The following is a 51,722-nucleotide window of genomic DNA, read 5'->3' on the forward strand; positions in this document are numbered from 1 at the left end:
GACTGGATGCCGGTGGTCTTCACGACGTCCGCCGACGGCACACGGTACGCCTACGTCGGCATGCGGGCCGCGCCCGAGGTCGTCTGAGCGGCCGGTGCGCCACCGGTGGGGGAGCGGTCGCCCCCGGAAATCCGGTTGCCCGGGGACCGGCCGGGGCACCACCCTGAGCAGTCATGAACGCCCCCGACGTCCCGCGGTACCAGATCCGCGCCCTGCACACCGACACCACCGTCACCGTCTACCAGGCCTACACCCCCTCCATCGGACTGCCCGCCGCCCGGCAGGGCCGCTTCCCCTCCTCCTGGAAGAGGGAGCGGATGACCTGGGTGAAACCGTCGTTCATGTGGATGATGTACCGATGCGGGTGGGGTCTCAAGAAGGACCAGGAGACCGTGCTGGCGGTGGAGATCAGCCGTGAGGGGTTCGAGCTGGCGCTGCGCGACGCGTGCCTGTCGCACTTCGAGCCCCGCGTGCACACCGACCGGGAGACGTGGAGGCGTCGGCTGCGGGAGTCCTCCGCGCGCGTGCAGTGGGACCCCGAACGCGACCTGAGCCTGGCCCCGCTGGCCCACCGGTCCCTCCAGCTGGGGCTGTCCGGGCAGGCCTCGCGGCGCTACGCCGACGAGTGGACCGTGTCCATCACCGACGTGACCCCGCTGGTCCGGCGTGTGCACGCGCTCGTCCGGGAGGGGGACACCGCCGCGGCCGCCCGCCTGCTCCCCGAGGAGCGCCCCTACCCGGTTCCGCCGGAGGCCCTGGACCACCTGCGTCCCGCCGACTGAGGCCGCCGACCGCCGTACGCGTGCGGCGGCCCGCCGGGCCGTCCCCCCAGGGGCCCGCCCCCGGCGCACGAAAAAGGAGAGGATTCTGGGAACTCCTCTCCACTCTCAACTTATAGTGCACCCGGGGGCTTGCGGCAAGACCCCCGTCGTGCTGCAGAATCGTCCTTCGTGACCAGCACCGACGACATGGGAGACGGCGTGAACAGCCTCACCACCAGCGCGTTCGACCTCCCCGAGCACCTCGCCGCCAAGGCCGACCCGGCCCTGATCGCCGACGACGAACGGCACTTCGCGTCCATCGCGCAGAGCCTCGAACAGTCGGTCTCCGAACTGTCCGCCCGCCTGGACGCCCGGCGCAGCGCGCCCGTCGGCAAGGGGCGTGAGGTCCTGGACCGGGACCTGGAGATCCACCGGATGGCCAACCGCCTGCGCGCCCTGCGCCGTTTCGGCCTGGACCTGTGCCTCGGGCACATCGTCGGCGCGGACGGATCCGATCCCGTCTACATCGGGCGGCTCGGCCTCACCGACGGCGAGGGGCGCCGCCTCCTGATCGACTGGCGCTCCCCGGCGGCCGAGCCGTTCTTCGCGGCCACCCACGCCGACCCGATGGGGCTGGCCAGCCGCCGCCGGTACCGGTGGACCCGCGGCCGGATCAGCGACTACTGGGACGAGGTGTTCACCGCCGACGGGTTCGAGGGGCACGCCGCCCTCGACGACCAGTCCGCCTTCATCGCCAGCCTGGGCGACAACCGGTCGTCCCGGATGAGGGACGTGCTCGGCACCATCCAGGCCGACCAGGACGCCATCATCCGCGCCGGGTCCCGCGGCGCCCTGGTCGTCGACGGCGGGCCGGGCACGGGGAAGACCGTCGTCGCCCTGCACCGCACCGCCCACCTCCTGTACTCCGACCCGCGGCTCGGCCACCGCCGGGGCGGCGTGCTGTTCGTCGGTCCGCACCAGCCCTACCTGGCCTACGTCGCCGACGTCCTTCCCAGCCTCGGGGAGGAGGGCGTGCAGACCTGCACCCTGCGGGACCTCGTCCCGGAGGGCGCCTCGGCGAAGCCGGAGAAGGACCCCGGGGTCGCCGCGCTGAAGTCGTCGGCGGGCCTGGTCGACTCGATCGAGGCGGCCGTCAGGTTCTACGAGAAGCCGCCCACCGAGGGGATGACGGTCTCCACGGACTGGTCCGAGGTCTGGCTGGGCGCCGACGACTGGGCCGAGGCGTTCTCGGCCCCCGGGCCGGGGACCCCGCACAACGAGGCGCGTGAGCAGATCTGGGACGAGCTGGCGTCGATCGTGGCCGACAAGCACGACGACGAGGACGTCACCCCCGAGCTCGTGCGCGGTTCGCTCCTGCGGGACGCGGAGCTCGTCACGGCCCTCCAGCGCGCGTGGCCGATGATCGAGCCGACCGATCTCGTCGGCGACCTGTGGTCCGTCCCCGCCTACCTGCGCCTGTGCGCGCCCTGGCTTAGCCCGGGCGAGGTCCGCGGGCTCCAGCGGGAGGACGCCCAGGCCTGGACCGTGTCCGACCTGCCGCTCCTGGACGCGGCGCGCCGGCGCCTGGGCGACCCGGGGGCGTCACTGCGCGAGCGCCGGCGCAGGGCCGCCGTCGCGGCCGAGCGCGAGCGCATGTCGGGCGTCATCGACAACCTGCTCGCGGCGGACGACGACGGCGAGGGCATCGTGACGATGCTGCACGGACGGGACCTCCAGGACACCCTGGTGGACGAGGCCGCACTGCCCTCCGCGAGCCCGGACCTCCTCGCCGGACCGTTCGCGCACATCGTCGTGGACGAGGCCCAGGAGCTGACCGACGCCGAGTGGCGCATGCTGCTGCTCCGCTGCCCCTCCCGGAGCTTCACCATCGTCGGGGACCGCGCCCAGGCCAGGCACGGGTTCACCGAGCCGTGGCGGGAACGGCTCGAACGGGTCGGGTTCGACCGGATCGAGACGGCCTCCCTGAGCATCAACTACCGGACGCCGGAGGAGGTCATGGCGGAGGCCGAGCCGGTCATCCGGACCGCGCTGCCGGACGCCAACGTGCCGATCTCGGTGCGCGCCGGCGGGATCCCCGTCACGCACGGACCTGTCGAGGACCTGCACCGGGTCCTCGACGCGTGGCTCGCCGGGAACGCGGAGGGGACCGCCTGCGTCATCGGCGATCCGGCGTTCCGGGCGACGCCGCGCGTGCGTTCCCTGACACCGCAGCTGGCGAAGGGGCTGGAGTTCGACCTGGTCGTCCTCGTCGACCCGCAGGAGTTCGGGGAGGGGATCGAGGGTGCGGTCGACCGCTACGTCGCCATGACCCGCGCGACGCAGCGCCTGGTCGTCCTCACCGGCGGCTGACGGCGGCCGGTACGGCACGATCGGCGCCGCCGGGGCCGGGCCGCGCCTTCGCGGGCGCACCCGGCCCCGGGGGGCCTACGTCAGCTCCGGCCGTCGGCGGTGAGCGGTGCGCCGTCCAGTGCGGTGCCGGTGAGGGTGACGCGGACCTCGGTCACGACATCGGTGCTGCTGATCGCCAAGCACGACATCGAGCAGAGGAGGAAGCCCGTGCGGTGCTGTCCGCGCACGGCGCCGGACCCCGGGGAGAGGCAGTGGCGCGCACCGTCGCGGAGCCAGGTGTACACGCCGTGGACGTCGTCGCCTCTCCAACCCCTGAGACCGGCCGCGCCGATGCCGAGGGCCAGCGTCTCGGCCAGGTAGTCCGGGTCGAAGTAGCTCCCGAGGCGAATGGTCAGCTCCTTGAACCCGTGGCCCCCGCCGAAGGCCCACACGGCCTGGAGCGAGTTGACGCCCTCGGCCACGGGGGTCGCCTCCAGCCGCCACTCGTACTCCTCCAGGAAGGGCGCGTGTCGTTCGAGCCACCTCTTCCGCTTGCGGGGCGGGACCACCCAGGGCCGGGGGATCTCGTGGAAGGGCGGCCACTCGACCTCACCGCCTCCCCACCGCCCCGGCCAGGACCGGACCCGTTCCCGGTTGGCGACGAACTCCGCCCGGAGTCCGTCCGCCCCTCGTCGCACAGCCACGGCATCTCCTCGTCTCTCGGCCCCCGCCCTCACCTCTCGGCCAACGGCTCCGGGCCCGCGTTCGGCCCGGGTCTCCTCATCATCAGGCCTCCCCGGCGCCGGGAATCCGGACCGCGCCCTTGACCCGGTGACCTGGATCACTTAAGTTCGCCTTCAGCACAGTTGTTCGCAAAACGTACATCCGTGGCCTGTCGTGAGTTCGGGCCCCGCCCCCGCCGGCCCCCGGCGCGGCGACCCCTCCCCGACCGCCGACCGACTCAGGAGACACAGATGCGCCGACAGTCGACCGCCCTCAGCTGTATCGCCGTACTCGTCCTCGCCACGGCCTGCTCCGGCGGCGGTGGCGGGGAGGACGGGGAGGGCGGCCTGCGCCGGATCACCGCGGGCGCCATCCCCATCGTGGACGTGGCGCCCCTCCACCTCGGCGTCGACCAGGGCTTCTTCGCCGACCGCGGCATCGACCTGGAGATCCAGCCGGGCTCGGGCGGGGCCGCCGCCATCCCCGGCGTGGTCAGCGGGAACTTCGAGTTCGCCTTCGGCAACACCGTCTCCCTCCTCGTCGCCCGGGACCAGGGGCTGCCCCTCAAGGTGTTCGCCAACGGCGTCTCCAGCAACGGGGAGCAGGGCGCGGACTTCAGCGCCGTGTTCGTCCGCGACGACAGCCCCGTGGAGACCGCCGCCGACCTGGAGGGCATGACGGTCGCCGCCAACAACCTCCTCAACATCGGCGACACCACCGTCCGGGAGTCCGTCCGCGAGGCGGGCGGCGACCCCTCCGACATCGAGTTCGTCGAGATGGCGTTCCCCGACATGGTCCCCGCCCTGGAGAACGGCCGGATCGACGCCGCCTGGCTCGTCGAGCCCTTCACCACCGCCGCCCTCGACGCGGGCAACCGCGAGATCGCCTCCAACTTCGTGGACACCCACCCCGAGCTGTCCGTGGCCGCCTACTTCACCTCCGAGGAGATGCTGGCCCGGGAACCCGAACTCGTCGACGACGTCGAGGCCGCCCTCCAGGAGTCCTTCGCCTACGCCGAGGCCAACCCCGACGAGGTGCGCCGCATCCTCGGCGAGTACACCGAGATCGACGGGGCCGCACTGACCGACATCCGCCTGCCCCGCTGGCCCGAGGCCGTCAACGAGGAGTCCGTGGGCGTTCTCGCCGACCTGATGCTGGAGGACGGCCTGATCGGGACCGAGGCCGACCTGGCCGCCCTGTACCGCTGACCGGGACGCCCACCGCCGAGCCGGGCCGTCCCGTCCGCACCGACCGAGAGAGGGGCGCCGTGCCCGAGCAGACGAGGCCGACCGTGCGCGAGCAGACCCTGGGGGCCATGCGCGAGCTGGGGATGACCACGGTCTTCGCCAACCCCGGCTCCACCGAGGTCCCGTTCCTGGTGGACCTGCCCGACGACATCGACTTCGTCCTGGGACTGCACGAGGGTTCCGTGGTCGGCATGGCCACGGGCTGGGCCCTCGCCCGCGACCGGCCCGCGATGGTGCTGCTGCACACCACCGCCGGCCTGGGCAACGCGGTCGGCGCCCTGGCCACGGCGCGCGTCAACCGCGCGCCGCTCGTGGTCCTGGTCGGCCAGCAGGACCGCCGCCACCTGGAACACGAGCCCTTCCTGGCCGGACGGCTCGAAGGCCTCGCCGGGGACTACCCGGTCGCGGTCCACCGGCCCCCGCGCGCCCAGGACGTGCCCGCAGCCGTCGTGCGCGCCCACCACGAGGCCTCGCACGGACGCGGCCCCGCCCTGGTCGTCGTGTGCATGGACGACTGGTCGCATCCGGTGGACCCCGGACAGCCCCGGGCCGCGGCGGTGCGGGTGGCCCGCCCCGCGCACGTGGCCCCCGACGACGGCGCGGCGGCCGAGGTCGCCGCGCTCCTGGACGGCGCCGCACACCCCGCCCTGGTGGTGGGGGCCGGCGCCGACAGCGCGCCCGCGTGGGCCGCCCTGACGGCACTCGCCGAACGGCTGGGCGCCCCCGTCTACCAGGAGAGCTTCGGCGCCCGCGCCGGGTTCCCCCAGGACCACCCGCTGTTCGCCGGGCACCTGCCCGCCGAGCGCTCACGGCTGCGGGAGGCGCTGCGCGGCCACGACGCGGTGTTCACGGCGGGCGCCCCGGTCTTCCGCCAGTACATCTACGCGGACGGCCCCCTCGTGGTCCCCGGCACCCGCCTGGCGATGGTCTCCGAGGACCCTGCGGAGGCCCACCGCGGGCCCGCGGGGATCGCCGTCATCGCCCCGGTCGCGCCCTTCACGGCGGTGGTCGCGGACCTGGTGCGCGAACGCCCCGTGTCACCGGCGCCCCGACCGGCGGCGGCCCCTGAGGAGACGGCGCCGCCGGCGGAGGGCGAGCCGCTGCGCGCGGCCCACGTCCTGCGGGCGCTGGCCGAACGGATCGCACCGGACACGGTCGTGGTCGAGGAGACCCCCTCCAGCCGGCCTCAGCTGCACCGGCTGCTGCCCGCCCGCGCCCCGCTGGGCTTCCTGTCGGCCGCCATGGGCGGGCTCGGCTTCGCGCTCCCCGCCGCCACCGGGGTCCGCATGGCCGCCCCCGGACGCCCCGTGGTCGCGGTCGTCGGCGACGGGTCCGCGCTGTACCAGGTGCAGGCGCTGTGGAGCGCCCACCGCTACCGGGCCGGGGTCCTCTTCGTCGTCCTGGCCAACGGCCGCTACGCGATCATGGACCGCCTCGCCGAGCACAGGGGAGGCAAGCCGCCCTGGCCCGCGTTCGGCGAGGTCTCCCTGGCGGCCCTCGCCCGGGGGCTGGGCTGCCCGGCGGTGGAGGTCCGCGCCCACGGCGACCTGGTGCGGGTCCTGGACGAGGTCGTCCCCGGGCTCGCCGACCGCGACGAGCCGCTGGTCCTGGACGTGGCCGTGGTCCCGGACCCCACCTTCGCGCCCTGAGGGCGCCCGCGCCGGAGGGGACACCGCGCACGCGTGGAGGCCCGGGGCGGTCAACCCCGGCCGCCGAGGTCGAGGCGGTAGACGACACTGGACCGGCCGGAGCCCTCGAACCGGCCCTCGCCGACCACCCGCCACCCCGTGGACTCGTAGAGGGCGCGGGCGGCCGCGTTGTCGGGGAGGACCTCCAGGGTGACCGCGTCGGACGTCCCCGACAGGCGGTCCAGGGTGGCGGCCAGGAGGCGGCGTCCCCATCCGCGCCCCCGGCGGCCGGGGTCCAGCGCGAGGAAGGCCAGGTGCGCGGTGCGCGACGGGTCCCCGGCGGCGGGCGGGAAGCTCAGCGAGAACCCGGCCGGGTCGCCACCCTCCACGGGGCGCACTACGAGGAGCAGGTGGGGCGGCGTGCCGAGCTTGCGCAGCACCCGGTCCCTGTCGGCGGGGTCGGGTGCCGTTCCGTCGCGGTGGGCGAGGGCGCGCGTCCACAGGTCGGCGCAGGCGGCGTGCTCGTTCTCGGTTCCCGGGACGACGCCGGGCCAGGGATCGCGGTGGGGAGCGCTCATCCGCGTGATGCTAGCGGAGCCGTGCCGTGCCCGACCCTGGACCGGACGGACTCCGGGGCCCGGCAGGTACCCGAAGATCCCCGCCGTACCACGAACCCCGGGGCTCCGGACGGGTGCGCTCTCACCGCTCGGCATCGCGCACGAGCAGGGCGATCTGGACCCGGTTGGCCAGACCCAGTTTGGCCAGGGACCGGCTGACGTGGGCCTTGACCGTGGTCTCTGTCATCACCAGCTCCCGGGCGATCTCCGCGTTGGCCAGCCCCCGGGCCACACCGTCGACGACGTCACGCTCCCGTGCGGTGAGCCTCGCCAAACGGTCCTGGGCGTCGCGCACTCCGGCGGGGCGGTGTTCGGCGAAGGCGTCGGCCAATCGACGGGTGAGGGCCGGGGCGAGGATCGCGGTGCCGTCGACCACCGCGCGGACGGCCGTTATCAGTTCACGGGGACCGCTGCCCTTGAGCAGGAACCCCGCAGCCCGCGCGCGCAGGGCGCCGTACACGTATTCGTCCAGGTCGAACGTGGTCAGCATGACGACCTTGGGCGGAGCGGGCCCGCGGTTGATCGCCTTGAGCGCCGCCACCCCGTTCATCCGGGGCATGCGGACGTCCATCAGGACCACGTCCGGCTGGAGGCTTCGGACGGCGGCGAGTGCCTCGGCGCCGTCCGCGACCTCGCCAACGACCTCCAGGTCGTCGGCCGTCTCCAGGATCATCCGCAGTCCGGTGCGGACCAGCGTCTCGTCGTCGGCGAGGAGGACCCGGATCATGTCGGCAGCCTCGCCCACACCCGGAACCCGCCCTCAGGGGTCGGCGCCGCCCGGAAGTCGCCGCCGAGCGCCTCGACGCGTTCGCGCAACCCGATGAGGCCTGACCCGGCCCCGGGCAGGGCCAGGGGAGCCCGCTCGGGCGGTGTGTTCTCGACTTCGACCTCGATGGCTTCGGGCTCCCGGCGCACCGCCACGCGGGCCGCGGCACCCCCCGCGTGCTTGTGCACGTTGGTCAGCGCCTCCTGCACGACCCGGTACACGGCGTGCTCCTCGACGAGGTCGCCCGTGTCTGCTCCGCTCCCGTCCGGAACTTCCAGCTCGACCGGGACGCCCGCCGACCGTGACCGGTCGACCAGCTCCGCCAGGTCCGCGAGTGCGGGCGGGGGGCGCAGAAGGTCCGGGGCGCCGGACGCGCCCTCCCCCGACCGACCGAGCACCCCGAGCACCTGGCGCAGTTGGAGGAGGGCGTCCTGGCCGGTCCGGCGGATCAGCTCCGCCTCTGCCGCGGTGGCCCCGTCAGACGCGCCGATCTCCAGAGCCCCGGCCCGCAGCACGATGAGCGACACCCGGTGTGCGACGACGTCGTGCATGTCGCGGGCGATCCGGGTCCGTTCCTCGGCACGGGCCTGCGCGGCCAAGGCGGACCGCTCACGTTCGAGCCGGTCGGCCCTCTCCACCAGCCCGGCCAGCACCTGGGCGCGAACGGCGGTCCACGCCCCCAGGGCCAGTGGCAGCCACACGAACAGGGGTGCGTTGCCGAGAGCCGAGTCCCAGTCCACACCCGGCCGCGGGACCACGGACAGGAAGGTCGCCCCCGTAGCGACCGCGGCAACGACCGGAGACCGGCCGTGGACCGCCACGAGGTAGAGGGCGATGGCGGTCACCGGACCGGGGGCTCGGAGCACGGCGTCCACTGCTGCCAGCGCCACCAGCGGCCAGACCGGGTGCGGTGCCGTCCGGACAGCGGCTGCGGCCGCCACACCGACCACCAGGGCCGCGGCGAAGCCGGGCACCGCGGTGAACCCGGTCACCAGTGCGGCGTGGGACGGCGGTTGAAGCAGGGGGTAGAAGGCACCGCAGAACGCCCCCAGGGGGAGGACGACGGACACCGCCCTGCCGAGCACCCGGTCGACGCGGCCGAACCGAGGGCGGGTACGGCACTCGACACTCACCCGCCACACCCTAGCCGCAGCGCCGCCGCCCGCCACCGCCCGGTCACCAGCTGAGAAGGCGCGACCACGTGTTCGCGGGCGCTCCGCTTCGCTCCGCCGCGCGGTCGGTCGCCGCCCTCCTCAGAACACGGACCCCGAGCGGTGCGAACACCAGCCCTGCCGCTGCCGCCGCGACAGCGCAGTCGAACAGTGTCGCCTCCTTCAGCACCCCGGTCCAGAGCGCTCCCCACAGCAGCAGCAGGACGGTGCGGCCCGTGCCGAGCACCCCCGAGCGGTGGGCCCCGACCGCCAGCAGCAGCACCCCGGCGTACTGGCCGAAGTACGCGGTCACCGGCACACGCCACGGACCGTAGGCGAGATCGGCGTAGGCGGCGCTCACGGTCGCCGTCGCCGGACCGAGGCCGAGGCCGTCCACCAGGGCGAAGGCGGTCGCGTCGACGCCCACCGAGTACATGCGGCCGAGCAGCCCGAGCGCGATCAGCGCGGCGCCCGTCGTCGCGAGGCACGGAGACCTCGGAGCGACCAGGCGTGCGAGGGCGGCGAACGCGGGGACCAGCAGCATGGCCCCCGAGGCGAACAGGGCCTGTGCGGCCGTGGCCAGTAGGGGCGACTCCGCGTAGGCGGCGAGCTGGGAGGGCGCCATGAAGGGTTGGGCCTCGAACGCGCGCAGCTCCGCCTCGGTGAAGGCGCCTCCGCGCAGGGCGAGGTAGCGCAGGAACAGGCCGGCGCACCACAGGAGCGGAGCGGCGATGAGCGCCGCGCCGCCGATGCGGCGGCCGGGGAATCCGGAGAGGTCCGGCGCCCGATCGGTCTTGGGGAAAGTGGTCATGCGCCCAGCCTGGGTCGCGCGGCGCGCGGGTGCATTCTCCTTTCGTGACCGGAGCCGTCTCTTTGGTCGGGGGTCGGGCCGGCCGCCCCGGTCGGGAAGCCTGGCCCCGGGGCGGGGCCGGGCCTGCTCGCCGCGGTCGGGGCGCCCATCCGTCGGCGCGCCGGAGGGGCGCGTCCGGATCCGCCCCGGCACGGGAGGCGCGCCGGGGCCGGGAGGGACCCCGGGAGGAGCGGTCCGGCTGCCGGCGGCGGCACTCCGCGTGACGCGGGCGGCTCGGGCCGAGCGGGCAGAAGCGGGGCAGGCGGGACGGTGCGCCGCCTCCGCTTCGCGGGACGGGGCGGTTCAGGCGTCGCGGGCGTCGTGCGCCTCGCGGTTGGCGAGCACGTCGTCCATGTGCGCCTCGGCCCAGGCCTTGATGGTGCGCACCGCCCCGTGCAGTGAGAGACCGAGGTCGGTCAGCTCGTAGGTGACCGTGACGGGCACGGTCGGCACGGCGGTGCGGATGAGGAGCCCGTCGCGCTCCAGCGAGCGCAGCGTCTGGGTGAGCATCTTCTGGCTGACGCCCGCCAGCCGGCGCGACAGCTCGGAGTAGCGCATCGGCCGGGGCTCGCCGGAGCCGTCGGGACCCGGCCGGGGCGAACCGTCCCCACCCAGGGCGCACAGGATCAGCGTGACCCATTTGTCGGAGATGCGGTCGAGCAGTTGACGACTGGGACACACCGCCAGGAAGGCGTCGTACTCGGCCTTGGCCTGTGCCCTCTTCTGGGCCGCCGTCCTCGTCGCCATCGCCTGCTCCCCTCACCCGTGGGTGACTTACGCACCCTGAAGTGCCTACTTCCCAGAGGGAAGTTGCCTTCCCATAATGATGCAAGGAGCCCTCGGGAACCACCCCCTGACCGCGACGAAAGGCAAGAACATGAACACGCCCTCCACCCCCCTCCCCGGCGGCGCCTGGGACCTGGGAGAGCTGTCCGTCTCCCGGTTCGGCTACGGAGCCATGCAGCTCGCCGGCCCCGGGGTCATGGGCCCGCCGACCGACCGCGACGCCGCACTCGCCGTCCTGCGCGAGGCCGTCGACCTCGGCATCACGCACATCGACACCGCCGGCGCCTACGGGCCGCGCTTCACCAACCAGCTCATCCGGGAAGCGCTGCACCCCTACCCCCCGGAGCTGCACCTGGTGACCAAGGTCGGCGCCGACCGCGACCGGAACGGCGGCTGGCCCCCGGCCCGCGAGCCCGAGGACCTGCGCCGCGCCGTCCACGAGAACCTCGACGACCTCGGCCTCGACGTGCTCGACCTGGTCAACCTCCGACTCGGTGACGCCCAGGGGCCCCGCCCCGGCTCGCTCGCCGCGCCCCTCGCGGCCCTCGTCGAACTCCAGCAGCAGGGCCTGATCCGGCACCTGGGGGTGAGCAACGCTACGGCGGAGCAGGTCGCCGAGGCGCGCGCCATGGCGCCGATCGTGTGCGTGCAGAACATGTACAACCTCGCCCACCGCCAGGACGACGAGCTGATCGACGAGCTCGCCGAACAGGGCGTCGCCTACGTGCCCTTCTTCCCGCTCGGCGGCTTCAGCCCCCTCCAGTCCTCGTCGCTCTCCGCCGTGGCCGACCGCCTGGACGCGACGCCGATGTCGGTGGCCCTGGCCTGGCTGCTCCGGCGGTCGCCGAACATCCTGCTCATCCCCGGGACCTCGTCGAGGGCGCACCTGCGCGAGAACGCCGCCGGCGCGGGGCTCCGGCTCTCCACCGAGGACCTCGCCGAGCTGGACGGGATCGGCCGCTGACAGGGTCCCTGCGTCAGCGCGCCGGCGGGGACCGCCGGAGGGACGCGTCCAACCGGCGGACGAGTTCCCCGACGCGCCCGCCGCCGGGCGGGGCCTCGGGGTAGCGTCCCAGGACGTCCACGACGACGGGGGTGGCGAGGAGCCCCAGCCGCGCGAGGTGGTCGTCGACGGCGTCGGGACCGTCCCCGGAGGAGAGTTCGAGTGCGTGCGCGGTGTAGGCGGCCGACGCGAGGATGTGCTTGACCTGGGTCGCCTTGGCCAGGGGGTGGAGGAACGCCGCACCGCACGTGTTGGCGGCGGCGCGCGCGGCGGCGCTCGCCGCTCCCCGGCCCGCGTCGCGGGTCTCCTGGGCCGCGCGGTGCGCCGCCCACGCGTTGTCGCGGATCGCCTTGGTCCGCTCGGCCCCGTCCGCGAACGCCAGCGCCGCCTCGATCGCGGCCCGGGGGCGCCGGTCGCCGGGGCGCTCGCGCTCGAAGAGCGCCAGTGAGGGGCGCGCGCACGCCACCGTGAAGCCGGTGACCTCGCGGAGTTCGGCCCGGTCGAGTTCGATGGCCGTGGAGGCGTCCGCCATGGTGCCGCCCTTCTGCGGAGGGGAGGAGACACCTTGATCTTATCTGTGAAACACCGGTGTAAGCTTTGCCGCCTTTCACGCCTGCCGGAAAGGCACAACCCTCAAAACGTGGTGAGGAACGGACATCTGCCCGACGTCGGCGTCGGGCACAGGCGGTCAGGCGGGGACGGCGGTGGAGACGGCGGCGGTCGCGGCGAGCCTCTGGAGCTCCTCCTGGGCGGCGGCCACCGCGGGGTTGCGGCGCGATCCCTCCCGGACGCACGTGAGCATCTTGCGCGCCGGGACGTAGGGGCCCTCCAGGAGCACCCGTGCGACGGGCAGGCCGGGGGAGAGGTCGTTCATGCGTGGAATGAGGGCCACCCCCAGATCGTGCGCGACCAGGCTGGCGACGGCTCCCCAGTTCAGGGCCTGGTGGGAGCCGTCGGGGGTGAAACCGACCGCGGCGCAGGCGGTCATGGTGTGCGCGTGGCAGGTCGTGCCGGGGGTCGGCAGGATCCACGACTCGGCGGCGGTCTCGGCCAGCGCCACGCTCTCCCTCCCCGCGAGGCGGTGGCGGTCGGACACCACGAGGTCGAACACGTCGTCCAGGAGCGGGGTCTGGTCGAAACGGGCGTCGGTGCGGGGCGGCGCGCCCGGCGCGGCCTCGATGACCGTCAGCTCGATCTCCCCCTGGAAGAGCAGGTCCAGGCACTCCCCGGGCTCGGCCTCCAGGACGCGCACGTCGAGCTGGGGGTGGCGGGCGGTCAGGGCCGCGGCCATGGGGGCGAGAAGCCGGGACAGCGCCATGGGGAAGGCGGCCACCCGCAGGAGCCCGGAGGGCTCGGTGCCCAGCCCGCGCATCTCGATCTCGGCCTGCTCCCACCGCGTGTGGATGGCGTCGGCGTGGTCGAGCAGGGTGCGGGCGGCGGGTGTGAGCCGCACGCCCCGCCCGTTGGGCTCCAGGAGCGTGACGCCGAGTTCCCTGCCCAGCTGGCGGATCTGCTGGGAGGCTGCGGAGGGGGTGAAGTGCAGGGCTCCGGCGGCGGCGGTCACCGTCCCGTAGTGGGCGACGGCCCGCAGGATACGGAGGCGCCTGAGATCGATCATGTACCTGATTCTTCACATAACCATGCGGAAATTCAACCTGGACATTAACGGTTTCGGCCGTGAGGCTGGTGTGAGACCCCGATGGAGAAGGTGTGCGATGACGACTCTCTGCCCTCACTGCGGATGGCCCGACGACCAGCCGTTCCTGGTGGTGTCCCGGCATGCCACGGGCCTCGGCCTGACCGTGTGGGTGCGTTGCGCCTGCGGTTCCGTGCAGGTTCGCGAAGTCGGCCCGGCCGGGGCGCGGATCGTCTCGCGGGGGCGTCCGGCACTGGGGCCGCCGTCCGGTCAGAACTGCCCGGGGTGAGGCCCTTCGCGGCTGTTCGGGGAGGTTCGGGCCCCGTCCACAGGGCGGTACGGAAATCGTTTCCGGCGGGCGGTCCGCGATACGGTTATGGCCATGGGGAACACACCGGCACGGCCGTCCACGTCGGCCGAGGACTACGTGAAGGTCGTCTACGACCTACAGGAGCGCGGCACCGGCCCGGTGACGATCTCCGGGATGGCCGAACGCCTGTCGGTGTCCAACTCCTCGGTCTCGGGCATGCTCCGCAAGCTCACCGAGCTCGGCCTGGTCGAGCACCAGCGCTACGGCGCGGTCAACCTCACCGAGGCCGGGACCAGGGCCGCGCTGTCGGTGCTGCGCCGACACCGCCTCCTGGAGACATACCTGGTCGCCGAGCTGGGCTACTCGTGGGACGAGGTCCACGACGAGGCCGAGATCCTCGAACACGTCGTGTCGGACAAGTTCGTCGACCGTATCGCCGCCCACCTGGGCAACCCCGTGGTGGATCCCCACGGCGACCCCATCCCGACCCGCGACGGGCACATCGTCGAGCGCGAGTCCGTGCTGCTGTCCAACGCCGACGAGGGCGTCAGCGGCGTCATCGTGCGGGTCAACGACACCGACCCCGAACTGCTCCGCTACCTCGCCGACATCGAGATCGGCATCGGGATGAACGTGGAGGTGGTCGAGCGCCAGCCCTTCGCGGGGTCCCTCCAGATCGCGGTGCGCCCCGACGAGGGCGCCCCCGAGCGCTCCCAGGCCCTCGGCCTCGTGGCCGCCGAGGCCCTGTGGATCAGCCCCGAGACCAAGTAGCGCCCGGCACCGCGGACGCCCCGGCGTCCCGCCCGGGCCCGGCGCCGGCCACCGGGAGGGCGCCGGGACACGGTCGCCGGTTCCGCGCGTCCGGCGGACGGTAACGGGTAGGGAACCGGTCACCGATCGCCGCACGAGAGGACACCGGGCATGGGCGAGGTCGGATCCGGAAACCGCGCGACGGACAAGGTCGACGTCCGCCTGGGCAAGGTCGAGAGCACCCTGCTGTGGACCGTCCACCACAAGGTCCTCGACTTCCGCAACACCGAACCGGTCCTCGGCGACGTGTGGGCCGTGGACGTGATGGACCGCCTGGAGTTCGACCGGCGCCACCTCCGGGGCACCTCGGGGGACCGCTACATGGTCCTGCTGCGCGCCCGCCGCATCGACGCGTGGGTGCGCGAGTGGATCGCGGCGAACCCCGGGGGGACCGTCCTCCAGCTGGCCTGCGGGCTGGACGCCCGCGCCCTGCGCGTCGGCGCCCCCGAGCGGGGCCGCTGGATCGACACGGACCTTCCCGATGTCGTCGCCCTGCGCCGCAGGGTCCTGCCCGAGCCCCCGCGCTACCGGCTCCTCGCCGGATCGGCGACCGAGTCCGACTGGCTGGAGGAGATACCGACCGACGCGCCCGTCCTGGTGGTCGCCGAGGGCCTGGTGGAGTACCTGCGGCCAGAGGAGACCCATGCCCTGCTCGGCCGCCTCCTGGCGTGCTTCCCCGGCGGGGGCGAGATGGTGTTCGACGTCGTGTCCCCCCACGTGGGCCGCCTGGCCGGGGTGTTCGGCTGGCAGATGTACGGCCTGGAGGACCCCCGCCTGCCGGAGCGCTGGTATCCGGGGCTGTCGCTGACCGGCGACTACGAGGTGGTCGGGGACCACGCCTCCGTGCCCGAGCAGCCCTTCCGCTCCCTGTACCGGGTACTGTCCCGGTGGCCGTGGACCCGGGGGTTGATGCGGGTGCTGCGCTTCCGCTTCTGAGCCGACGGCGCGCCCCGCGCCCACTGCGGCGGGTTCCGGTCGGAGGGACCGGACGCGGGGGACCGCCGCCCGTGCCTTCGTGGGCGGGACGCCCGGTGCGGGAGGTCGGGCGGATCGTCGGTCCGCCCTGCTAGAACCGGGGGGACCCGTCCCCTCCTGCGAAGCGGCCCCCGATGCACCCCACCCTGAACCTCCCCCCGGCCTCCGACGGACCCCCGGTGCCCGGACTCCTGATCGTGCGCACCCACTACGCCGACGACGACGCCTGGAGGGACGTGCGCTCCCGCCTGGGCGACCTGCCCGGCGCGTACCCGCCCGGACCGGGCCCGGTGAGCGCGCAGGAAGCAGCGATCCTGGAGAAGAACCCCAAACACCTGGTCGTGGTGGACGACCCCGCCTGGAGCGGCGCCGGTCCCGACGAGGTCCGCGACGCCCTGCACCGCGCCGGGACGTGGACCCCCAGCCTGGTCCTGATCGCCGACGAGACGACCATGGCCGACACGCTCCTGCTCCCCCTGCTGGCCGTCCGGGACGGGGAGGACTCCTACCGGATCGGCCCGCACGCCGCGGCCGTGTTCCACCTGCTGGTCCAAGCGCTCGACGAGTATTTCGCGATCGGTTTCGCGGAGGACGAGGACTCCTCCCCGGGGCCCGACGACGTCTTCGGGGCCCGGCTGGAGGTCTCGGCCCGCACGGCCCCGTACCGGACGCCGGACACGCGCATGGAACTGCTGCCCCACACCGAGGACCCGCTGATCATCCGCACCGACCACACCGACGACGCGGTCTGGGAGGCCGTGGTCGCGGAGGTCCGCGCTCCTGTGCCGGACGGCATCTTCCGGCAGGAGGGGGAGGAGGAAAAGTTCTACCACGCCTACGTGGACGTCCTCGACGACCCCCGGTACGCGGGCGCCACCACGGAGCAGATCCTCTCCCTTGTCCCGCGGGACTACGAGCACACCTTCCTGATCATCGCCGACAGGACGACCATGGGCGACCCCAGGCACCCGCTCCTGCTCGTGGACCTGTACGAGGAACCCGGCCTGTCCTTCCGCGCGACCCCCGTGGCGGTCCAGACGGTCCAGAACAACCTGTCCATCGCCAACATGGACTTCTCCGACTACTACATCGACGAGGGACACATCCAGTACCGGGACGCCAGGGAGGTGCTCACCGACGAGCAGATCAGGTTGTGACACGGAGGCGCGGGGCGGCGGGGACGACGGTGCCCCACCCCGTCCCCGCCGCCCCGTCCCACGCGGTGAAAACCGGTGGACAGGCGGGCGCGCGGGGCGCTGTGATGGCCCCGGCGCCCGCCGGACGCAGCGGGCCGACGGCTGGAGCTGCCCTTGGCGACCGACACGCCCCCGGACCCCCGACCCTTCATCGACACCGCGCTCGTCAGGCGCCTGGTCGACACCCAGTTCCCGCAGTGGTCCGGGCTCCCGCTCAGGCCGTTCGGCCCGGCCGGCTCGGACCACGTCATCCACCGCCTGGGCGACGAGCTCTCGGTCCGGCTGCCACGCCACGCCGGTGCCCGCGGCCAGGCCCGCAAGGAGTTCGCATGGCTGCCCCGGCTCGCCCCGCACCTGCCCCTGGCCGTGCCGGCCCCCGTGGCGGTGGGCGAACCCGACCTCGGCTACCCGTGGCCGTGGGCGGTGTCGCGCTGGATGGACGGCGAGGTGGCGACCGTCGAGGCACTGGGGGACTCCCGCGGCGCCGCTGTCGAACTGGCCGGGTTCCTGAGCGCCCTTCAGCGGTTCACCCCCGAGGGGACCCCGGCCGACGGCGTGGACACGGCGGCCGAGGACAGGTCGTTGGCCGCCCGTGACCGGCAGACGCGGGCCGCCATCGCGGAGGTCGGCGGCGTGTTCGACGCCGCGGCGATGACCGGGCTGTGGGAGGCGGCGCTCGGCGCTCCCGGATGGGACCGGCCGCCCGTCTGGTTCCACGGCGACTTCCACACCGGAAACCTGCTGATGGACGACGGCCGACTCAGCGCGGTCATCGACTTCGGCGAACTGGGGGTCGGGGACCCGGCGTGCGACCTGACCATCGCCTTCACCCTGATGTCGGCCGGGAGCCGGGCCGCCTTCCGCACCGCGCTCGGTGTGGACGAGGCCACCTGGACCCGGGGGCGGGGCTGGGCGCTGGCCTCGGGGCTGAGCGCCTACACCGCCTACGCGGCACACGACGCGCGGGTCGCCGAGCAGACCACCCGCCAGATCGGCGAGGCCCTCGCCGGGTAGTGCGGCGGCCGTGGGGATCCACCGTCGCGGCCTGTGCGGAGCAGGGGTCACAGGGGCAGAGCGGCCAACAGCGCCGGTAACGCCGGCAGCGCCAGAAGGAGCATGAGGCATCCCCCTGCCGGCGGGGTGTTCCCCCGGGGCGCCTTCGCCTCCAGGTCGGCGATCATGTGCGCCTGGGCCGGGCATCCCGGGGTCACGACGTCCTCGGGGCTGAACACGCGGCAGGGCAGGCCCGTCATGAACTCGCCGTCGTACTGCCGTCCGCACATGGAGCAGGTGGGGTCACTCGGCTTCATCGGCTCCGCCCTTCCCTCGACGGCCTGGTCCCGAGGTGCGACCACGCTACCCGCCCGGGGGCTCCGTGCAAGGGCGGCGACCACATCCGGTCAGGGGTCCGCGACGGGGTGCGGGGTCCTCCCACATCGGGGACGTGACGGCGGAACCGGGGGCCTGAGCGGATGTGACAGGAGAAGGGCCGCCCGGTACAACACTCGTGGACCATTCACGTTTTCCTCCACGAGGCGGGGCCGTCATCGTTTTCCACGGCAGGCGATTCGTCCACGGTTTCCTCTTCGGAGCGCTGGCGGGACTGGTCGTGCTGAATGCCGCCTTCGCCCTCACGTGGGCTTCGGTGCACATCGGCTACGGCGGGGTCTCCGACATGGGGGTCTTCCGCCTGTCGCACCATCCGAACCTCGGCCACCCCGTTCACCTGGACATCAGGGAAGGACGTATCGGCGCCTTCCTCGCGCTGAGCGGGATCACGGCCGCCGCGGCGAACCTCGTCCGGGGGAGGCCCGGCGAGGGCGCGGAACGGGTTCCGCGCCCCTGAGCAACGATGTGCGCTCCCCGACCGGACCGGATCCTCCGGGGTCAGTCGGCCATCCCACCGGCGAACGGCGTCGTCCGCCACTGGTCGACGGCCGGCCCCAGGTACTCCACCAGCACGGGCAGCTGCGGCGCGAGGGCGAGGGCGGCGATGGCCCGCAGCATTCCCACGGCGTTCACGAAGCGCAGGACGTCCCCGTCCAGCTCCCGCACGCCGTTGCGCCGGGCTCCGCGGTCGTAGGCGGATTCGATCTCCGGGCCGAGCGCGGCCAGGTCCCATTCGACGGGGCCCAGGGTCACCAGCTCGAAGTCGGAGTAGAGGTCGCCGTCCGCCCCGGAGAAGATGTTCGCCGGAGGGGAGTCGCCGTGGATCGGCTGGATGCCGATCCCCGGGAACGCCTTCTCGAAGGCCGTGCGCGAACTCACGAGGGGCTCCAGGACACGCCATTCGCGGCGTGCGCGGTCCAGGTCGGACGGGTCGATGAGGTCGGGGCGCCCGTCGAGCCGGGCGAGGTCCTCGGCGAGGGTCTGCGGTTCGGCCGCGGACAGGAACGACAGGTGGCCCGGGTAGTCGCGCATCGCGGCATGCAGTTTCGCGACGCTCTCGGCGTTCGCCGCGTAGTCGGGCTCCCTGCCCCGGTCCTCCTCGACGAACTGCCAGAACGTCATCGAGAACCCGTCGCGCCGCACCGGTTCCCGGGGGACGAGGGGGCTGGGAGGGATCACCGGCGTCCCCTGGGCCGCCAGCCACCGCGTCACGTCCAGTTCCGCGCGCTGGCGGTGCGCCAGGGCGTCGAGGTCCGTTCCGGGCGGCAGGACGACGGGGATCCGGGCCACGACCGGTGAGGGCGCGAGGTGGACCACGACGGAGAACAGGTCGTGGAGCACCCTCGCGTCGGTTACGGTGAGTCCGAGGTCGCGCCCCGCGCCGACGGCGGCGTCGACCGCGGCGGAGGCACGGCGGGCGGTCTCCTGCGGGGTCATGAAGTCGTTCATGGCCCGATCATCCCAGGGCCTCGGGTGGGCGGGAGCACGTCCGACGCGCTGAACCGGGCGCCGGGGCCCGGCCCCGGTTCGCGGAACGCGGTCCGGCACGTGCTCGGCACACGTCCAGCTACAGCGGCAATCGGGGCGAGTGCGTCGAGGTGGCAGGCAAGGCCCCTCGGGGTTCCGCACTGCCTCTGTCCGAGGCGCGCGCTGGCGTGCCCGGTGCCGAAATCCCCCACCGACAGGCACCGGAGGCCGCCCCGATGGCTCGGAGCGAACAGGGACCCCCGCGTCTCTACCGGGTCTGGCTGACCGGAGCAGGATCGACGGCGCTCGGAACGCAGATACTCGTCTTCGGGCTGGTGTGGCACGCGGCCCTGATCGGTCCCGGCGCCGCCGCGGCCGTGCTCACGGCGCAGATCGTCCCCCGCGTACTGCTGACCCTGCACGGGGGCGCGCTCAGCGACCGTGTCGGGGCGCTGCCCGCCGCGCCGGCCCGGCCGCCGCGCTGGGGATGGTCACCGCGGGAGCGGGGATCGCGGTCGCCGCCTTCGCTCCGGGACCGGTGGCGTTCTGCCTGGTGTCCTCACTCGTGGGGCTGGGCACCGGTGTCTTCTCCACCCACGTCGGGCCGCTGTTCATGGCCGCCTGCCCGAGCGGAGCCGTGGGGCGGGCCCACGCGGTGCTGACCCTCTCCCAGTGGTTGCCGCTCCTGGTGGCCAACCCGGTGATCGGCGTCCTCGCGCGGGCGCACCCGGTGTCCGTCCTCCTGCTCCTGTGGGGCGCCGGGGCGTGTGCGGCCGGAGCGGCGGCCCTGGGCACGCGTGCCTTCCGCACGGCGGTGCTGTCCGGCGGCACCCGCCGGGGAGAACAGGAACCGGAGACCGGCTGAGGCCCGCACGCGCTTCGGGCAATCGCTTCCGCCTCCTCCGGCGACCTGCTTGAGTGGTCGCATGGACGCCACTCCCCATCCGCGCCACGATCCCGCCGTGGTCGCGCACGCCGCCCACGTCCTGGACCTCCTCGGCGGCCCCCTGACGCCCGTGGAGGTCCCGGCACCGGGGCCGGCTCTTCCGTCCCGCACCCCTGGGCCCGTCCGGCGCCGCCCCGGCGCCCCCTTGGAGCCTCTCCACCCCTTCCCGCAGCCCGGGGGCCCGCCCCCTCCACAGGACGGTGAGCGCCGCCGCCCCCCGCTCCCCACCGGACCGCCCCGGAGCAGGGGCCTGTTCTCCCGGCTCGCGTCCCTGGTCAGGCGGCCGCCCGGACCGGCCGGGGCGCCGCCGGGCGGGCCCGGCGAACGCACCGGGGAACGCAGGGACCTCACCCGCAGCCTGGCCAGGTACCGTGCCGCCCCCACCGAGGACCACCACCTCGTTCTCCTGGAGAGCATCTCCAAGAGCCTGGACGCCTACGTGGAGCTCCAGGAACAGCGCGCCCGTGCCGAACGCGAGCAGGCCGAGCAGGCGCACCGGTCGGCGGTGGCGGCGCACCGCGTAGCGGTGGCCGGGATGGTCTTCGGCGCGGCGGGCTGGCTCGTGGCCCTGGCGCAGCTGCTCCTCTCCCTCCTCGGGGGCGGGTAGCCCTGATCCGGGTGGGCGCGCCGGTCGGCCGACCCCGCGGACGGGACCCGGGGCCGGGCCCTCCGGGCCGTGTCCGTCACGGCGCGTGCGCTCATGCGCGTTCGCCGTCCACCTCGGCGACCAGATCGAGCAGGGCCTCGGCCGCGGGACCCGAGGACGCGGGGTTCTGACCGGTGAGCAGCAGGCCGTCGCGGACGACGTACGGCTCCCAGTCCCCGACCTTGGAGAAGACGCCGCCGAGTTCCTCGAGCTGGTCCTCCACCAGGAACGGGACCACCTCGGTCAGCCCGACGGCGGCCTCCTCCGAGTTCGTGAACCCCGTGACCCTCCTGCCCCGGACCAGCGGGTTGCCGTCCTCTCCGGTGACGTGGCGCAGGGCCCCCGGCGCGTGGCAGACCAGGGCGAGCGGCCTGCCCGCCCGCAGGGTGGTCTCGATGAGCCGGACGGAGTGCTCGTCCTCGGCGAGGTCCCACAGCGGACCGTGTCCGCCGGGGTAGAAGACCGTGTCGAACTCGGCGGCCGAGACCGAGTCGAGGCGCACCGTGCTCTCCAGGGCGGCCATGGCCTCGGTGTCGGACTCGAAGCGCCGGGTCTGGTCGGTCCGGGCGTCGGGCTCGTTGCTCTTGGGGTCCAGGGGCGGACGCCCGCCCCGGGGCGAGGCGAGCACCAGCTCGGCGCCGGCGTCCTTGAAGCGGTAGTACGGGGCTGCTAGTTCCTCCAGCCAGAAGCCCGTCTTGCGTCCGGTGTCACCGAGCTCGTCGTGCGAGGTCAGGACGATGAGGATCTTCATGAACGCTGCTCCTTCGAGTGGGCCGGTGGTCTCCCGGGATCGGTGGGCGCGGCCTGCGGCGCCTGCCGGCCCCCGGCGGGGAGGTCCCTCCGCCGGGGGCCTCGCCCGTGCCCACCCGGCTACCCGCCCGTGGCGCTCCCCATGCCTCCTGCAGGGGTGCGACCAGGGGCGATCCCGGCGGCCCCTATTCGGACAGCGCCTGGGCGAGCAGACCCGTCGGGGAGAAGACGCCGCGGACGTGGCCGAAGGCCTCGCGGCGCTCCTCCTCGCCGCAGGCGGGGTCGATGACGATCCCCGCGAGTTCGGAGGCGTCCTCCAGCACGCGCAGGCCCCGGTAGTAGGCGAGCAGTTCGGCGTCGACCCGGTGGTGCCCGTACCCGTCGAGGAACAGGCCCTGCTGCTCCTCGGTGGCGGCCCGGTCCGCCAGAACACCGCCCCCGAGGACGAACATCAGGTCGCGTTCGCGCGGGGCGAGGACCGCGTCGTCGAAGTCGATGAGGACCGGGCGCCCGTCGGTGGCGATGACGAGGTTGCCCAGGTGCGGGTCGGCGTGGCAGGCGGCGAAGCCGGGGAGGTCGTCCCGCTCCCGGAGGCGTGCGGCCAGGTCGATCGTGCGCCGGTGGACCTCGCGCAGTGCCGCGCGGTTCCCGGACCACAGCTCGGCCAGTCGCCGCCCGATCCCCTCGGCGGGTCCGGCGTCGAGCGCGGTGTCGACGCGTTCGAACAGCCCGGCCCACCGGCCGGGGTCGAAGTCCTCGCGCGGGACCCGCTCCAGTGCCTCGTCCCCGAGCGGCACCCCGTGCAGGGCGGCCAGGATCTGACCCAGCTCGCGCCATCCGGCCGGCCCCGGGGGCGTTTCGAGGGCGCTCGTGCCCTCGACCCAGTCCATGACCGACAGGCGTGCGCCGCCGGTGTCGACCCACAGGGCTCCGGTGCGTGCGGGCAGCGGCTCCGGAGCGCTTCCCGGCCGAACCGCGTTGAGCGCGGCGGGCAGTACGAGCCCCGCAGGGGAGCCCCCGCTGCTCCACTTGACGGCGAAGCGGTGCCCGCGCGCGTCGGTGGCCCGCCACAGCGAGGCGTTCAGGTCCGCGCCGCCGCCGACCGGGACGAGGTCCGCCCCCTCCAGTGCGTAGTGCTCGCCCACCACGGAGGCGATACCGGATGGTGCCATCGGACGTCTTCCCCCGACTGCTCGTGCGTTCGCGTCCTGGCACGGTGCGCAGGACCCGTGGCCGCCGCAGGGCGACCACCGGGCATGGTACGGGTCCGGCGCCGGGGCGTCCTGGTGTTTTCGCGTCCGGAGAGACCAGGGGAGGGTCGCACCGGTTCTTCACGGGTCCCCGTCGGCGCGCGTTCGCGCCGCGGCTCCCGAGGCAGAGCGCGCGACGCCGCCGCCGGAAACGGGAAGCCGCCGACACGCCCCCGCGGGCGCGGGGGAGTGCCCCGGAGGCGTCGGCCGCTGAGCACTCCACACATGCCTGTACTAAATGTCTTGTTTGTCGCTCTGTGGTAGTAAGAGTTCCCCAAAGTTCTCTCTGGGCCTTTTAGTCTCCTTCGTGAGGGAAGGATGACAGTGGCACGTGCCTTCGAGGGCCGTGCCCTGCCGTTGCGGCAGCAACGCACAGGCCGGCTTTCAGGGGGTCTCTCTTGTCCGTCACCGACACCGACGCGCTTCCGGTCGACGCTCCCGCCGCACGAGGTCCGATGATCCCGGCGCCGCGACGGCCGGGACCGGGCGAACGGGACCCGGGCGAAGCCCTCCTCAGACAGCTCAAGGCCCTGGGCCCGGGCGGTCCCGGAGCACACGAGCTCCAGGAGCGGGTCGTGTCCCACTACGCGCCGGCCATGAAGCGGATCGCGCACCGCTACGGGGGCCGCGGGGAACCGGTGGAGGACCTGTACCAGACCGCGATGGTGGGGCTGTGCAAGGCCATCCGCGGCTTCGACCCCGACCGGGGGGCGCCGTTCCTCGGCTATCTGATGCCGACCGCGATCGGCGAGGTCAAGCGCCACTTCCGCGACCACACCTGGGCCGTGCGGGTGCCCCGGTCGGCCCAGGAGAACCGGATCCGCCTGCACCAGGCCCGGCAGGAGATGACGCAGGAACTGGGGCGCACGCCCACCGGTGACGAACTCGGGCACAAGCTCGGGATGACCCGCGAGCAGCTGGACGAGGTCCGCCAGGTCTCCGACCTCTACCGGGCCCTGTCGCTGGACGCCCCCGACAACCCGGACGCGGACGGGGACGAATCCCCCTCGCTGGAGGAGCACCTGGGCTGCGAGGACCGGCTTCTGGACCTGGTGGTGGACCGCGAGGCCCTCAAACCGGCCCTGGCACGCCTGTCCGAGCGCGAACGCCACATCCTCATGCTGCGCTACTTCCACGACCACACACAGGCCGAGATCGCCGAGCGTCTGGGCTACTCCCAGATGCACATCTCCCGCCTCCTGCGGACGACCCTGGAGCGCCTGCGCGAGGAGATGGGCGTGGGGACCGCCGCCTGAACCGGACCGCGCACCGCCCCGGCCCGCTCGCAGGGGAGCCCCCCGCGGCGTGTCCGTCGCGAGGGGCCGGCCATGGCGTCATGGCCTTGTGGAGCGGGCGCGGGCTACTTCACCCCCGCCACCTTCTCCACGAACTCCTTCATGACCTGCCCGCCGGCGGTCCCGGTGATCGGCGTCCCGGGCTTGGTCGACCCCTGCGCCGCCCTGGCCTTGCGGACCGCTTCGGTGGTCTCGGTCCCGTACTCGCCGTCGGCCCCGGGGTTCTTGTCCAGGTGGCCCGCTGCGATGAGCAGTTCCTGCAGGTACGCCACCTTCTCCCCGCTGTCGCCTTGCTTGAGCCCAATCATGTCGTTCCTCTTTTCTTCCGGTGAGGCTGTTGAAGCCCCGCGCTGCAGTACTCCGGAGGACACAGAACCACCGTGCCGCGACCGGACGCCTCAGACGGGTTCTCCTCAGGAAAGTTCACATCCTTGACGGAGAACGCCTTTTTCCTGTCGGTTTTCCCGCGGTCTCCATGAGCACGAAGTCCCAGTGTCCGGAGATATAAATGAAGACAAGGAAGGATGTGAGGAACCGCCTCTTTCCCGCAAGAAATGAGACAGTCTTCCTCTCTCGTGAATTCGCGTTCGCAGGACGACCCTCCGAACGAGCGGAGGCTTCCCTCGATCTCGTCTCCCGAGGGCGGCGCAGACGCTTCCATCGGGCGTGTACGCGACCGATGGCACCCGGGGCGGACCTCGCGACACCGGTCGCGGTCACGCGCCCATGGGCCTCGGCGCCGCCTTCACCATTCCTTGTGTCCCGGGTCCGCATCCGGATCCTCCGGGATTCACGGCGGGCCTGTCGAGGACTTCCACCGCGAGAGACCGGTGCGCGTCTTCTCGCACTTCCAGCGCCACCGCCTGCGGGCCTCGAGTCGTCTTGGGGCGCGCGCTCGGCCTGCTTCTGATTATAGACCCGGAAGCGCGCCACCAGGCAACACTCAACTCCATGTATGCCTGGAAGAAAAACACCCGATTCCCTCCCCTTGAAGAATCGCGGAGAGTGGAAATAAAAGAACTTTTTCCTTGAGGTGCCGCTGGCCTGGCCCGCGGGTGGATGCAGGTGAAGTATTTACCGTCTCCGGTCGGCGCACCGGGGCACCGACCGCCCCCGGGGTCCCGGCCCGGAGACGGGAGAGGCGGGCTGCCCCGCCTCCGGCAGCCGGGGGCCGGTCAGGCCTGGGGGCGCACGCCCGGGACTCCGTCGTCGATGACGAACCGGGCCCGGTCGGTGATGGGCGCGCCGGGATCGGTCACGTAGTCGAGCGTCCTGTAGTCGGCCGTCCACCCGGTGGGGGTCACGACGTTGCGGACGTAGCCGCGTCTGCGGTTGACGAACCGGATGTGCGGGTTCTCCCTCAGCTGCACCGCGTCGCCCGGGTTCTGCTCCGCGCCGTCCCCTCCGCTGGTGAACGAGGTGCCCACCAGTTCCGTGGCGACCGTCGCCGAGCCCGGGGCGTCGAAGTCCGCCTTCACATCGCACACGTAGTTGGCGTGCACGTCCCCGGTGATCACGACCGGGTTGCGCACACGGGCCAGCGCGTCGCGGACGGTGTCCCGCTCGACCCGGTAGTTGTCCCAGGCGTCGTCGCTGAAGTCGGTGGCCGCGCCGGCGGCGAAGTCGCGCTGGGAGAAGAACACCTGCTGCGCCAGCACGTTCCAGCGGGCCCGCGAGGAGGACAGCCCGTTCAGCAGCCACGCCCGCTGGTCCGCGCCGAGCAGGGTGCGCGAGGGGTCGCCGCGCTCGGAGTCCGCCACCTGCACGTCCCGGTACTGGCGGGTGTCGAGCAGGTGCACGTCCACGAGGTTGCCGAAGGACAGCTTGCGGTAGAGGTGCATGTCCGGCCCGGCGGGGATCTGGGAGCGGCGCAGCGGCATGTGCTCGTAGTAGGCCTTGAGCGCGTCGGCCCTGCGCTGGAGGAAGGCCTCCGAGGGCTCGCCGCCGTACGGGGTCTCGTCGGCCCAGTTGTTCTCCAGTTCGTGGTCGTCGAAGACCACCGCCCACGGGAAGGCGGCGTGGGCCGCCTGGAGGCCCGCGTCGGCCTTGTACTGGGCGTGCCGGACGCGGTACTCGGCCAGGGTCTGGACCTCCCGGGCGGGCACGTGGGGGCGCCCGGCGCCCCCGGCCTCACCGGTCTCGTAGATGTAGTCGCCCAGGAACACGACCAGGTCCAGGTCCTCCCTGGCCAGGTGCTCCTGGGCGGTGAAGTGGCCGCTGGTGTAGCTCTGGCAGCTGGCGAACGCGAACGCGAAGCGGTCCGTCCGCGCGTTGGGCGCCGGCGTGGTCCGGGTCCGGCCCACGGGACTGATCTCGTTGCCGTGGCGGAACCGGTAGTAGTAGGGGGTTCCGGGCCGCAGCCCCTGGACCTCCACGTGGACGGAGTGGGCTGCGCGGGGGCCGGTCCCGACGGTGCCGGAGGTGGTGATGCGGCGGAAGTTCTCGTCCTGGGAGACCTGCCACTCGACCTCGACCCGCCGGTCGGGCATGCCGCCGAGCCCGTTCTCCGCCAGGGGGTCGGGCGCCAGGCGGGTCCACAGGACGACGCCGTTGTGGAGGGGTTCTCCGGAGGCGATGCCGAGGGTGAAGGGTTCGGCCACCCGTCCGGGCCGGGGGGCGGCGTCGGCGTGTGCCTCGGGGGCCCAGCTGGAGGCCAGGGCGACGGCTCCCAGTGTGGCGGCGCCGCCCACCAGGAGCTGGCGGCGGGTGGCGCGGGCGGCCTCTTCCGCGAGGGAGGCGGAGACGGGGGCGGCGCTCGCCGGCGGGGCGGTCGGCGCGGGCACCGCGGTCAGGGGGGTGGGGGAAGGAGCGGGGGCGGGGGTGCGGGGAGTTCCCGGCATGCACGGTCTCCTGGAGTTCGTGGAGCGCCCGGCCCCGGTCGGGGCGGACGGGGACCGTGCTCTATCCGGCCACGGAAAGCGGAACGTCCCAACCACCGCCCGGTGAACGTTGAACCCGCGCGGGTGACCATCGGGTGACGGAGAGCTCCGAGGACCAAGATGCCCCGGGAGAACGCCGATGCCACGACCCGCATCCCCCTGCTTTCGTATAGTTCGTTCAATCGAACTGTAAAAACAGACCGCCAAATAAGAAGCAAAGCCACAATTCAACTGGAAACAAAAGAATAGTCCCGAGTCGAATTGAACACCCCTTTTCCGCCCCTCCTCGCCCGACTCCTCCCGCGTCCCGGATCCCCGCCGCGCACACGCCTCCGGCCGCGGACGGGGGCCGGGTCCGGCCGTCCGCGGCCGGCCGACCTCGGCGGGAGGGCGCCGAGGCCGGGGAGTCACCGCTTCCGGACGGTCTCGGTGACGTAGGCGGCCAGGTTGTCCAGGGTCTGCCGGCCGCTCTCGACCGCGTGGTACTTCTCGGCCGCCTCGTCGCGCAGCTCCTTGGTGGGGAACACCGTGCGCATCTCGATCCGGGTCGCCGCACCGTCGGGCTCGAACGTGAGGACCGACTCGAAGGCGTTCGGGTCGTCGCGGGTCTCACCGTGGAGCATCGCGATCCGTTCCGGCGGGGCGAGCTCGGTCCAGGTGATCCACTCCTGGTAGTCCGTCCCGTCCGGTCCGTGCATCACGAAGTCCCACGCCCCGCCGACGCGGAACTCGAACGCCCGCGTGGTGGTGGTGAACCCCTCCGGCCCCCACCACCGCGACAGGTGCCGCACGTCGGTGAACGCCTCGAACACCAGCTCGGGCGGGGCGTCGATGGTCCGGGAGACGACGATCTCGCGGTCGGCTGTCGCCGACCTCGTCGGCGTTCCTTGTTCTGTCGCGCTCATCGGCTACTCCGCTTCCCTTGTCTGCTTCAGGTCCTGCACGTAGGCGTCCAGCCGGTCGAAGCTCTCGCTCCAGAACCGCTCGAACCCGCCGGTCCACTCGTGGACGGGCCGCAGCCCGCCGGCGTCGAGACCGTACAGGCGCTGCTTTCCCGCCCTGCGGTCCCGCACCAGCCCGACCTCCCGGAGCACCCGCAGGTGTTTGGACGCTCCCGGCTGGGTCATCCCCAGCTCCTGGGCCAACTCGGTCACCGAACGCTCACCCGTCCGCAGCAGTGCCAGGATCTCCCGGCGCTGCGGCTCGGCGATCGCGTTGAAGACGTCCGACGTCGTCGCTGCTCGTGCCATGGGACAAACATATTCCCATATCGGCATGCGTCAAGCCGGAGGAGCCGAGCGGATCCTGTCGGACAACGATCGCGACCCTTGGCAGCGGCGGCGGACACCGGGGGAGAGCGGGGCGCCTTCGCTCCGAAAGCCGCCGGCGGAGCACCCGTCACCCGGTTCGCCGCTCGTCGACGGCGTCCCCACACGGGAAAACGGGTTGTGCGGCCCCCGGGACGGGGCCAGAATCGGACCGCCGACCGACAGCCGAGGAGAGGAACAACGGGATGCGCCGGTCCTACGGAGTTTTCGAGCCCTGCAACCGGACACGAATCCCCGAGGACACCTCCGCTCTTGTCATCTCTTCCGACCGCCCTGAACATCGGCATCGTCGCGCACGTCGACGCGGGTAAGACCAGCCTCACCGAGCGCCTGCTGTTCGACGCGGGCGCCCTCGACCGGCTCGGCAGCGTCGACGCCGGGGACACCCGCACCGACTCCGGCCGCATCGAACGCGAGCGCGGCATCACCGTGCGCACGGCCGTCGCCTCCTTCCGGGCCGGCCCCGTGCAGATCAACCTCGTCGACACCCCAGGCCACACCGACTTCGTGGCCGAGGTCGAACGCGCCCTGACCGTGCTCGACGGCGCGGTACTCGTCCTGTCCGCGGTCGAGGGCGTCCAGGCCCACACCCGCGTGCTGATGCGCACCCTGCGGGAGGCGGGGTTGCCCGTGGCGCTGTTCGTCAACAAGACCGACCGTCGGGGCGCCCGCCCCGACGGAGTGCTCGCGGAGGTGCGTCGGCTGCTCTCCCCGGACGCGGTCGCGCTCAACCGCGTGCGCGGCGCGGGCACGCCCGGCGCCCGCACGCTGCCCCTGGACCGGGACGACCCGGCCACGGGGGAGGCGCTGGCCGAGGTCCTGGCGGCGCACGACGACGACCTGCTGGCACGCCTGGTCGACGGCCTCCCGGCCCCGCCGGCGCACGAACTGGACAGGATGCTCGCGGCCCAGGTCGCGCGGGGACTGGTCCACCCCGTGCTGTTCGGCTCGGCCGTCACCGGCGCGGGCGCCCCCGCGCTGGTCCGCGCCCTCACCTGCCTGTTCCCCGCCACCGCCCCGGAACCGGGGACCGCCGACCCCGAACCGCGGGGCACGGTGTTCTCCGTCGAACGCTCGGCCTCGGGGGAGAAGACCGGCTACGTGCGGCTGCGGTCGGGCCGCCTGGCCGAGCGCGACCGCGTCGTGCTCCACCGCGACACCTCGACGGCCTCCGACGGCCCGGAGTCCTCGCACAGCGGCCGCGTCACCCGCCTGGAGGTCGTGGGCGCCGAGGGCGACCGCACGCGTGCGCTGACGGCGGGCCACATCGGCCGCGTCCGGGGGCTGCCGGGCCTGCGTGTGGGGGACCGGCTCGGCCCTCCCGCCCCCGGCGGCCCCGGGCCCCGCTTCGCGCGCCCCTCCCTGGAGGCGGTCGCCCGTCCGGAGCACGAGGGCGAGGGCCCGCGCCTGCACGCCGCCCTGACGGCGCTCGCCGAGCAGGACCCGCTGATCGGTGTGCGCACCGTGCCCGGCCACGGCGTCTCGGTCCTGCTGTACGGGGAGGTGCAGAAGGAGGTGGTCGCAGCGACCCTGGCCGACGACTTCGGCGTGCGCGCCGTGTTCGACCGCAGCACCATCGTGCACGTCGAGCGCCCCGCCGGCGTGGGCGAGGCCGTCGAGACGGTCGGCTCCCAGCCCGCGGACGGGTTCACCGCCACGGTGGGCCTGCGGGTGGAACCGGGGGAGGAGGGGAGCGGCGTCGTGTTCCGCAGGGAGGTGGAGCTCGGCGCCCTGCTGCCGTCGTTCGACCGGGCGGTGGCGGAGACGGTCCACGACACCCTGTCCCAGGGCCTGTACGGATGGCAGGTCACCGACTGCGTGGTGACCCTGGTCCGCAGCGGGTTCGTGGCCCCGACCAGCACGGCGCGGGACTTCCGCTGCCTGACCCCGATGGTGCTCATGCGGGCGCTGCACCGCGCGGGCACACGGGTGATGGAGCCCGTGCACGCCTGCGAGCTGGAGGTCCCCGCCGACACGTTGAGCGCGGTCCTGGCCGCCCTGGGCGCCGCCGGCGGCCACGTGCACGAGTCCCGTCCGGGAGGCGGCGCGTGGGAGCTGAGGGGGGAGCTGCCCGCCCGCGCGGTCCACGGGTTCCGGACGGCGCTGCCCGGCCTGACGCGGGGCGAGGGGTTCCTGCTGAGCCGCCGCTCCCGGGTGCGGCCGGTGGCCGGCACCCCTCCGCACCGGGCCCGCACCGACGGGAACCCGTTGAACCGGGAGGAGTACCTCCTCCACCTGCGGCGGTCCGGGCCGGGCGGATGAGGGCGCTCGGCGGTTTTCCCGCCGGGCCCGCCCGGGGGGCGAGGACGCGGAACGATCCCGGCCAGGAACAGCGGGACCGCGTCGATACGCGCCGCCCGCTCGAAGCGGGGTCGTTCCGACGGGGCCCCGAAGCCGACCGCCGACACTGCGGACGGGAGGCTCTCAGAGCGACGGTCCGGTGACTTCCTGGGTGCCGAGGACGGCGAGCAGGTCGAGGAGGTCGGCGCTGTCGGTGCCGACCGCGGGGGTGAACCAGAGCAGCCGCTGTCGGCCGTCCTCGCTGAACAGGTGGAGGCAGTTGACCTCGATCAGGCCGAGCTCGGGGTGGTTGAGGCGTTTGCGGTCGTCGCGCCGGAAGGCCACGTCGTGCTCGGCCCACAGGGCGGCGAACTCGGAGGAGGCGCCGATCAGCGAGCTGATCATCGAGCGGGCCTCGGTGTCCTTGGCATCTCTTCTGGCGGCGGCTGCCCGCAGGTCGGCGACGAAGGCCCGGGACTGGCCCCCGTGGTCGGCTTCGGGATACATCCGCCGGGCGTCGGGGTCGGTGAACCACCGGTGGACGAAGCTGGCCCGAGCGCCGCGAAGGCCCGAGTGGTCCCCGAGCAGCGCCATCGCCAGCGGGTTCTGCACAAGGGTGACATGCAGGTCGGTGATGACCTGCGCGGGTGTCGACGTCAGACGGACGAGCAGGTCGAGCATGCCGGGGTGGACGTGCGAGGCCGGTCCGCCGTGCGCGGGCACCGGGCGGTCGGCCAGGTGGTAGAGGTAGTCGCGCTCATCGGCGGTCAGGCGCAGGGCCCTCGCCAGCGCGGCGATCATCTGCACGGAGGGCTGGGATCCGGCGCCGCGTTCGAGTTCGTTGTAGTAGTCCACCGATGCGCCGGCGAGCTGGGCGACCTCGTCGCGGCGCAGCCCGGGCACCCGGCGGCGGAGCCCGTGGGGAAGCCCTACGTCGACCGGACGGATGCGCTCACGCCGCGAGCGCAGGAAGGCTCCCAGCTCGGTGTAGTTCACAGATCCCATGCCGTCCATTCTGCGTCCGGCCGGGCCGCCGGCACAGGGGATGGGATCCCCTGGTTCCGCCGGGCGGAGCCGAGCATCCTGGAGGACATGGCTGCCGACCGCTCCGCGCGGAGTCCTGCCACCGGATCGGCATCGGCTGACTGCCGCCCCCGCGCCGGTACCGGCCGGGAACGGCGCCATGGCCACACGTTCTCGGACACGTGCTTCCGCATCGCGGGAGAGTCCACTCAAGGAGGAACACCCATGCCTTTCGCCAACTTCAAGGTCCCCGCGGGCACCGTCACCGCCGAGGACAAGAAGAAGCTCGTCGAGCGCACCACCGACCTGTACGCGGAGATCTACGGCGAGCGGGCCCGTGCCACCACCGTCGTGCTGATCGACGAGGTCGCCGACGGCGGCTGGGGCGTCGCCGGCAGCGTCCTGACCGCCGCCGTGCTCAACGGCGACGCCTGATCTCCCTCCTGTGCGGGCCCGGCCCCTCCGCGCAGGGCCCGCACCGAGGGGGACCCGTTGAACCGGGAGGAGTACCTCGTCCACCCGGGGCGGGCCGGGCCGGGCGTACGGAGCTGAACAGCCCGAACGCGCAAACCCGGCGGCGCCCTCGGTCCCGGCGTCACCGGGGATATGATTCGTGAAAACGAACTGTTCTTTTCCCGGGGAGTGAAACGGTCATGGCCGACAAGAGCACCGCCCGCATCACCGTCCTGGGAGCCACCGGGGGAACCGGCCGCCAGGTGGTGGAACAGGCCCTGGCCGCAGGGCACCGGGTCACCGCGCTGGTGCGCGACCCGGCACGGATGCCCCTCGTCCACGACCGCCTGGACGTGGTCCGGATGCCGGTCCCCGACCCCGAGGCGCTGCGCGCACTGCTCGGGCGGACGGACGCCGTCGTCTCGGGCCTCGCCGCCACGGCCAAGGGCGGATCGCCGGCCACCGTCTGGACCGGCGCGGTCCTGGCCGCGCTCGCGGACCGGCCGGACACACGCCTGGTCGCGGTGAGCGCCGCCCCCGTCGGGCCGCACCCGCAGGGGAGTTCGCCGTTCCACCGCTTCGTGCTCTCGCCCCTGGTCGGCCTGGTCTTCCGGGACGCCTACCGGGACCTGGAGCGGATGGAGGCGGCCCTGTCCGCCGGCGGCGCGGCGTGGACCGTGGTCCGCCCGCCCCGGTTGACCGACGACCCCGGCACCGGGGAGTACCGGCTCGTGGTCGGCGGGAACGTGCCCTCCGGGTACAGGATCGGCCGCGCGGACCTGGCGCACGCCCTCCTGCGCGTCCTGGACGACCCCGCGACCGTGCGGCGGGCCGTCGGCGTTGCCTACTGAGGACCCTCCGACCCGCGCCGGTCCGCCCGCCTGCGGGCGGACCGGCCCCCGGGGATCGGTAGCATCGGCCCATGAGCCAGGACGCGGTCGGGGACGACACCGAGATGCCGGATCGCGAACTGCTCGAGGGCGCCCTGCGGTTCGTGCCCCTGCTGGAGACGTTCTACCGCCGCGCCCATTCCGAGATGCCCGACGAGCTCCGGCGGCTGTTCCAGGAGAACCGCCTGACCGCCCGGCACGGGTCGGTCCTCACCCAGCTCACCCACGGCCAGGAGCTCAGCGTGGGCGAGCTCGCCGCCCGCCTGGAGGTGGGTCTGCCCACCACCAGCGAGCTCGTCGGCGACCTGTCCAGGGTGGGCCTCGTGGTGCGGCGGCAGGACCCCGCCAACCGCCGGCGCGTCCTGCTGTCCCTGGCCGAGGAGTACCGGGACCTCATGCGCGCGTTCGCGAGCAGGCGGGCCCGGCCCCTGCTGCGGGCGTTCGAGCGGCTCACGCCCGCCGAGCGGGAGGGGTTCGCCGCCGGCCTGCGGGCCTGGGCCCACGAGGTGCACTCCGCCTGAGCCGCCCCGGGGCCCGCGGAACCGCGCCGGGTCCACGGGCGGGGGAGGCGGGGCCGCTGCCCCGGAGCACTGGCACCCGGCGGCGCCGACCGCCTATCCTGGTGCCATGCACGAGCGATGTTAAGTTCCGAACCGGTCTTCGGACCGAGCACGCGGACCACCGGGCGAACACGCCCCCGGTGTCCTCGTTCCGCTCGACCGAAAGACCTTCATGACCACCCTGCCACCGCGCGCCCCCGGCGCGCGTACCTCCCGTCTGACCCGGCCCCTGTACGCGTACGCGGTCCTGGAGGAGTTCGTCCTCCTCTACCCCCTGTACGCGATCCTCTTCGACGAGACCGGGCTGACGGTCGCCCAGATCAGTTCGCTGTTCGTGCTCTGGTCCCTGACCTCCGTCGTCGTGTCGGTCCCCGCCGGCGCCTGGGCCGACGTGGTGCCCCGCCGCTACCTGCTGGCCGCCGCACCGCTGTTCGCGGCCGCGGGCTTCGCCCTGTGGCTCCTGCTGCCCGGCTACTGGGCGTTCGCCCTGGGCTTCGTGCTGTGGGGCGCGGGCGGAGCCCTCTCCTCCGGCGCCTTCGAGGCCCTGGTCTACACCGAACTCGGACACCGCGGCGCGGCCGACCGCTACGCCCGGGTCATGGGCGTGACCCGTGCCCTGGGGGTGGCCGCGGTCGGCGCCTCCACCCTGCTGGCGGTCCCCGTGATGGAACACGGCGGCTACGCGGCCATCGGGGCGGCGAGCGTGGCCGCCTGCGTGCTGTGCTCCGCGGCCGCACTGGCGCTGCCCGAGCACCGGCGGGCCGCCGGCGGCCCCGGCTCCGGGGACGAGCCCGCCGGCTACCTCGCCACCATGCGCGCGGGCCTGGCCGAGGCTCGCGCGAGCCGGGGCGTCCGGGGCGCGATCGTGCTCGTCGTCGTGGTCACGGCCTTCTGGGACATGCTGGAGGAGTACGTCCCCCTGCTCGCGGACGAGGCCGGCGTCCCCACGGCCGACATCCCCCTCGTGGTCCTGGTGGTGTGGGTGTTCATCACCGCGGGCGGCCTGCTCGCCGGGCCCGCGTCCCGGCTGCCCGTCCGGCTCCTCGCCGTCCTGCTCGGCCTGGCGGCGGTCGCCATCGCGACCGGCGCCCTGCTCGGCAGCCTCCCCGGCTGGATGCTGATCGGCGCGGGGTTCGGCGTGTGCCAGACCGCGAACGTGGTCGCCGACGCCCGGCTCCAGGAGCGCATCACCGGGACCGGCCGGGCCACGGTCACCTCGCTCGCCGGACTCGGCTCCGAAGCCTTCACCGGCGCCTCCTACCTGTTGTACGCGGCGGTCTTCGCACTGACCGGCCACGCCCTCGCCTTCGCCCTCTTCGCCACCCCCTACCTGGCCGCGGCCCTCGTCCTGGGCCGGAAGCGGGCAGGGGCCCGCTCCCCACGGGGCGGGGCCCCCGGGCGCCAGGAGGACGGCTCCGCCACGGGGGAGTCCGCCGGGACGGGTCCTCTGACGCGTCGGGGAGAGGCCGGGTGAGACGGGGCGCGACCGGGGCCGAACCCGACGGCGCCCGGGGGCGTCTCCCCCTGTAGCCGGGCGCTCCGCGCTCCGGCGCCCGTGGCGGACGGCCCCGTCCGCCACGGCGCACCGTGCCCGAGGACGGCGGGTCACGGCGCGCGAGGGGCCGCAGGTGCGGAGGGACCGCCTGCGGCCCGCTCGCCTCCGGCGGGGGCCGCACCGCGCCGCGGCCTCCGCCGGGGCGCGCACGCGCGTGCGCGGGGCCCGTTCCCGGAAGCGGTGCGGTCCCGACCGACTGGGCGCGCTCCCATGGCCATCCCGGTGGAACGGCGCCTTGCACGGATGAATAGCATCGGTTCTTGTGGCACACGAGACGACGAACACCGCGAACAGTGACGCCCCGGACACCGCCTCCGTGAGCGGGATCGACGTGAGTTACACCGATCGCGGAGCCGGGTACCCCGTCCTCTTCATCCACGGCCACCCCTTCGACCGGACGATGTGGGCACCGCAGGTCAAGGCGTTCGCCGGGCGCGGATACCGGGTGGTGGTGCCGGACCTGCGCGGGTACGGCCGCAGCACCGTCGTTCCGGGGACGACCTCCATGAGCGCGTTCGCCCGCGACCTCGCCGCGCTCCTGGACCACCTCGGCCTGGACGTGGCGGGCGTGGTGGGACTGTCCATGGGAGGGCAGGTCGCCCTGGAGTTCTACCGGCTCTTCCCCGACCGGGTCGACTCCCTCACCCTGGCCGCCACCAACCCGCGCGCCGAGACCGACACGGGCCGGGCCTCCCGGGTCGCGATGGCCGAGCGGCTGCGGGGGGAGGGGATGCGGGGCTACACCGACGAGATGCTCGTCGGCATGATGACCGCCGACAACGTGCGCGACCTGCCCGCGGTGGCCGACCACGTGCGCGCCATGATGTACGCCGCCCCGCCCGAGGGTGCGGCGGCAGCCCAGTACGGACGCGCCCAGCGCCCCGACTACACCCCCCTGCTCCGGCGCGTCTCGGCGCCGACACTGCTCATGGCGGGCCAGCACGACCGGTTCACGCCGCCGGACTTCACCGAGTCCATGCACGTGCTGATCCCCGACTCCGTCGTGGAGATCATCGAGGGCGCCGGGCACCTGCCCAACCTGGAGCGCCCCGACCGCTTCAACGAGGTGCTGCGCAGGTTCCTGGACCGCTGCCGCACCCGCGTCTGACCGGCGCCTCCGGCAAGGCCCGGCCCCGGCCGCCCCCTTCGCGCCCGGGGCGGGGAACGGCTGCTCCGGGGCGGCCCGCCGCCGGGCTCAGAGGGCCGCGGCGGGGTAGTCGGTGTAGCCGGTGGCGCCCCCCACGTACATCAGGTACTTGTCGCGCACCGGGTTGACCGGAGCACCGGTACGGATGCGCTCGACGAGGTCGGGGTTGGCCAGGAAGGGGCGCCCCAGGGCGACCAGGTCGGCCCCGGCGTCCAGCATCCGCTCTCCCGCGGCCCGGCCCCCGTCGGCGGGGATCCCCTCGGCGGGCAGGACCGGGTTGCCGATCAGGGTCCGCGACCAGCGGGAGCGGATCTCCTTCCAGACCCGGCTGTCGGGGTCGGCGAAGGCCACGTGCAGGTAGGCGGGGCCCAGGGCGTCCAGGCGCTCGGTCAGCCCGGGGTACAGGGCCGCGATGTCGTCGGCGGTCTCGGCGATGCCGTTGCTGGTGTTGCCCGGGGAGACGCGCACACCGACCCGGTCGGGGCCGATCTCGTCGACGACGGCCCCGACGACCTCCAGCACGAACCGCATCCTGTTGCGCGGGGCGCCACCGTAGGCGTCCCGGCGCCGGTTGGTGGTGGGAGCCAGGAACTGGTGGAGGAGGTAGCCGTTGGCGGCGTGGACCTCCACCCCGAGGAAGCCCGCGTCCACGGCCCGGCGGGCCGCGGCGGCGAAGTCGGCGACGGTTCCGTCGATGTCGGCCCGGTCCATCTCCCGGGGCGTCACGGCCGGCTGACGGCCGCCGGGCGTGTGGATCGTGTCGGGCAGGGCCACGGGGGAGGGCGCCACCGGCGTCAGCCCGCTGGTGGCGGGGTGGCCGACGCGGCCCCCGTGCTGGATCTGGAGGAACATGCGCCCGCCCGCCTCCGCCACGCGGCGGGTGACCGCCCGCCAGCCCTCGACGTGCTCGGGGCGGTGCAGGGCGGCGATGTTCGGATAGGTCTGGCCGACCGCGTTCGGGGTGGAGGCCTCCGCGATGACGAGGCCCGCCGAGGCGCGCTGGGCGTAGTACTCGGCCATGAGCGCGCTCGCGGCGCCCGAGGGCTCGGCCCGGTTGCGGGTCATCGGGGCGATGACGAGGCGGTTGGGCAGGTCGATGCCGGCCAGGCGGGCGGGGGTGAGCAGCGGAGAGGTTCCGGATGTGGTGTCCATGCCGCTACCGTAGGAGTTGACGCCAATGTCAACTTCAAGTGCGGGGAGTGTGAGTTGGGCCATGCGGATCGGTGAATTGGCGCGGCGCAGCGGTGTGAGCACACGGTCGCTGCGCTACTACGAGCAGCAGGGCCTGCTGTCCTCCGAGCGCACACCGGGCGGTCAGCGCGAGTACGCCGAGTCCGCGCAGGACCGGGTGGAGCGCATCCAGGAACTGTTCGCGGCGGGGCTGTGCAGTGCCAAGATCGCGACCCTGCTGCCGTGCATGCGCGACGTCGACGGCGGCCCGGCGGAGCCGGACGGCACCCTGGTGGCGGACCTGATGGTGGAGCGCGACCGCATCGACCGGATGATCGGGGACCTCCAGCGCTCCCGCAAGCTGCTCGACGACGTCATCGTGGCGGCCTCCACCGAGGTCGCGGCGCCGTAGGACACGCCCTTGACCTGCGGGTTCGCGCCGCCCGTGTCGCGCGCATCCGCGCGGCGCCGGACGCGGCCGAGGGGGATCGCGCGGACGGCGGTGGCTGAGCACGGCCTCCCACCGGCACGCCCGGGGGAGTCCGGCACCGCGCGCGGGGCAGAGGTGTCGGCACACCACCGCGCCCCGCCCCTCCTACGGGCGGGGCGCGGGCCGCTCCGGGCGGCCGTGCCCGCATCGGTCTTCATCCCGCCGCTGGTGGTCCTGTTCCTGTCCGCCCCGCGCGGCCGTGCCCGCGTCCGAAGGCCCGGACGCGGGGCGCCCGTCCGGCCGGGTCAGTCCGCCCGCTCGACGGGCAGCCACAGCTCGGCCTCGGCGTTCGCGCAGTCCTCCCCGTACTCCACCCGCAGGATCGACGGCCCCTCGACGGTCCGGTAGGACGGGTGGGACGGGAACCAGTGCCCGAACGCGTCCGACCACAGCCGCTGCAGAGGCTCGGGGAAGTCCGCCGAGGGCCCCGAGTACGGGAAGACCACCCAGGTCCCGGCCGGCACCTCCAAAACCTCCATCCCCGACGGCGCGGGAGCGGTCGTGGCCGCCGCCTGGTAGTAGTCCAGCTCGGTCCCCTCCTCCCGCGAGGAGCCGAGGTGGACACTCACCGACAGGACGCCGCGCGGCTCCTGGTCGGACAGCCGCCCCACCTCCTCCAGCACGGCCCGTCCGAGTCCTTTCGTGAACGCGACGATGTCCGGGTTGGGTCCCCGGTGCACCAGGGGGACCCGGGCCCTGGGCCCCACGAGGCGGAACGCCTCCTTCTCCACGATCCGGTAACGCACAGTGGTGCTCCCTTCGACTGTCAGGCGGAACGTCATCCGCGGTTGGGAGGCGAGCACTGCACCGGTCCGGCGGGCCTCGCCGGGCCCCACTCCGTGCATGGAGCGGAACGCCCGGGCGAACGCCTCCGCCGAGCCGTAGCCGTACCGGACCGCGACGTCGAGCAGGGGGTCGTCGCCGTGGAGCACCTCGGCCCCCGCCAGCGTCAGCCTCCGCCGCCGCGCGTACTCCGACAGCGACATCCCCGCCAGGGCCGAGAAAAGCCGCCGGAGGTGGTGCTCCGAGGTCAGCGCGTCCCGCGCCATCGCGGCCGCGTCCGGCGGAGCCCCGGGGTCCTCCTCGACCCGCTCCAGGGCCCGGTTCAACCTGTCCAGCATGTCCCGCCTCCTTCTTCCACCACCGACGTTAGGGACCCGGCACCCTTCCGCGCCCGACAGTTCACGACCCTCTCCGGTCGGGTGGCGGCCGTTCCGTTCTCGGGCAAATCGTGGAAATCCTTGGGCAAGGAGCGTGTCTCCCTCGACGTGGCGTACGTACGGTTAGCACCATTGGCCCCAGGATGGCCCGCAGGCCGACCCCGAGAAGGAGGTGGGCGGGGCGGGGGTGACCACGCCCCGCGGATACATGGACATGGGTTTTCTGCGACCTCTGTACGAGAGCGGCGCTCCGGTGGCTTCGGTTCACATGGACACCAGCCGCGACACCACCGACGCCGACAAGAAGATCGAACTGCGCTGGCGGCACCTGCGTAAGGAGCTCGCCGCGCTGGGCACGGACGAGGCCACCCTCGACGTCCTGGAACAGGCGGTCGGGGAGAAGACCTCCCGCGCCTACGGCGACCACGGTCAGGCCCTCTTCGCCTCCGAGGGGACCCTCCTCGGCGCCCACACCCTGGGCGAAGCCCCCGTCCAGGACCGGGCCTCGTACCTTCCCGTCCCGGACGTGCTCCCCCTGGCCGTCGACCGGGGCCGCCGCCTGCCCTACGTGCTGGTGGCCCTGGACCGGGTCAACGCCAAGGTCACGGCCTACGCCGCCCGCCCCACCCGGGAACCGGTCCTGGAGGCCGACTCCGCCGGGGAATCCCTCCGCAACATCGACGGCCTGGGCGGGCGCGGGGGCCGCGGCCAGCGCAACAACCCCGGCGGCCCGGGCGCCGACTCGCACGCCGCCCAGGAGCTGTGGCGGGAGAACACCGCGAAGGTGGCCGAGCACGTGCGCGAGGCCGCCCGCAGGGTCGGCGCCGAGATCATCATCGTCGGCGGCGACGAGGAGGCCATCGCCTACCTGCGCGACAACCTGGGCCCGCGCCAGCTCACCGTCCCGATCCGGGTCGTCCCGGGAGGGCGCGGCGGGACCGACGCCGAGGAGCGGCTGCACAAGGCCGCCGAGGACGCCCTGCGCGAGTTCGTCGTGGAGAGGCACGACGCCTTCCTGGAGGACTACCAGCGCAAACTCGCCCACGACCAGGCGGTGCGCGGGACCACGCCCCTCCTGCCGATGCTGTCGGAGGCACGGGTGGAGACCCTCCTCCTGGGCGCCGAACGCGACGGGGAGCCCGAGCTGTGGGGGTCGTTCAACGAACCGCTGCTCGTGGACACCGACCCCAAGGGCCTGGACGATCCGAACGCGGCCTTCCGGGCCCCGGCCAGCGCGCTGATGCTGCGCTCGGCGGTCATGGCGGACGCCGGGTTCACCGAACTGCTCGACCACGGGCGGACCAGCTCCGAGAGCGGGGCCACCCTGCGCTTCCCCAGGCAGTAGCCGGACAGCCGGCGGAGCCGCCCGCGCACCCGACCGGGGCGCGGGCGGCTCCGCCGTTCCCGCGGGAGCGGGGCCCGGCACCGGTCAGGGGCCGGCGGTGGTCATCCCCAGCAGGGCCAGGAGCTCGTCCTCGGTGACGAGGTCGATGCGCTGGCCGCGCTCGCGGTAGGTCTCGGCCTGGCGGTGCTTGGAGGTCTTGCCGGTCCCGTCGTGGCCGCCCAGGACGAGCACGTCGGTCTTCCGGGTCACGTTCTTGGCGGGGCGCCCGCCCGCCTCGGCCACGCGCCGCCACACCTCGGGCTTGTCCATGGAGGCCAGGTCGCCGGACACGCACACGGTGCGCCCGTACAGGGGGCCGGCGGGGTCGGCGTCCGGGGAGGGTTCGGGGAGCGGTGTCTGGGCGACCCTCTGCCACCTGCTGAAGCGGTCCTCACCCGCGACGGGGCCGGGAGCCGTCGCTGCGCGGGCGGGCGCGGACGGGCCGCCCGCCGCACGCGCGGCGGAGGCCGGGGGCTGCGCGGCGGTCCCCGCCCCCACGGGCAGGGCCTCCTGGACCGGGAGGGCCCCGGCCGCCTCCACCCGGCGCAGGTCCAGGCGGGCGGCGCGGGCGAGGTCGGCGAGGGAGGAGGTCCCGTAGCGGGTCATGGCCGCGATCATGATGCTCGCGGCGGCCTCGGCGTCAGCGTCGGCACGGTGGTGGTGGAGCACCCGGTGGCCGATGTGGGCGCACACCGTGGGCAGCTTGTGGTCGGGCAGGTCCGCCCAGGTGCGCCTGGACAGCGCGAGCGTGCACGCGTACTCCCACGCCGGGTGGGACAGCCCCGTGTGGGCGCAGGCCTGGCGCAGCACGCCGATGTCGAAGGCGGCGTTGTGCGCCACCAGCGGGTCCCCGTCGGCGAACTCCACGATGCGGGCGTGCGCCTCGGGCCATCCGGGGGCGTCGGCGACGTCGGCGGCGGTGATGCCGTGCACGGCGATGTTGTGCCGCGAGAAGAAGTCCACCTGCCGGGGCGGCCGGATGAGGGTGGTGAACCGGTCCACGACCGCGCCGTCGCGGACGCGCACCAGGCCGACCGCGCACGCGCTGCCGCGGTCGTGGTTGGCGGTCTCGAAGTCGATCGCGGTCCAGGTGTGGGACACCAGGTGCCTCCTGCAACGTCCGGGGAACGGGTCGAGGCTACCCGGGCGGGGGCCCCGGCGGGGACAGAACGGTCGTCCCGGGCGGCCCCGACCCTGCGGCCCGTCCCCGGAGGGGCGGTCCGCGGCGCCCCGGGCCCCTCGGCGGGGGCCGGGACGGCGGCGACACGGTCAGGGGGCCGCGTCCCACAGGTCGGTGCGGTGCGCCCCCACCAGACCCCGGACCCGTTCCAGGACCTCCGCCGCCGGCAGCGGGTCCAGGCGGCGGCCGTCGCGCAGGCGCAGGGCCACGGTCCCCTCGGCGGCCTCCCGCGCCCCGACGACCGCCTGGTAGGGCACGAGCCGGGCCGCGCGGATCCGCGCTCCCAAGCTGCCTCTGTCCGGGGGGCTCACCCGGGCCCGCAGGTCCAGCTCCGCGCACCTGCGGGCGAACTCCCCGGCCTCGGCGCCCTGGTCGTCGCTCACCGGCAGGACCTCCAGCTGGACGGGGGCGAGCCAGGCGGGGAACGCGCCCCCGTGCTGTTCGATCAGGTGGGCCACCGCCCGCTCCACACTGCCGACGATGCTGCGGTGGACCATGACCGGCCGGTGCCTCGCGCCGTCCGCGCCCACGTAGTGCAGGTCGAACCGCTCGGGCTGGTGGAAGTCGACCTGGACGGTGGACAGGGTGGACTCCCGTCCCGCGCCGTCGGCGACCTGGACGTCGATCTTGGGCCCGTAGAACGCGGCCTCCCCCTCGACCGCCTCGTAGGGCAGGCCGGAGTCGTCCAGGACCCGGGTGAGCAGGGCGGTGGAGCGCCGCCACAGGTCGGGGGAGGCGACGTACTTGCCTCCCGGTCCGGGCAGCGACAGCCTGTACCGGGCCGGGGTGATCCCCAGCGCCCGGTAGGCCCGGCGGATCAGCTCCAGTGCCGCCCCCGCCTCCGCCCCGACCTGCTCCGGGGCGCAGAAGACGTGCGCGTCGTTGAGCTGGATGGCGCGGACCCGGGTGAGTCCGCCGAGCACGCCCGAGGGCTCGGACCGGTACATGCCGCCCAGCTCGGCCATGCGCAGGGGGAGCTCCCTGTGGCTGCGCGAGCGGGACCGGAAGATCACCGCGTGGTGGGGGCACAGGCTCGGCCGCAGGACGAGCTGTTCGGAGCCCTCCCCGCCGGCGCCCCGCGCCCCCGGCTCCATGGGCGGGAACATGTCGTCGCGGTAGTGCGACCAGTGCCCGGAGATCTCGTAGAGCTCCCGTTTGCCCAGCACGGGCGAGTAGACGTGCTGGTAGCCCGCCCTCCTCTCGACGGTGCGGACGTACTCCTCCAGCGCGTGCCGGACGGCGGCGCCGTCCGGCAGCCAGTAGGGAAGACCCGAGCCGATCAGCGGGTCGGTGCCGAACAGCTCCAGCTCACGGCCCAGCTTGCGGTGGTCGTGCATGGCGGTCTCCTCGCGTGGGTGGAGCGAGTGGCCGCACGGCGAAGCCCCGGGGCACTCGCCCCGGGGCTTCGAACAAGACGTCTGTCAGCGCGCCGGGACACTCTCCGGCGTCGTCGTCATGGCAGCGCGCTTCACGGCGACGACGGTAGCAGATCCGCCGGGCTCCGCAGCTCCCTCCGGTACGGGGCGGCGGGCACCGGGAGGGCCCGGCGGTACGCCCCGGCGGTGCGGACCGCGCCGACCGGCCGCAAGGACGTCCCCCCGCTCCCGGGGAGCGGCGGAACCCGCCCCTGGGGCCAGCCCTGTGCCGGGGGAGGAGGCAGGGGCCGGGCGTGCCCGCCGGACCGGAAGTCCTTCGACGGGAGCGGGGGCCGGTTGGTAGGTTGCGTTCCGGCACCCCTTCAGGCCGACCCCTGCCCCGCGTCCCTCCAGGTCGGACGGATCGCCCCGTCTCCAGGCGAAGCGGGCCCGGTACGGCCCCTTCCCGTCGTCCCCGCACGGGAGTTCCCATGAGCGCGTCACCCCCCGGCCCGCCATCGGCGGGCGGACCCCCCGAACGGCCCCCCGGCCCGCACCGGCCGACCCCGGTCGCCCAGCGGGCCCTGGCCCCCGACCTCGCCCGCGGCCTCATGCTGCTCTTCATCGCGCTGGTCAACGTCGGCCACTTCCTCGACCAGCCCTACGACGCGGAGACCGCCACCGGCGCCGCCGACCGGGCGGTCACCCTGGTCCAGGCAGCGCTGGTCGACAGGCGCGCCATACCGCTCTTCGCGTTCCTGTTCGGGTACGGCACCGTGCAGCTGCTGCGGCGCCTCGACCCCCGGGGCGAGGCCTGGGCCGGCGCCCGCCGGATCCTGAGGCGCAGGGGGATGTGGATGGTCCTCATCGGGCTCGTCCACGGTGTCCTGCTGCTACCGGTCGACATCATCGGTACGTACGGACTCACCCTCCTGCTGTTCGCCGGGCTCCTGCGGGCACGGGACCGCACCCTGCTGGCCGTCGGCGCGGGCGTCATCACCGCCTATGCCGTCCTCCCCCTCGCCTGGGTGCTGGTGTCGCTGGCGCAGGGGCCGGGACCCGGTCCCCAGGGCGAACCGGCCCTGACCGCGGTCGCCGTCGCGCAGCGACCCGAACCGGTCGCCGCCCTGGCCGAGGCCCTGGCCGCGAACTTCACCGAATGGCTGCTCTACACACCCGTCACCATGCTGATGTTCGTGGTCCCCCCGGCCGCGCTGGGCGTCTGGGCGGCCCGCCGCCGCGTCCTGGAGGAGCCCGAGCGGCACCGCGCGCTGCTCCGGGGCACCGCCGCGGGCGGTCTGGGCCTGGCCGTCCTGGCGGGGCTCCCCCACGGCCTGGTCGGCGCGGGCCTCCTGGACACGTGGGTCTCCACCGACGCGCTGAGCCTGCTCCAGGAGTTCACCGGGCCGCTCGGGGGCCTGGGCTGGGCCGCCGTGTTCGGACTGGCCGCCGGGCGGGTCCTGGAGCGGGGGGCCGAGCCCTCCGGGCTCACCCGGGCCGTCGCCGCCACCGGCCAGCGGTCGATGACCTCCTACCTGCTCCAGTCGGTGGTCTTCACGGCGGTCTTCTCCCCCTTCGCGGGAGGGCTCGGGGGGAGCACGGGCGCCGCAGGGGCCGCCGCGGTGGCGCTCCTGACCTGGATCGCGACCGTCGTCCTCTCCGAACTCCAGAGGCTCACGGGTCACCGGGGTCCCGCCGAGACCCTGCTGCGCCGCCTCACCTACGGGGAGCGCCGACGGGAGCGCTGACCGCCTACCCCCCGGTGGACGCCGCACCCGGTTCCGCCGCAGGACGGGTCGGCCGGAGCCGGGGCGGCCCGCCGGGCGGCGCACCCTGCGGAAAACCACACCCCCGGCCGACGGCGCACCCCATGGCCGCGCAGGACCCCCGCTCCCTACCGTTGTCCCACCGCCGACAGCCGAGACGACAGGACGACCATGATCACCCTGCAAGGACTGAGCAAACGCTACGGGGACACCGTCGCCGTGGACTCGCTGGACCTGGAGGTCCGGCCGGGCAGGGTCACGGGCTTCCTGGGGCCCAACGGCGCGGGCAAGAGCACGACCATGCGGATGATTCTCGGGCTGGACCGCCCGACCTCGGGGCGGGCCCTGGTCGACGGGCGCCCCTACCGGGAGCTGGACCGGCCCCTGCACCACGTGGGCGCAGTCCTGGACGCCCGGGCCGTGCACCCGGGACGCAGCGCCCGCTCCCACCTGCTGGCGCTGGCCCGCACGCACCGCATCCCCGACCGGCGGGTGGACGAGGTCCTGGACACCGTGGGTCTGGCCGGGGCTGCGCGCAGGCGCGCGGGCGCCTTCTCCCTCGGCATGGGCCAGCGGCTGGGCATCGCCGCGGCCCTGCTGGGCGACCCGCGCCTGCTCGTCCTCGACGAACCGGTCAACGGCCTGGACCCCGACGGGGTGCGCTGGGTGCGCGACCTCATGCGGTCGATGGCCGACGAGGGGCGCACCGTGTTCGTCTCCAGCCACCTGATGAGCGAGATGCAGCTGACCGCCGACCACCTGGTGGTCATCGGACAGGGGCGGCTCATCACCGACGCCCCCCTGGCCGAGGTGCTCGACAACAGCGCGTGGAGCGCCGTGCGGGTACGCGCACCCCACCCCGAGGACCTGGTCACCGCCCTGGAGGCGGAGGGCGCCGGCGTCGAGCGCCCCGGCGCGGGAGAGCTGGTCGTGACCGGCGTGCCCATCGAGCGGGTCGGTGAGCTGGCCCACCGGGCGGGGGTCGCCCTCCACGAGCTGAGCCCCCGCGAGGCCTCCCTCGAACAGGCCTACAGGGAACTCACCTCCGACAGCGTGCAGTACGCGGCGCCGACGGGAGGCCGACGGTGACGCCCTTCGCCCGCTCCGGGCCCGCACCGGCCGCCGCACGGCCCGACCGGCCCGCCGGCCCGGCACGCGCCGTGTCCGACCTCGCCGCGACGGCCTCCTCCGAGTGGGTCAAGCTCCGCTCGGTGAGGTCCACCTGGTGGGGAGCGGCCCTGGCCCTGGGCCTGTCGGCGACCGTCGCCCCCCTCACCGCGGTGGCCACCGTCGGCAACATGCAGCAGGACCGGATCCCCTCCGCCGACGTGCCCGCCTCGGAGATGGCGGTCTACGCGGCCGTCTGGGCGGCCCAGTTCGCGGTCATCGCCCTGGCCCTTCCGGTGATGACCTCCGAGTACTCCTCGCGCTCCGTCCACCCCGCGCTCCAGGCGGTCCCGGCCCGGGTACGCCTGCTGGCGGCCAAGACCGTGGCCCTGATGTCGTTCGTGTTCGCGTGCGGCCTGGTCACGGGCACGGCAGGCACGCTGACCGCCCACCTGGTCATGCTGCACCCGCTGATCGAGGGGTACGGAACGCTGGACCCGGCCGAGGCAGCCGCGGACGTGGTGCGCCTGTCGGCGTACCTGGCGCTGGTCGCGGCCCTCACCCTGGGGGCGGGAACCGCGCTGCGCTCGGCCGCGGCGGCGCTGGCCGCGGTGTCGGCACTGCTCTTCGCCCTGCCCGCGGTCCTCGTGCTGCTGGGAGGCCGGACGGGGGTGTACGTCGCCGAACGGCTCCCCCTGTCCGCGGGCGTGTCGTTCGTGGACAGCGCGTTCGTGATGGGGCGGTCCGAGGCCGCCCTCCCGCCCGGCGCCGGGGGGATGGTACTCCTGTGCTGGGCGGCGGCCGCCCTGGCGGCGGGGGCGCTGGTGCTCACGCGCCGGGACGCGTGAGACCGGTACGCCGGATACGGGGAGCGGGCATGGACGAGTCGGGCGGCGCACGAGGGACAACCGGTCTCCGCGCCCGTGCGGGGGCGGCGGCCGTGCCGCTCGGACGCGCGGCGGGGGAGTTCACGGGAACGGTCCTGGGGCTGGTCACCGCCGCCCTCACCCTCGTGTGGGCGGCGGCGTCCCTGCTGCTCCTGGCCGCCGCGCTGGTCCGGCCCTCCGCCCGTCCGCGGACGCGGGACGCGCTCTCGCGGTGGACCGGGAAGCTGTGCGACCTCGACCTGGCGCGGCTGGAGCGGTGGACGGGGTGCGCGGTCCGGGCCCGTACCGGCACGGCGCACCGCGCGGCCTACCTGCTCCTGCGGCTGCCGCTCGCCCTGGTGTGCGGTTATCTGGCGCCGTCGGCCGCCCTGCTGGTGGCGGTGTTCCTCGGCGGGGCCGCGCTGGAGGCCGTCACGGGGACCGGGACCAGCGTCCCGGTGTCCCTGCCCGGTGCGCGGCTGTCCGTCTCCAGCGTCAACCTGGGGCTGGCCGTGGGGCTGGTCGTCCTCGCCGCGGTGTGGCTGGTCGCGGCGCTGGCCTCCGCCGTCGACCGCTCCCTGGCCCGCCGGCTCCTGGGCCCCAGCCACGAGGACCTCCTGAACCGCCGGATCGACGAGCTCACCCAGACGCGTTCGGGCATCGTCCGCGCGGTGGACGAGGAGCGCCGCAGGATCGAACGCGACCTGCACGACGGGGTGCAGCAGCGGGTCGTGGCCCTGGCGATGCTGCTGGGCCGGGCCCAGCGCGGCACCGACCCCGAGCGGACGGCGGGGCTGCTGCGCGAGGCCCACACCGAGTCCCGGATCCTGCTCGACGAACTGCGCGAGGTGGCCTGGCGGGTCTACCCGACCGCCCTTGACACCCTGGGACTGGAGGCGGCGCTGACCGAGGTGGCCAGGCGCAGCCCGCTGCCGGTGGCGGTGCGTTCGGACCTGCCCGCGCCGCCACCGCGCGAGCTGGCCGCGGCCGTGTACTTCGTGGCGCGCGAGTCCATCACCAACGCCGTCAAGCACGCCGGGGCCGGTGAGGTGATCGTGCACGTGGACGGCCGCGGCGGAGTGCTGGACCTGCGGGTCCTCGACGACGGCCGGGGCGGCGCGGACCCGGAGGGGAGCGGTCTGACGGGCCTGGCGCGACGGGTCCAGGCCCTGGACGGGACACTGTCGGTGCACAGCCCCGCGGGCGGGCCGACCACGGTGCACGCCGCCCTGCCGCTGCCCGACGAACAACGGATACGGAGCCCCCATGCGCCTGGTGATCGCTGACGACTCGGTCCTCCTGAGGGAGGGCCTGGTACGGCTGCTGGAGGAGGAGGGCCACCAGGTGGTGGCGGCGGTCGGCGACGCCGAGGCCCTGCTGGAGGAGGTCGCCGGGCACCGGCCGGACGCGGCCGTGGTGGACGTGCGGATGCCCCCGACCCACACCGACGAGGGGCTGCGCGCGGCCCTGCGCATCCGCGCCGAGCACGAGGGGGTGGCGGTGCTGGTGCTGTCGCAGTACGTGGAGCAGCGCTACGCCGCCGAACTGCTCGCCGCCGCCTCGGGCCGGGTCGGCTACCTGCTCAAGGACCGGGTGTCGGAGGTGGGGGAGTTCCTGGACGCCCTGGAGCGGGTCCGGGCCGGAGGGGCGGCCTTCGACCCCGAGGTGGTGCGCCAGCTGCTGGCCCGCACCACCCACTCCGACCCGCTGGCGCGGCTGACCCCGCGCGAGCGCGACGTCCTGGAGCTCATGGCGCAGGGGCTGAGCAACACGCTGATCGCCCAGCGCCTGTTCGTGTCCCTGAGCGCGGTGGAGAAGCACGTGAACGCGATCTTCGACAAGCTGGAACTGGGGCACGCCTCCGGGTACAGCCGCCGGGTGCTGGCGGTGCTGCGCTACCTGGGCACCTGAGGAACGGCCGACGCGCTCGCGCCTGGGCGGCGCGTGTGCCCGGGCCCGCCCGTGCCGCCGCCACCCGGCGACGAGCACCGCCGATGCCGACACAGCCCCCTGCCTGCGACGACGCCGGGCAGGGGGAGTTTTCCGCCGGTGACCTCCGGGTACTCGCGGTGACGGACCGAGCACCCGAGCGAGGAGCGGACATGGTGCGCGACGCCGCGAGAAGGCGCGAATCCGACCGGCGACCGGGACCCCGAGGGGGTGGTCGGGCATGAACGCCGTCACCACACCCCCGGAGGCCGGAGGTGGCTGCGGCGCCGTCACGGCGGTCCGCGGCTCCCTGGTCTGGTTCGCCGAGGACCCCTTCCTCACCTCCGGCGAGGGGGCGCTGGAGTACGTGGAGGACGGCCTCCTCGTCTGCCGGGACGGCCGGATCACCGCGGCGGGGGAGTACTCGGACCTGGTGGAGAAGCTTCCCGTCGGCGCCACCGTCGTCCACCACCGGGACAAGCTGATCCTGCCGGGGTTCGTCGACCCCCACGTGCACTACGTGCAGACGCGGATCATCGGCGCCTACGGCGACCAGCTCCTGGACTGGCTGCAGAACTCCGTCTACCCCGAGGAGGCCCGCTTCGCCTCCAGGGCCTACGCCGAACGGTTCGCGAAGCTCTTCTGCCAGCAGATCCTGCGCAACGGCACCACCACCGCGCTGGTCAACTGCGCGACCTACCCGGTCTCGGTCGACGCCCTGTTCGAGGAGACCCACCGCAGGGGGATGCGCGTCGCCGCGGGCAAGGTCCTCATGGACCGCAACGCCCGCTCCGACCTGCTGGACCCCTCGCCCCGGCAGGGCTACGAGGAGTCCGAGGCGCTCATCCGCAAGTGGCACGGCGTGGGGCGGAGCCTGTACGCGGTCACCCCGCGGTTCGCCGTGGCCTGCACCAACGAGATGCTCCGCCTGGCCGGGGAGCTGTGGCACGAGCACCCCGGCACGCTCATGCAGACGCACCTGGCCGAGAACAGGGACGAGGTCGAGGAGGTGCGCCGGCTCTTCCCCGAACGTGAGAACTACGTCGACGTCTACGAGCACTACGGCCTCCTCGGGCGCGGGGCGGTCTTCGCCCACTCCGTCCACCTGGAGAAGCGCGAGTGGAAGCGCCTGTCGGCCACCGGAAGCGGGGTGGCGCACTGTCCCACCTCCAACCTGTTCCTGGGCAGCGGGCTCTTCTCCATGCGCGACGCCAGGCACCGCAAGCGGCCCGTGCACACCGGCCTGGGCACCGACGTGGGCGGGGGGACGAGCCTGTCGCTCCTGCAGACCATGGGCGAGGCCTACAAGGTGGGCCAACTCGGCCATGTGCCCATGGACGGCACCAAGCTCTTCTACCTGGCCACCCTCGGCGGGGCCGAGACGATGGGCCTGGAAGGGGTCATCGGCTCGCTCGCGCCCGGACACGAGGCCGACTTCGTGGTCCTGGACCCCTCCGCCACCCAGTTGCTCGCCGCGCGCACCGCGGAGAGCGAGACCGTCGACGACCTGCTGTTCGCACTCGCGACGCTGGGCGACGACCGGGCCGTGGCGGCGACCTATGTCGGCGGCCGCGTCGCGCACGAGCGCAGCCCCTGTCCGGACCCCAAGCCCCGGCGCTCCTCCCGCCGCCGCTGGAACAGGTCGCGGAACAGGGAGCTGCGGTGGCTCAAGTTCGAGGAGGGCGCGGGCTGGTCCAAGGACCTGGAGGTCCCCGGCGCCTGGTCGCCCCACGGCCCCGGCATCGAGGCGTACAAGAGCCTCCTGTACTGCCTGCACCAGGACACCGCCGCCAACCCGTTCCTGTGGTGGGACGTCTACGACAAGGAGACCGGGGCCTGGAGGGGCGACCGGGAGATCACCGACGTGCTCGGGAACCGCGTGCCCAACCACGGGCAGCCCGCGGTCTCCCACGCCAACGACTTCCTGTACTGCGTCCACCACCGCGACGTCTCCGACACCCGCCTGTGGTGGTCGCGCTACAACATCGAGGGCGCGGAGCCGGGCTGGTCGGCCGACCAGGTCGTGAAGGAGCCCGGCGGCCGGGAGGTGAGGGCCTCGGGCGCCTCCCTCACGGTCTACGACGGCCTCCTGTACTGCGTCCTCAGGCGTGAGGACGGCACACTGCGCTGGCTGAGCCACGACACCGGGACCAAGGCATGGAGCGCCGAGAGCGACGTGCCGGGAGGGTTCACCTCGTCGCGCACCCCGGTGGTGGAGCGCTTCAAGGACCACCTCTACTGCGTCCACGACCGCGGGGACGACCAGCTCCACTGGATGACCTACAGCAGCGTCTCCCGGAGCTGGAGCGGGAGCCGGCGCATCGAGGACCCGGACGGCAACCCCGTGCGCACCTCGTACGCCCCGGCGATCGCCCGGTACAACGACCACCTGTACTGCGTCTTCCACCAGGAGGACTCCGGCGGGTGGGGGCGGCTGTGGTGGACCCGGTACGACGAGGGGAAGGGGTGGAGCCGGCCGGAGCGGGTCGGGGCCGCCATCTCCTCGGAGGGGTTCGACGTCTCCGCCTACCACGGTCCGCTGTTCTGCGTCCACCGGGGCTGAGGCGTCCCGCGTCCCGCACCGGTCGGTCCGGGCCTCGGCGCGCCGCCCGAGTCCCGTGTCGAGGCCCTCCAGTCCGGCCCAGGCCC

48 protein-coding genes and 1 pseudogene (1 of these 49 only partly in view) are annotated in these 51,722 nt (G+C 73.9%); 28 read left to right on the plus strand and 21 right to left on the minus strand.

The window, feature by feature from the left end:
- From ABZ234_RS18070 to helR, 3 genes are all read left to right on the plus strand, one after another.
- On the plus strand, positions 1-87 hold the end of the coding sequence (locus tag ABZ234_RS18070) for a serine hydrolase domain-containing protein (protein WP_355012841.1). 1,302 nt of this gene lie to the left of the window's left edge; 87 of the gene's 1,389 nt are visible here — the last part of the coding sequence; the start codon falls outside the window, past its left edge; the stop codon is at positions 85-87.
- Positions 88-173: 86 nt separating this feature from the next.
- A complete protein-coding gene (locus ABZ234_RS18075; protein WP_355012842.1) occupies positions 174-782 on the plus strand; it encodes a DUF4291 domain-containing protein in 609 nt (202 codons plus the stop codon).
- Between the two features lie 186 nt (positions 783-968).
- Positions 969-3,131 carry an RNA polymerase recycling motor ATPase HelR gene (gene helR, locus ABZ234_RS18080; RefSeq protein WP_355012883.1) on the plus strand — a complete coding sequence of 721 codons (2,163 nt, stop codon included), beginning with the start codon at positions 969-971 and terminating at the stop codon, positions 3,129-3,131.
- 80 nt (positions 3,132-3,211) lie between these two features.
- Here helR and ABZ234_RS18085 read toward each other — a convergent pair whose 3' ends face one another.
- Positions 3,212-3,814: a hypothetical protein gene (locus ABZ234_RS18085; protein WP_355012843.1), complete on the minus strand. Its 603-nt coding sequence runs from the start codon at positions 3,812-3,814 to the stop codon at positions 3,212-3,214.
- A 270-nt stretch (positions 3,815-4,084) separates the two neighbouring features.
- Between ABZ234_RS18085 and ABZ234_RS18090 the strand changes: the two genes are divergently transcribed.
- Together ABZ234_RS18090 and ABZ234_RS18095 are read left to right on the plus strand one after the other, a co-directional pair.
- The gene (locus ABZ234_RS18090; RefSeq protein WP_355012844.1) at positions 4,085-5,041 is read left to right on the plus strand and encodes an ABC transporter substrate-binding protein; all 957 of its coding nucleotides are present in this window, start codon (positions 4,085-4,087) and stop codon (positions 5,039-5,041) included.
- Positions 5,042-5,100: 59 nt separating this feature from the next.
- On the plus strand, positions 5,101-6,729 hold the full coding sequence (locus ABZ234_RS18095) for a thiamine pyrophosphate-dependent enzyme (RefSeq protein ID WP_355012845.1): 1,629 nt from the start codon (positions 5,101-5,103) through the stop codon (positions 6,727-6,729).
- Positions 6,730-6,779: 50 nt separating this feature from the next.
- On the opposite strand, the gene ABZ234_RS18100 is transcribed toward ABZ234_RS18095, so the two are convergent.
- From ABZ234_RS18100 to ABZ234_RS18120, 5 genes are all read right to left on the minus strand, one after another.
- Entirely contained in the window at positions 6,780-7,286 is a 507-nt protein-coding gene (locus ABZ234_RS18100; protein ID WP_355012846.1) for a GNAT family N-acetyltransferase, read from the minus strand.
- A gap of 121 nt (positions 7,287-7,407) precedes the next feature.
- Complete coding sequence (locus tag ABZ234_RS18105) at positions 7,408-8,052, minus strand: response regulator transcription factor (RefSeq protein WP_355012847.1); 645 nt, start codon at positions 8,050-8,052, stop codon at positions 7,408-7,410.
- A complete protein-coding gene (locus tag ABZ234_RS18110) occupies positions 8,049-9,224 on the minus strand; it encodes a histidine kinase (RefSeq protein ID WP_355012848.1) in 1,176 nt (391 codons plus the stop codon). Before ABZ234_RS18110 ends, ABZ234_RS18105 begins: the two co-directional genes overlap by 4 nt.
- Before the next feature lie 43 nt (positions 9,225-9,267).
- Complete coding sequence (locus ABZ234_RS18115; protein WP_355012849.1) at positions 9,268-10,053, minus strand: hypothetical protein; 786 nt, start codon at positions 10,051-10,053, stop codon at positions 9,268-9,270.
- A 342-nt stretch (positions 10,054-10,395) separates the two neighbouring features.
- Positions 10,396-10,839 (minus strand): helix-turn-helix domain-containing protein, encoded by a 444-nt coding sequence (locus ABZ234_RS18120; protein WP_355012850.1) that lies wholly within the window; start codon positions 10,837-10,839, stop codon positions 10,396-10,398.
- A gap of 130 nt (positions 10,840-10,969) precedes the next feature.
- On the opposite strand from ABZ234_RS18120, the gene ABZ234_RS18125 reads away from it, so the two are divergent.
- Positions 10,970-11,842, plus strand: a complete 873-nt coding sequence (locus tag ABZ234_RS18125; RefSeq protein ID WP_355012851.1) for an oxidoreductase — start codon at positions 10,970-10,972, stop codon at positions 11,840-11,842.
- Positions 11,843-11,855: 13 nt separating this feature from the next.
- On the opposite strand, the gene ABZ234_RS18130 is transcribed toward ABZ234_RS18125, so the two are convergent.
- The gene (locus ABZ234_RS18130; RefSeq protein WP_355012852.1) at positions 11,856-12,413 is read right to left on the minus strand and encodes a putative immunity protein; all 558 of its coding nucleotides are present in this window, start codon (positions 12,411-12,413) and stop codon (positions 11,856-11,858) included.
- Between the two features lie 156 nt (positions 12,414-12,569).
- A complete protein-coding gene (locus ABZ234_RS18135) occupies positions 12,570-13,499 on the minus strand; it encodes a LysR family transcriptional regulator (RefSeq protein WP_355012853.1) in 930 nt (309 codons plus the stop codon).
- A gap of 400 nt (positions 13,500-13,899) precedes the next feature.
- On the opposite strand from ABZ234_RS18135, the gene ABZ234_RS18140 reads away from it, so the two are divergent.
- The 4 genes from ABZ234_RS18140 to ABZ234_RS18155 all read left to right on the plus strand — a co-directional run bounded on the left by ABZ234_RS18140 (position 13,900) and on the right by ABZ234_RS18155 (position 17,822).
- Complete coding sequence (locus ABZ234_RS18140) at positions 13,900-14,598, plus strand: metal-dependent transcriptional regulator (protein WP_267950051.1); 699 nt, start codon at positions 13,900-13,902, stop codon at positions 14,596-14,598.
- Between the two features lie 150 nt (positions 14,599-14,748).
- Positions 14,749-15,573, plus strand: coding sequence for a class I SAM-dependent methyltransferase (locus tag ABZ234_RS18145; RefSeq protein WP_355012854.1), 825 nt, complete (start codon positions 14,749-14,751; stop codon positions 15,571-15,573).
- Between the two features lie 173 nt (positions 15,574-15,746).
- The gene (locus ABZ234_RS18150; RefSeq protein ID WP_355012855.1) at positions 15,747-16,769 is read left to right on the plus strand and encodes a hypothetical protein; all 1,023 of its coding nucleotides are present in this window, start codon (positions 15,747-15,749) and stop codon (positions 16,767-16,769) included.
- Between the two features lie 153 nt (positions 16,770-16,922).
- Positions 16,923-17,822 carry an aminoglycoside phosphotransferase family protein gene (locus ABZ234_RS18155; protein ID WP_355012856.1) on the plus strand — a complete coding sequence of 300 codons (900 nt, stop codon included), beginning with the start codon at positions 16,923-16,925 and terminating at the stop codon, positions 17,820-17,822.
- 47 nt (positions 17,823-17,869) lie between these two features.
- On the opposite strand, the gene ABZ234_RS18160 is transcribed toward ABZ234_RS18155, so the two are convergent.
- Positions 17,870-18,118 carry a hypothetical protein gene (locus ABZ234_RS18160; protein ID WP_344175788.1) on the minus strand — a complete coding sequence of 83 codons (249 nt, stop codon included), beginning with the start codon at positions 18,116-18,118 and terminating at the stop codon, positions 17,870-17,872.
- A gap of 197 nt (positions 18,119-18,315) precedes the next feature.
- Between ABZ234_RS18160 and ABZ234_RS18165 the strand changes: the two genes are divergently transcribed.
- Positions 18,316-18,654 (plus strand): hypothetical protein, encoded by a 339-nt coding sequence (locus ABZ234_RS18165; RefSeq protein WP_355012857.1) that lies wholly within the window; start codon positions 18,316-18,318, stop codon positions 18,652-18,654.
- A 41-nt stretch (positions 18,655-18,695) separates the two neighbouring features.
- On the opposite strand, the gene ABZ234_RS18170 is transcribed toward ABZ234_RS18165, so the two are convergent.
- Positions 18,696-19,646, minus strand: coding sequence for an aminoglycoside phosphotransferase family protein (locus ABZ234_RS18170; RefSeq protein ID WP_355012858.1), 951 nt, complete (start codon positions 19,644-19,646; stop codon positions 18,696-18,698).
- 505 nt (positions 19,647-20,151) lie between these two features.
- On the opposite strand from ABZ234_RS18170, the gene ABZ234_RS18175 reads away from it, so the two are divergent.
- Together ABZ234_RS18175 and ABZ234_RS18180 are read left to right on the plus strand one after the other, a co-directional pair.
- Positions 20,152-20,529, plus strand: a complete 378-nt coding sequence (locus ABZ234_RS18175) for a hypothetical protein (RefSeq protein ID WP_355012859.1) — start codon at positions 20,152-20,154, stop codon at positions 20,527-20,529.
- A gap of 61 nt (positions 20,530-20,590) precedes the next feature.
- Positions 20,591-21,217, plus strand: coding sequence for a hypothetical protein (locus ABZ234_RS18180; protein ID WP_355012860.1), 627 nt, complete (start codon positions 20,591-20,593; stop codon positions 21,215-21,217).
- A gap of 91 nt (positions 21,218-21,308) precedes the next feature.
- On the opposite strand, the gene ABZ234_RS18185 is transcribed toward ABZ234_RS18180, so the two are convergent.
- Together ABZ234_RS18185 and ABZ234_RS18190 are read right to left on the minus strand one after the other, a co-directional pair.
- The gene (locus tag ABZ234_RS18185) at positions 21,309-22,007 is read right to left on the minus strand and encodes a type 1 glutamine amidotransferase domain-containing protein (protein ID WP_355012861.1); all 699 of its coding nucleotides are present in this window, start codon (positions 22,005-22,007) and stop codon (positions 21,309-21,311) included.
- 184 nt (positions 22,008-22,191) lie between these two features.
- Positions 22,192-23,178, minus strand: coding sequence for a phosphotransferase (locus tag ABZ234_RS18190; protein WP_355012862.1), 987 nt, complete (start codon positions 23,176-23,178; stop codon positions 22,192-22,194).
- A gap of 533 nt (positions 23,179-23,711) precedes the next feature.
- Here ABZ234_RS18190 and ABZ234_RS18195 point away from each other — a divergent pair.
- Positions 23,712-24,512, plus strand: coding sequence for a SigB/SigF/SigG family RNA polymerase sigma factor (locus ABZ234_RS18195; protein WP_355012884.1), 801 nt, complete (start codon positions 23,712-23,714; stop codon positions 24,510-24,512).
- 104 nt (positions 24,513-24,616) lie between these two features.
- Here the strand turns inward: ABZ234_RS18195 and ABZ234_RS18200 are convergent, their stop codons facing one another.
- From ABZ234_RS18200 to ABZ234_RS18215, 4 genes are all read right to left on the minus strand, one after another.
- Entirely contained in the window at positions 24,617-24,859 is a 243-nt protein-coding gene (locus ABZ234_RS18200) for a peptidoglycan-binding domain-containing protein (RefSeq protein WP_267950040.1), read from the minus strand.
- Positions 24,860-25,726: 867 nt separating this feature from the next.
- On the minus strand, positions 25,727-27,391 hold the full coding sequence (locus ABZ234_RS18205; protein WP_355012863.1) for an alkaline phosphatase D family protein: 1,665 nt from the start codon (positions 27,389-27,391) through the stop codon (positions 25,727-25,729).
- 446 nt (positions 27,392-27,837) lie between these two features.
- A complete protein-coding gene (locus ABZ234_RS18210) occupies positions 27,838-28,335 on the minus strand; it encodes an SRPBCC family protein (protein WP_355012864.1) in 498 nt (165 codons plus the stop codon).
- Positions 28,336-28,338: 3 nt separating this feature from the next.
- Positions 28,339-28,680: a metalloregulator ArsR/SmtB family transcription factor gene (locus ABZ234_RS18215; RefSeq protein ID WP_355012865.1), complete on the minus strand. Its 342-nt coding sequence runs from the start codon at positions 28,678-28,680 to the stop codon at positions 28,339-28,341.
- 330 nt (positions 28,681-29,010) lie between these two features.
- Between ABZ234_RS18215 and ABZ234_RS18220 the strand changes: the two genes are divergently transcribed.
- Positions 29,011-31,020, plus strand: coding sequence for a translation factor GTPase family protein (locus ABZ234_RS18220; RefSeq protein WP_355012866.1), 2,010 nt, complete (start codon positions 29,011-29,013; stop codon positions 31,018-31,020).
- A 162-nt stretch (positions 31,021-31,182) separates the two neighbouring features.
- On the opposite strand, the gene ABZ234_RS18225 is transcribed toward ABZ234_RS18220, so the two are convergent.
- Positions 31,183-32,043 (minus strand): helix-turn-helix transcriptional regulator, encoded by an 861-nt coding sequence (locus tag ABZ234_RS18225; RefSeq protein WP_344175810.1) that lies wholly within the window; start codon positions 32,041-32,043, stop codon positions 31,183-31,185.
- A gap of 243 nt (positions 32,044-32,286) precedes the next feature.
- On the opposite strand from ABZ234_RS18225, the gene ABZ234_RS18230 reads away from it, so the two are divergent.
- From ABZ234_RS18230 to ABZ234_RS18250, 5 genes are all read left to right on the plus strand, one after another.
- A complete protein-coding gene (locus tag ABZ234_RS18230; protein ID WP_267950035.1) occupies positions 32,287-32,496 on the plus strand; it encodes a 4-oxalocrotonate tautomerase family protein in 210 nt (69 codons plus the stop codon).
- A 218-nt stretch (positions 32,497-32,714) separates the two neighbouring features.
- On the plus strand, positions 32,715-33,365 hold the full coding sequence (locus ABZ234_RS18235; protein WP_355012867.1) for an NAD(P)H-binding protein: 651 nt from the start codon (positions 32,715-32,717) through the stop codon (positions 33,363-33,365).
- A 71-nt stretch (positions 33,366-33,436) separates the two neighbouring features.
- The gene (locus ABZ234_RS18240) at positions 33,437-33,925 is read left to right on the plus strand and encodes a MarR family transcriptional regulator (protein ID WP_355012868.1); all 489 of its coding nucleotides are present in this window, start codon (positions 33,437-33,439) and stop codon (positions 33,923-33,925) included.
- 211 nt (positions 33,926-34,136) lie between these two features.
- A complete protein-coding gene (locus tag ABZ234_RS18245; RefSeq protein WP_355012869.1) occupies positions 34,137-35,438 on the plus strand; it encodes an MFS transporter in 1,302 nt (433 codons plus the stop codon).
- Between the two features lie 343 nt (positions 35,439-35,781).
- Positions 35,782-36,627, plus strand: a complete 846-nt coding sequence (locus ABZ234_RS18250; protein WP_267950031.1) for an alpha/beta fold hydrolase — start codon at positions 35,782-35,784, stop codon at positions 36,625-36,627.
- Between the two features lie 87 nt (positions 36,628-36,714).
- Here the strand turns inward: ABZ234_RS18250 and ABZ234_RS18255 are convergent, their stop codons facing one another.
- Positions 36,715-37,818, minus strand: a complete 1,104-nt coding sequence (locus ABZ234_RS18255; RefSeq protein WP_355012870.1) for an alkene reductase — start codon at positions 37,816-37,818, stop codon at positions 36,715-36,717.
- Between the two features lie 61 nt (positions 37,819-37,879).
- On the opposite strand from ABZ234_RS18255, the gene ABZ234_RS18260 reads away from it, so the two are divergent.
- On the plus strand, positions 37,880-38,248 hold the full coding sequence (locus tag ABZ234_RS18260) for a MerR family transcriptional regulator (protein WP_267950029.1): 369 nt from the start codon (positions 37,880-37,882) through the stop codon (positions 38,246-38,248).
- A gap of 323 nt (positions 38,249-38,571) precedes the next feature.
- Here the strand turns inward: ABZ234_RS18260 and ABZ234_RS18265 are convergent, their stop codons facing one another.
- The gene (locus ABZ234_RS18265) at positions 38,572-39,447 is read right to left on the minus strand and encodes an AraC family transcriptional regulator (protein WP_344175819.1); all 876 of its coding nucleotides are present in this window, start codon (positions 39,445-39,447) and stop codon (positions 38,572-38,574) included.
- Between the two features lie 247 nt (positions 39,448-39,694).
- On the opposite strand from ABZ234_RS18265, the gene ABZ234_RS18270 reads away from it, so the two are divergent.
- Positions 39,695-40,831, plus strand: coding sequence for a hypothetical protein (locus tag ABZ234_RS18270; RefSeq protein ID WP_355012885.1), 1,137 nt, complete (start codon positions 39,695-39,697; stop codon positions 40,829-40,831).
- 84 nt (positions 40,832-40,915) lie between these two features.
- Here ABZ234_RS18270 and ABZ234_RS18275 read toward each other — a convergent pair whose 3' ends face one another.
- Together ABZ234_RS18275 and thrS are read right to left on the minus strand one after the other, a co-directional pair.
- Complete coding sequence (locus ABZ234_RS18275; protein ID WP_355012871.1) at positions 40,916-41,971, minus strand: exonuclease domain-containing protein; 1,056 nt, start codon at positions 41,969-41,971, stop codon at positions 40,916-40,918.
- Between the two features lie 168 nt (positions 41,972-42,139).
- Positions 42,140-43,396 (minus strand): annotated as a pseudogene (gene thrS / locus ABZ234_RS18280) (threonine--tRNA ligase); the annotation flags it as partial.
- A 500-nt stretch (positions 43,397-43,896) separates the two neighbouring features.
- Here thrS and ABZ234_RS18285 point away from each other — a divergent pair.
- From ABZ234_RS18285 to guaD, 6 genes are all read left to right on the plus strand, one after another.
- Positions 43,897-45,153: a DUF418 domain-containing protein gene (locus ABZ234_RS18285; RefSeq protein WP_355012872.1), complete on the plus strand. Its 1,257-nt coding sequence runs from the start codon at positions 43,897-43,899 to the stop codon at positions 45,151-45,153.
- A gap of 189 nt (positions 45,154-45,342) precedes the next feature.
- Positions 45,343-46,260 carry an ATP-binding cassette domain-containing protein gene (locus tag ABZ234_RS18290; RefSeq protein WP_355012873.1) on the plus strand — a complete coding sequence of 306 codons (918 nt, stop codon included), beginning with the start codon at positions 45,343-45,345 and terminating at the stop codon, positions 46,258-46,260.
- The gene (locus ABZ234_RS18295) at positions 46,257-47,126 is read left to right on the plus strand and encodes an ABC transporter permease (RefSeq protein ID WP_355012874.1); all 870 of its coding nucleotides are present in this window, start codon (positions 46,257-46,259) and stop codon (positions 47,124-47,126) included. Before ABZ234_RS18290 ends, ABZ234_RS18295 begins: the two co-directional genes overlap by 4 nt.
- A 92-nt stretch (positions 47,127-47,218) precedes the next feature.
- A complete protein-coding gene (locus ABZ234_RS18300; protein WP_355012875.1) occupies positions 47,219-48,430 on the plus strand; it encodes a histidine kinase in 1,212 nt (403 codons plus the stop codon).
- The gene (locus ABZ234_RS18305) at positions 48,411-49,055 is read left to right on the plus strand and encodes a response regulator transcription factor (RefSeq protein WP_355012876.1); all 645 of its coding nucleotides are present in this window, start codon (positions 48,411-48,413) and stop codon (positions 49,053-49,055) included. Before ABZ234_RS18300 ends, ABZ234_RS18305 begins: the two co-directional genes overlap by 20 nt.
- 259 nt (positions 49,056-49,314) lie before the next feature.
- Positions 49,315-51,636, plus strand: coding sequence for a guanine deaminase (gene guaD / locus ABZ234_RS18310; protein WP_355012877.1), 2,322 nt, complete (start codon positions 49,315-49,317; stop codon positions 51,634-51,636).
- The last annotated feature ends 86 nt before the right edge of the window (positions 51,637-51,722 follow it).

It is taken from the genome of Nocardiopsis sp. NPDC006198 (assembly GCF_040613895.1).
Lineage (GTDB): Bacteria > Actinomycetota > Actinomycetes > Streptosporangiales > Streptosporangiaceae > Nocardiopsis > Nocardiopsis tropica.

Coding starts and splice junctions, on each gene's coding strand:
- ABZ234_RS18200 (WP_267950040.1), bottom strand. CDS start 24,859: ATGATTGGGCTCAAGCAAGGCGACAGCGGGGAGAAGGTGGCGTACCTG.
- ABZ234_RS18175 (WP_355012859.1), top strand. CDS start 20,152: ATGGTCACCGCGGGAGCGGGGATCGCGGTCGCCGCCTTCGCTCCGGGA.
- ABZ234_RS18150 (WP_355012855.1), top strand. CDS start 15,747: ATGCACCCCACCCTGAACCTCCCCCCGGCCTCCGACGGACCCCCGGTG.
- ABZ234_RS18125 (WP_355012851.1), top strand. CDS start 10,970: ATGAACACGCCCTCCACCCCCCTCCCCGGCGGCGCCTGGGACCTGGGA.
- guaD (WP_355012877.1), top strand. CDS start 49,315: ATGAACGCCGTCACCACACCCCCGGAGGCCGGAGGTGGCTGCGGCGCC.
- ABZ234_RS18160 (WP_344175788.1), bottom strand. CDS start 18,118: ATGAAGCCGAGTGACCCCACCTGCTCCATGTGCGGACGGCAGTACGAC.
- ABZ234_RS18190 (WP_355012862.1), bottom strand. CDS start 23,178: ATGGCACCATCCGGTATCGCCTCCGTGGTGGGCGAGCACTACGCACTG.
- ABZ234_RS18265 (WP_344175819.1), bottom strand. CDS start 39,447: ATGCTGGACAGGTTGAACCGGGCCCTGGAGCGGGTCGAGGAGGACCCC.
- ABZ234_RS18075 (WP_355012842.1), top strand. CDS start 174: ATGAACGCCCCCGACGTCCCGCGGTACCAGATCCGCGCCCTGCACACC.
- ABZ234_RS18130 (WP_355012852.1), bottom strand. CDS start 12,413: ATGGCGGACGCCTCCACGGCCATCGAACTCGACCGGGCCGAACTCCGC.
- ABZ234_RS18105 (WP_355012847.1), bottom strand. CDS start 8,052: ATGATCCGGGTCCTCCTCGCCGACGACGAGACGCTGGTCCGCACCGGA.
- ABZ234_RS18205 (WP_355012863.1), bottom strand. CDS start 27,391: ATGCCGGGAACTCCCCGCACCCCCGCCCCCGCTCCTTCCCCCACCCCC.
- ABZ234_RS18170 (WP_355012858.1), bottom strand. CDS start 19,646: ATGAACGACTTCATGACCCCGCAGGAGACCGCCCGCCGTGCCTCCGCC.
- ABZ234_RS18215 (WP_355012865.1), bottom strand. CDS start 28,680: ATGGCACGAGCAGCGACGACGTCGGACGTCTTCAACGCGATCGCCGAG.
- ABZ234_RS18255 (WP_355012870.1), bottom strand. CDS start 37,818: ATGGACACCACATCCGGAACCTCTCCGCTGCTCACCCCCGCCCGCCTG.
- ABZ234_RS18260 (WP_267950029.1), top strand. CDS start 37,880: ATGCGGATCGGTGAATTGGCGCGGCGCAGCGGTGTGAGCACACGGTCG.
- ABZ234_RS18100 (WP_355012846.1), bottom strand. CDS start 7,286: ATGAGCGCTCCCCACCGCGATCCCTGGCCCGGCGTCGTCCCGGGAACC.
- ABZ234_RS18230 (WP_267950035.1), top strand. CDS start 32,287: ATGCCTTTCGCCAACTTCAAGGTCCCCGCGGGCACCGTCACCGCCGAG.
- ABZ234_RS18180 (WP_355012860.1), top strand. CDS start 20,591: ATGGACGCCACTCCCCATCCGCGCCACGATCCCGCCGTGGTCGCGCAC.
- ABZ234_RS18145 (WP_355012854.1), top strand. CDS start 14,749: ATGGGCGAGGTCGGATCCGGAAACCGCGCGACGGACAAGGTCGACGTC.
- ABZ234_RS18305 (WP_355012876.1), top strand. CDS start 48,411: ATGCGCCTGGTGATCGCTGACGACTCGGTCCTCCTGAGGGAGGGCCTG.
- ABZ234_RS18245 (WP_355012869.1), top strand. CDS start 34,137: ATGACCACCCTGCCACCGCGCGCCCCCGGCGCGCGTACCTCCCGTCTG.
- ABZ234_RS18140 (WP_267950051.1), top strand. CDS start 13,900: ATGGGGAACACACCGGCACGGCCGTCCACGTCGGCCGAGGACTACGTG.
- ABZ234_RS18240 (WP_355012868.1), top strand. CDS start 33,437: ATGAGCCAGGACGCGGTCGGGGACGACACCGAGATGCCGGATCGCGAA.
- ABZ234_RS18210 (WP_355012864.1), bottom strand. CDS start 28,335: ATGAGCGCGACAGAACAAGGAACGCCGACGAGGTCGGCGACAGCCGAC.
- ABZ234_RS18285 (WP_355012872.1), top strand. CDS start 43,897: ATGAGCGCGTCACCCCCCGGCCCGCCATCGGCGGGCGGACCCCCCGAA.
- ABZ234_RS18235 (WP_355012867.1), top strand. CDS start 32,715: ATGGCCGACAAGAGCACCGCCCGCATCACCGTCCTGGGAGCCACCGGG.
- ABZ234_RS18225 (WP_344175810.1), bottom strand. CDS start 32,043: ATGGGATCTGTGAACTACACCGAGCTGGGAGCCTTCCTGCGCTCGCGG.
- ABZ234_RS18185 (WP_355012861.1), bottom strand. CDS start 22,007: ATGAAGATCCTCATCGTCCTGACCTCGCACGACGAGCTCGGTGACACC.
- ABZ234_RS18115 (WP_355012849.1), bottom strand. CDS start 10,053: ATGACCACTTTCCCCAAGACCGATCGGGCGCCGGACCTCTCCGGATTC.
- ABZ234_RS18120 (WP_355012850.1), bottom strand. CDS start 10,839: ATGGCGACGAGGACGGCGGCCCAGAAGAGGGCACAGGCCAAGGCCGAG.
- ABZ234_RS18195 (WP_355012884.1), top strand. CDS start 23,712: ATGATCCCGGCGCCGCGACGGCCGGGACCGGGCGAACGGGACCCGGGC.
- ABZ234_RS18270 (WP_355012885.1), top strand. CDS start 39,695: ATGGACATGGGTTTTCTGCGACCTCTGTACGAGAGCGGCGCTCCGGTG.
- ABZ234_RS18135 (WP_355012853.1), bottom strand. CDS start 13,499: ATGATCGATCTCAGGCGCCTCCGTATCCTGCGGGCCGTCGCCCACTAC.
- ABZ234_RS18090 (WP_355012844.1), top strand. CDS start 4,085: ATGCGCCGACAGTCGACCGCCCTCAGCTGTATCGCCGTACTCGTCCTC.
- ABZ234_RS18290 (WP_355012873.1), top strand. CDS start 45,343: ATGATCACCCTGCAAGGACTGAGCAAACGCTACGGGGACACCGTCGCC.
- helR (WP_355012883.1), top strand. CDS start 969: ATGGGAGACGGCGTGAACAGCCTCACCACCAGCGCGTTCGACCTCCCC.